The organism is Rhodococcus sp. Q1 (assembly GCF_004153645.1).
GTDB classification, from domain to species: domain Bacteria; phylum Actinomycetota; class Actinomycetes; order Mycobacteriales; family Mycobacteriaceae; genus Rhodococcus; species Rhodococcus gordoniae.
In genome coordinates, this window is record NZ_SDMJ01000015.1 from 1 (window position 1) to 54944 (window position 54944).

52 protein-coding genes, 1 tRNA gene, 2 pseudogenes and 1 riboswitch are annotated in these 54944 nt (G+C 70.4%); of the genes and pseudogenes, 19 read left to right on the plus strand and 36 right to left on the minus strand.

Going from position 1 to position 54944, the window contains the following annotated elements:
- A pseudogene (locus EQ874_RS22370) lies at positions 1–309 on the plus strand (cytochrome ubiquinol oxidase subunit I); the annotation flags it as partial.
- Positions 310–414: 105 nt separating this feature from the next.
- Positions 415–1611 (plus strand): Fic family protein, encoded by a 1197-nt coding sequence (locus tag EQ874_RS22375; RefSeq protein WP_129978237.1) that lies wholly within the window; start codon positions 415–417, stop codon positions 1609–1611.
- 16 nt (positions 1612–1627) lie between these two features.
- Here the strand turns inward: EQ874_RS22375 and EQ874_RS22380 are convergent, their stop codons facing one another.
- Entirely contained in the window at positions 1628–1852 is a 225-nt protein-coding gene (locus tag EQ874_RS22380; RefSeq protein WP_129978238.1) for a DUF2188 domain-containing protein, read from the minus strand.
- 153 nt (positions 1853–2005) lie between these two features.
- Here EQ874_RS22380 and EQ874_RS22385 point away from each other — a divergent pair, with 153 nt between their 5' ends.
- Positions 2006–3061 (plus strand): tyrosine-type recombinase/integrase, encoded by a 1056-nt coding sequence (locus EQ874_RS22385; protein ID WP_129978239.1) that lies wholly within the window; start codon positions 2006–2008, stop codon positions 3059–3061.
- A gap of 97 nt (positions 3062–3158) precedes the next feature.
- Positions 3159–4580: an NAD(P)/FAD-dependent oxidoreductase gene (locus EQ874_RS22390; RefSeq protein WP_064065558.1), complete on the plus strand. Its 1422-nt coding sequence runs from the start codon at positions 3159–3161 to the stop codon at positions 4578–4580.
- Between the two features lie 72 nt (positions 4581–4652).
- On the opposite strand, the gene EQ874_RS22395 is transcribed toward EQ874_RS22390, so the two are convergent.
- The 3 genes from EQ874_RS22395 to EQ874_RS22405 all read right to left on the minus strand — a co-directional run bounded on the left by EQ874_RS22395 (position 4653) and on the right by EQ874_RS22405 (position 6991).
- On the minus strand, positions 4653–5102 hold the full coding sequence (locus tag EQ874_RS22395; RefSeq protein WP_064065559.1) for a PaaI family thioesterase: 450 nt from the start codon (positions 5100–5102) through the stop codon (positions 4653–4655).
- 160 nt (positions 5103–5262) lie between these two features.
- Entirely contained in the window at positions 5263–5748 is a 486-nt protein-coding gene (locus EQ874_RS22400) for a hypothetical protein (RefSeq protein WP_129978240.1), read from the minus strand.
- A gap of 526 nt (positions 5749–6274) precedes the next feature.
- A complete protein-coding gene (locus tag EQ874_RS22405; protein WP_129978241.1) occupies positions 6275–6991 on the minus strand; it encodes a hypothetical protein in 717 nt (238 codons plus the stop codon).
- Between the two features lie 194 nt (positions 6992–7185).
- Here EQ874_RS22405 and EQ874_RS22410 point away from each other — a divergent pair, with 194 nt between their 5' ends.
- The 7 genes from EQ874_RS22410 (at position 7186) to EQ874_RS22440 (ending at position 14483) form a co-directional block, all read left to right on the plus strand.
- A complete protein-coding gene (locus EQ874_RS22410) occupies positions 7186–8604 on the plus strand; it encodes an iron ABC transporter permease (RefSeq protein WP_129978242.1) in 1419 nt (472 codons plus the stop codon).
- Positions 8601–9740 carry an iron chelate uptake ABC transporter family permease subunit gene (locus EQ874_RS22415; RefSeq protein ID WP_115311462.1) on the plus strand — a complete coding sequence of 380 codons (1140 nt, stop codon included), beginning with the start codon at positions 8601–8603 and terminating at the stop codon, positions 9738–9740. Before EQ874_RS22410 ends, EQ874_RS22415 begins: the two co-directional genes overlap by 4 nt.
- On the plus strand, positions 9737–10609 hold the full coding sequence (locus EQ874_RS22420; RefSeq protein ID WP_115311463.1) for an ABC transporter ATP-binding protein: 873 nt from the start codon (positions 9737–9739) through the stop codon (positions 10607–10609). The genes EQ874_RS22415 and EQ874_RS22420 overlap by 4 nt, the downstream gene beginning before the upstream one ends.
- 78 nt (positions 10610–10687) lie before the next feature.
- Entirely contained in the window at positions 10688–11098 is a 411-nt protein-coding gene (locus tag EQ874_RS22425) for a BlaI/MecI/CopY family transcriptional regulator (protein ID WP_064065563.1), read from the plus strand.
- A gap of 13 nt (positions 11099–11111) precedes the next feature.
- Positions 11112–12062 (plus strand): M56 family metallopeptidase, encoded by a 951-nt coding sequence (locus EQ874_RS22430; RefSeq protein ID WP_115311464.1) that lies wholly within the window; start codon positions 11112–11114, stop codon positions 12060–12062.
- A 71-nt stretch (positions 12063–12133) separates the two neighbouring features.
- Complete coding sequence (gndA, locus tag EQ874_RS22435) at positions 12134–13585, plus strand: NADP-dependent phosphogluconate dehydrogenase (protein WP_129978243.1); 1452 nt, start codon at positions 12134–12136, stop codon at positions 13583–13585.
- Positions 13586–13589: 4 nt separating this feature from the next.
- On the plus strand, positions 13590–14483 hold the full coding sequence (locus EQ874_RS22440; protein ID WP_129978244.1) for a DMT family transporter: 894 nt from the start codon (positions 13590–13592) through the stop codon (positions 14481–14483).
- Here EQ874_RS22440 and EQ874_RS22445 read toward each other — a convergent pair.
- Entirely contained in the window at positions 14437–15081 is a 645-nt protein-coding gene (locus EQ874_RS22445; RefSeq protein ID WP_129978245.1) for a class I SAM-dependent methyltransferase, read from the minus strand. The two genes, EQ874_RS22440 and EQ874_RS22445, sit on opposite strands and share 47 nt — an antisense overlap.
- Before the next feature lie 304 nt (positions 15082–15385).
- Between EQ874_RS22445 and EQ874_RS22450 the strand changes: the two genes are divergently transcribed.
- The 6 genes from EQ874_RS22450 to EQ874_RS22475 all read left to right on the plus strand — a co-directional run bounded on the left by EQ874_RS22450 (position 15386) and on the right by EQ874_RS22475 (position 24110).
- Positions 15386–16774 carry a hemolysin family protein gene (locus tag EQ874_RS22450; RefSeq protein ID WP_115311465.1) on the plus strand — a complete coding sequence of 463 codons (1389 nt, stop codon included), beginning with the start codon at positions 15386–15388 and terminating at the stop codon, positions 16772–16774.
- Complete coding sequence (locus EQ874_RS22455; RefSeq protein ID WP_064065429.1) at positions 16771–17889, plus strand: hemolysin family protein; 1119 nt, start codon at positions 16771–16773, stop codon at positions 17887–17889. The genes EQ874_RS22450 and EQ874_RS22455 overlap by 4 nt, the downstream gene beginning before the upstream one ends.
- Positions 17886–18824 (plus strand): 3-methyladenine DNA glycosylase, encoded by a 939-nt coding sequence (locus tag EQ874_RS22460; RefSeq protein WP_129978246.1) that lies wholly within the window; start codon positions 17886–17888, stop codon positions 18822–18824. The genes EQ874_RS22455 and EQ874_RS22460 overlap by 4 nt, the downstream gene beginning before the upstream one ends.
- 66 nt (positions 18825–18890) lie before the next feature.
- Positions 18891–21074 (plus strand): malate synthase G, encoded by a 2184-nt coding sequence (locus tag EQ874_RS22465; RefSeq protein ID WP_129978247.1) that lies wholly within the window; start codon positions 18891–18893, stop codon positions 21072–21074.
- A gap of 196 nt (positions 21075–21270) precedes the next feature.
- Complete coding sequence (locus EQ874_RS22470; protein WP_129978248.1) at positions 21271–22950, plus strand: substrate-binding domain-containing protein; 1680 nt, start codon at positions 21271–21273, stop codon at positions 22948–22950.
- 2 nt (positions 22951–22952) lie between these two features.
- Positions 22953–24110: a metallophosphoesterase gene (locus tag EQ874_RS22475; RefSeq protein WP_129978249.1), complete on the plus strand. Its 1158-nt coding sequence runs from the start codon at positions 22953–22955 to the stop codon at positions 24108–24110.
- A 134-nt stretch (positions 24111–24244) separates the two neighbouring features.
- On the opposite strand, the gene gcvP is transcribed toward EQ874_RS22475, so the two are convergent.
- The 11 genes from gcvP to EQ874_RS22530 all read right to left on the minus strand — a co-directional run bounded on the left by gcvP (position 24245) and on the right by EQ874_RS22530 (position 34093).
- Complete coding sequence (gene gcvP, locus EQ874_RS22480; RefSeq protein WP_129978250.1) at positions 24245–27094, minus strand: aminomethyl-transferring glycine dehydrogenase; 2850 nt, start codon at positions 27092–27094, stop codon at positions 24245–24247.
- 159 nt (positions 27095–27253) lie between these two features.
- A riboswitch (glycine riboswitch) is annotated at positions 27254–27349 on the minus strand.
- 130 nt (positions 27350–27479) lie between these two features.
- Positions 27480–28106: a MerR family transcriptional regulator gene (locus EQ874_RS22485; protein ID WP_016694271.1), complete on the minus strand. Its 627-nt coding sequence runs from the start codon at positions 28104–28106 to the stop codon at positions 27480–27482.
- 242 nt (positions 28107–28348) lie between these two features.
- Positions 28349–28822 carry a bifunctional nuclease family protein gene (locus EQ874_RS22490; protein WP_064065454.1) on the minus strand — a complete coding sequence of 158 codons (474 nt, stop codon included), beginning with the start codon at positions 28820–28822 and terminating at the stop codon, positions 28349–28351.
- A 148-nt stretch (positions 28823–28970) separates the two neighbouring features.
- A complete protein-coding gene (locus EQ874_RS22495; protein ID WP_016694269.1) occupies positions 28971–29708 on the minus strand; it encodes a MerR family transcriptional regulator in 738 nt (245 codons plus the stop codon).
- Positions 29708–30169 carry a glycogen accumulation regulator GarA gene (garA, locus tag EQ874_RS22500; RefSeq protein ID WP_006552746.1) on the minus strand — a complete coding sequence of 154 codons (462 nt, stop codon included), beginning with the start codon at positions 30167–30169 and terminating at the stop codon, positions 29708–29710. The genes EQ874_RS22495 and garA overlap by 1 nt, the downstream gene beginning before the upstream one ends.
- 155 nt (positions 30170–30324) lie before the next feature.
- The gene (gene gcvH / locus EQ874_RS22505; RefSeq protein ID WP_129978251.1) at positions 30325–30729 is read right to left on the minus strand and encodes a glycine cleavage system protein GcvH; all 405 of its coding nucleotides are present in this window, start codon (positions 30727–30729) and stop codon (positions 30325–30327) included.
- 42 nt (positions 30730–30771) lie between these two features.
- Positions 30772–31533, minus strand: coding sequence for a DUF881 domain-containing protein (locus EQ874_RS22510; RefSeq protein WP_242496893.1), 762 nt, complete (start codon positions 31531–31533; stop codon positions 30772–30774).
- Positions 31534–31536: 3 nt separating this feature from the next.
- Complete coding sequence (locus EQ874_RS22515; RefSeq protein ID WP_016934925.1) at positions 31537–31896, minus strand: DUF1290 domain-containing protein; 360 nt, start codon at positions 31894–31896, stop codon at positions 31537–31539.
- A complete protein-coding gene (locus EQ874_RS22520; protein ID WP_129978252.1) occupies positions 31893–32756 on the minus strand; it encodes a DUF881 domain-containing protein in 864 nt (287 codons plus the stop codon). The genes EQ874_RS22515 and EQ874_RS22520 overlap by 4 nt, the downstream gene beginning before the upstream one ends.
- Before the next feature lie 4 nt (positions 32757–32760).
- A complete protein-coding gene (locus EQ874_RS22525; protein ID WP_064065451.1) occupies positions 32761–33363 on the minus strand; it encodes a CDP-alcohol phosphatidyltransferase family protein in 603 nt (200 codons plus the stop codon).
- 112 nt (positions 33364–33475) lie between these two features.
- The gene (locus EQ874_RS22530; protein ID WP_016935525.1) at positions 33476–34093 is read right to left on the minus strand and encodes a CoA pyrophosphatase; all 618 of its coding nucleotides are present in this window, start codon (positions 34091–34093) and stop codon (positions 33476–33478) included.
- Between the two features lie 197 nt (positions 34094–34290).
- On the opposite strand from EQ874_RS22530, the gene EQ874_RS22535 reads away from it, so the two are divergent.
- Positions 34291–35319 carry a phosphotransferase family protein gene (locus EQ874_RS22535; RefSeq protein WP_129978253.1) on the plus strand — a complete coding sequence of 343 codons (1029 nt, stop codon included), beginning with the start codon at positions 34291–34293 and terminating at the stop codon, positions 35317–35319.
- 40 nt (positions 35320–35359) lie between these two features.
- Positions 35360–35755, plus strand: a complete 396-nt coding sequence (locus EQ874_RS22540; protein WP_064065449.1) for an MmcQ/YjbR family DNA-binding protein — start codon at positions 35360–35362, stop codon at positions 35753–35755.
- Positions 35756–35770: 15 nt separating this feature from the next.
- Here the strand turns inward: EQ874_RS22540 and EQ874_RS22545 are convergent, their stop codons facing one another.
- From EQ874_RS22545 to EQ874_RS23335, 20 genes and pseudogenes are all read right to left on the minus strand, one after another.
- Positions 35771–36187 (minus strand): VOC family protein, encoded by a 417-nt coding sequence (locus EQ874_RS22545; protein ID WP_016935029.1) that lies wholly within the window; start codon positions 36185–36187, stop codon positions 35771–35773.
- Between the two features lie 143 nt (positions 36188–36330).
- A complete protein-coding gene (locus EQ874_RS22550; protein ID WP_064065448.1) occupies positions 36331–36531 on the minus strand; it encodes a hypothetical protein in 201 nt (66 codons plus the stop codon).
- Positions 36532–36701: 170 nt separating this feature from the next.
- Positions 36702–36775: transfer RNA gene (locus EQ874_RS22555), tRNA-Pro, on the minus strand.
- 100 nt (positions 36776–36875) lie between these two features.
- Positions 36876–38306, minus strand: a complete 1431-nt coding sequence (der, locus tag EQ874_RS22560; protein ID WP_064065447.1) for a ribosome biogenesis GTPase Der — start codon at positions 38304–38306, stop codon at positions 36876–36878.
- Positions 38303–38965: a (d)CMP kinase gene (gene cmk / locus EQ874_RS22565; protein WP_129978258.1), complete on the minus strand. Its 663-nt coding sequence runs from the start codon at positions 38963–38965 to the stop codon at positions 38303–38305. The genes der and cmk overlap by 4 nt, the downstream gene beginning before the upstream one ends.
- Positions 38966–38997: 32 nt before the next feature.
- A complete protein-coding gene (locus EQ874_RS22570) occupies positions 38998–40164 on the minus strand; it encodes a pseudouridine synthase (RefSeq protein ID WP_207213613.1) in 1167 nt (388 codons plus the stop codon).
- Between the two features lie 10 nt (positions 40165–40174).
- On the minus strand, positions 40175–40807 hold the full coding sequence (gene scpB / locus EQ874_RS22575) for an SMC-Scp complex subunit ScpB (protein ID WP_129978259.1): 633 nt from the start codon (positions 40805–40807) through the stop codon (positions 40175–40177).
- Between the two features lie 77 nt (positions 40808–40884).
- Complete coding sequence (locus tag EQ874_RS22580; protein WP_242496894.1) at positions 40885–41706, minus strand: segregation/condensation protein A; 822 nt, start codon at positions 41704–41706, stop codon at positions 40885–40887.
- A gap of 74 nt (positions 41707–41780) precedes the next feature.
- The gene (locus EQ874_RS22585; RefSeq protein ID WP_064065445.1) at positions 41781–42734 is read right to left on the minus strand and encodes a ParA family protein; all 954 of its coding nucleotides are present in this window, start codon (positions 42732–42734) and stop codon (positions 41781–41783) included.
- Positions 42735–42898: 164 nt separating this feature from the next.
- Positions 42899–43870 (minus strand): site-specific tyrosine recombinase XerD, encoded by a 972-nt coding sequence (xerD, locus tag EQ874_RS22590; RefSeq protein WP_064065444.1) that lies wholly within the window; start codon positions 43868–43870, stop codon positions 42899–42901.
- 3 nt (positions 43871–43873) lie between these two features.
- Complete coding sequence (locus tag EQ874_RS22595; RefSeq protein WP_064065443.1) at positions 43874–44500, minus strand: NUDIX hydrolase; 627 nt, start codon at positions 44498–44500, stop codon at positions 43874–43876.
- Positions 44501–44505: 5 nt separating this feature from the next.
- On the minus strand, positions 44506–46257 hold the full coding sequence (locus EQ874_RS22600) for a CTP synthase (RefSeq protein WP_129978255.1): 1752 nt from the start codon (positions 46255–46257) through the stop codon (positions 44506–44508).
- A 182-nt stretch (positions 46258–46439) separates the two neighbouring features.
- Positions 46440–47390 carry a copper transporter gene (locus EQ874_RS22605; RefSeq protein WP_064065459.1) on the minus strand — a complete coding sequence of 317 codons (951 nt, stop codon included), beginning with the start codon at positions 47388–47390 and terminating at the stop codon, positions 46440–46442.
- Positions 47387–48571, minus strand: a complete 1185-nt coding sequence (gene steA, locus EQ874_RS22610; RefSeq protein ID WP_129978256.1) for a putative cytokinetic ring protein SteA — start codon at positions 48569–48571, stop codon at positions 47387–47389. Before steA ends, EQ874_RS22605 begins: the two co-directional genes overlap by 4 nt.
- Before the next feature lie 84 nt (positions 48572–48655).
- Positions 48656–50425: a DNA repair protein RecN gene (recN, locus tag EQ874_RS22615; protein ID WP_016934152.1), complete on the minus strand. Its 1770-nt coding sequence runs from the start codon at positions 50423–50425 to the stop codon at positions 48656–48658.
- On the minus strand, positions 50425–51369 hold the full coding sequence (locus EQ874_RS22620) for an NAD kinase (RefSeq protein WP_016934151.1): 945 nt from the start codon (positions 51367–51369) through the stop codon (positions 50425–50427). Before EQ874_RS22620 ends, recN begins: the two co-directional genes overlap by 1 nt.
- Positions 51366–52190 carry a TlyA family RNA methyltransferase gene (locus EQ874_RS22625; RefSeq protein WP_016934150.1) on the minus strand — a complete coding sequence of 275 codons (825 nt, stop codon included), beginning with the start codon at positions 52188–52190 and terminating at the stop codon, positions 51366–51368. Before EQ874_RS22625 ends, EQ874_RS22620 begins: the two co-directional genes overlap by 4 nt.
- Before the next feature lies 1 nt (position 52191).
- The gene (locus EQ874_RS22630; RefSeq protein WP_016934149.1) at positions 52192–52422 is read right to left on the minus strand and encodes a hypothetical protein; all 231 of its coding nucleotides are present in this window, start codon (positions 52420–52422) and stop codon (positions 52192–52194) included.
- 52 nt (positions 52423–52474) lie between these two features.
- A complete protein-coding gene (locus EQ874_RS22635) occupies positions 52475–53506 on the minus strand; it encodes an HAD-IIA family hydrolase (protein ID WP_207213614.1) in 1032 nt (343 codons plus the stop codon).
- Positions 53503–54282, minus strand: a pseudogene (locus EQ874_RS23335) (hypothetical protein); the annotation flags it as partial. The gene EQ874_RS22635 and the pseudogene EQ874_RS23335, both read right to left, overlap by 4 nt.
- Between the last annotated feature and the right edge of the window lie 662 nt (positions 54283–54944).

A 54944-nucleotide genomic window follows, 5' to 3' on the forward strand; every position in this document is an offset into this window, starting at 1 on the left:
TACGGCCAGGTCGTCACGGTCGACGACCCGTGGGGCTACGGCAACTCGCTCGAGTGGGCGACGACCTGCCCGCCGCCACGGCACAACTTCTACGAGCTGCCGCGGATCCGGTCGGAGCGTCCCGCTTTCGAGCTGCACTACCCGCACATGATCGAGCGGATCCGCGCCGAATCACACATCTTTCCGCTCGGCATCGGACGCGAATCGCACCTCGCCGAGGACACCGCGCACCGCAGTGAGCATCCGGGTCCGGCGCCCCGCGCCGCCTCGGCGCACGGCTCGTCGGACGCAGAGCGAGACTTCCGGTGAGCGACTACGACCCGCCCGGCGGCACCGCCGCCCGGAGCCCGGGATCCGGGCTTCCATCCGCACCATACCATCGGATCAACGACTATCCGATGGTATGGTGCGGAGATGGCCTCGCCTGACGTCGCTTCCCGGTGGCCTGCCGTCGCCTACGAGCAGCACCCCTGGAGCAGCGGCGACACCTACGGCTCGCGCCGGGAACGGCGCCTCACCACCGGCCCCTACCGGGCCGCCGTCCCTCCCTTCATCGCGCACCGGCCCGTCCCGCTCGGCGGCGACCTGCAGGCACTGACCGAGGACGCGGCGACGGAACTGGCCCGGTTCGACGTCGAGGTCGGCCATATCACCGCCCCCTTCGCCTCCATCCTGCTGCGCACCGAGAGCGCGTCGAGCTCCGAGATCGAGAATCTCTCCAGCGGCGCCCGGCAGATCGCGCTGGCCGAACTCGGCGAACACGCCTCCCGCAACGCCCGGCTCATCGTCGGCAACGTGCGCGCGATGCGCGCGGCGCTGGAGCTGTCCGATGCCCTCGACGCCGCCGCGATCCTGCGGATGCACCACGCGCTGCTCGAACACGACGACCCGGCGATCGCGGGCCGGTGGCGGCAGCAGCAGGTGTGGATCGGTGGCGGCAGCCTGGGCCCGCACACCGCGCAGTTCGTGCCCCCGCACCACGAGCGGGTACCGGAGCTGATCGACGATCTGGTGGTCTTCACCGGCCGCGACGATCTGCCGGTGGTGGCGCAGATCGCGGTCGCGCACGCCCAGTTCGAGACCATCCACCCCTTCCCGGACGGCAACGGCCGCGTCGGACGGGCGTTGATCCAGGCGATGCTGCGGGGCGGGCAGCTCACCCGCAGTGTCGCCGTACCGGTCTCCGCGGGACTGCTGCACAACACGGCGGAGTACTTCGCGGCGCTCGGCGCCTACCGCGCCGGCGATGTCGAACCGATCGTGCGGTCCATCGTGGACGCCTCGTGCGCGGCGGTCACCAACGGCCGCACCCTCGTCGCCGATCTCGAGGCGGTGCGGGACGCCTGGCGGAGCCGGGTGACGGCCCGGCGGGACTCGGCGGTGCACCGACTGGTGGACGTGCTGCTGCGGCAGCCGGTGATCGACAACCGCACGGCCGCGTCCGCTCTGTCGGTGACCGGCGCCAACGCCCAGATCGCGATCGACCGGCTGGTGGACGCGGGGGTTCTCACACAGATCACCGAGGGTCGCCGCAACCGCCTCTGGCAGGCGAAGGACGTGGTGCGGGTGCTCGACGAGTTCGCCGCGCGCGCCACACGCCGCCGCGGCTGAGCCGGCCGGAACCGGTTCAGCCCGGGATGTCGCGCGGATCGTGGCCGTAGGTGTTGCGTTCGCCGATGGTCCCGTCCAGGTTGTGGACGAGATGTTCGACCTTGCGTCGGCGCGCTTCGTCGCGGCCGGCCGCGACGGCCTCCTCGCGCGTGGTGTAGGTGCCGAGCAGCTCGCTCGAGCCCTCGATCCGGTTGTGCCAGGATCCGTCCTGGTGGAACGTCTCGACGTCACCTGCGGGCATGGCGTGCTCCTCTCCTCGACGGGCCTCGTTCGTCGCGTACCCGGCGACGAGCCCGCCCGAACCCCGAACGCGTCCCGGTCTCCGCTGCCCCGTCGGTTCCTGCTGTCACACTGGACTCGCACATCTGTACGAGTGGTTCACGGGAGGAGCATCGTGGCGGGCAGCGCGACCGAACCGGGATTGTCGGACTGGATCGGGTCGTATCTGGAGACCCTGCAGACGGCGAAGCGGTCCCCGCACACCGTCAAGGCGTACCGGCTCGATCTGTACGCGGTGCGCGCCCACCTCGCCGACGTGGGCGGGATTCCGGAGGAGACCCTGGCGCTCGGCGACGTGACGGTGCGCCGGTTGCGGTCGGCGTTCGCCGCGTTCGCCGCCGAGCGGCAACCGGCGTCGGTGCGCCGCGCCTGGTCGGTGTGGAACAACTTCTGCAACTTCCTCGTCTCCGAAGGAGTCTCGGAAGGCAACCCGATGGCGTCGATCGCGCAGCCGAAGAAACCGCAGCACACCCCGAAAGCGTTCTCCCCCACCGCGATCACTCAGCTCGTCGACACCGTCACGATGGAGGCGCAACGCCCGGCCGAATCGGCGCGGGACTGGCCGCAACGGGATCTGGCGCTCATCGCCACCCTGCTGCTCACCGGCATCCGCTCGGACGAGCTGATCCGCCTCGATGTGGGCAGCATCCTCGGCGGCCGGGAGGCCCCGGTGCTGCGGGTGCTCGGCAAGGGCGCGATCGAACGGGAGATCCCCCTCGAGGACAGTTGGACGGCGATCGTCTGCGCCTATCTCGAGGAACGCTACGCCCGCTTCCCCGCCGCACGGCGCCGCACCCGCGACCGCGACGAGCTGCCGGTGTGGGAGCGGCACGATCCGACCGATCCGCTGTTCGTCGGCGCGGACGGCAGACGCATCACCCGCGGCACCCTGCAGTACCGGGTGCGGCGCATCTACCGCCGCGCGGGCATCGAATCGGAACGCAAACGCGGGGCGCTCGCCCACGCGCTGCGGCACACCTTCGCGACGAGCCTGGCCGACAGTGGCGCGACGATGGTGGAGTTGCAGCAACTGCTCGGGCATCGCTCGTTGCAGACGGTGCAGGTGTACACCTCGGCGACCGACGACGCGGTGCGGCATGCCGCGCGGCACAACCCCGTCTACGGGTTGCTCGGCCCCGGGCGCGAGCCGGGCGGCGACGGGCCGGACTAGCCCGCTGGGGGCCGGTGGGCTCCTCGGTTGCGCTGTGGGCGGGCGCGGCAACTGCAAGACTGGGGATCGATCCATCCGGCAACGTGAAGGAGCATCCATGAGCATCGAGCAGACCGAACCCCGCCGTCATCGAGTGGTCGTGATCGGATCCGGATTCGGAGGGCTGTTCGGAACCCAGGCCCTGGCTCGTGCCGATGTGGACGTCACGGTCGTGGCGCGCACCACCCACCATCTGTTCCAGCCGTTGCTGTACCAGGTGGCGACGGGCATCCTGTCGGTCGGCGACATCGCCCCCGCGACCCGCATGGTGCTGCGCAAGCAGAAGAACGCGCAGGTGCTGCTCGGGGACGTCGAGAAGATCGACCTGGAGAACCGGACGGTGACCTCCCGCTTCCTCGAGCGCTACACCACCACCCCCTTCGACAGTCTCATCGTCGCCGCCGGGGCCGGCCAGTCCTATTTCGGCAACGATCAGTTCGCCGAGTTCGCGCCGGGCATGAAGACCATCGACGACGCCCTGGAATTGCGGGGCCGGATCCTCGGGGCGTTCGAGCAGGCCGAACTGTCGCACGATCACGAGGAACGCGCCCGGCTGCTGACCTTCGTGGTGGTCGGCGCCGGCCCGACGGGTGTGGAGCTCGCGGGGCAGATCGCGGAACTCTCGCGCCGCACCCTCAAGGGCACCTTCCGCAACATCGATCCGACGGAGGCGCGGGTGGTGCTGCTCGACGGCGCCTCCGATGTGCTGCCGGTCTACGGCGGCAAGCTCAGCCGCAAGGCCCGCAAGACCCTCGAGCGGCTCGGGGTGGAGATCCAGCTCGGGGCGATGGTCACCGACGTCGACGCCGACGGATTGACGGTCAAGGAGAAGGACGGTTCGCAGCGGCGCATCGAATCGCAGTGCAAGGTGTGGTCGGCGGGCGTGGCGGCCAGCCCGCTCGGCAAGCAGCTGGCCGAACAATCCGGGGCGCAGATCGACCGCGCGGGCCGGGTGGAGGTGCTGCCGGATCTGACGCTGCCGGGGTATCCGAACGTGTTCGTCATCGGCGACATGATGTCGCTGAACAAGCTGCCCGGTCTGGCACAGGTGGCGATGCAGGGGGGCAAGTACGCGGCCCGGCAGATCATCGCCTCGCTCGGCGGCGCCGATCCGACGCATCGGGAACCGTTCAAGTATTTCGACAAGGGCAGTATGGCGACGATCTCGCGGTTCAGTGCGGTCGCGAAGGTCGGCAAGCTCGAGATCAGCGGGTTCCTGGGCTGGGTGGCGTGGCTGTTCATCCACCTGCTGTATCTGGTGGGGTTCTCGTCGAAGGTCTCGACGCTGCTGTCGTGGGCGCAGGCGTTCTTCTCCGCCGGCCGCAACGAGATGGCGGCCACCGAACAGCAGGTGTTCGCCCGGATGGCAATCGAGCACATGCGGGCGGAAGGCCCGAACGAGGCCTCCGAAGCGGCGGAGGAACGGTCCGCGCAGACGTCGGCCGCGCAGGGCCGGGGTGGGGCGCAGGCCGCGGGCTGACGCTGTTCGCTCCGGCCGGGACTTCTGGTTCCGGCCGGAGCCGTCGGTCTGCGGTGTCGGGTGGGCGGGCGGTCAGTGCCCGATGCGGTCGGCGTCGGTGATGTTGGCGAGTCGCACCTGTCCCTGCGCGACGAGGCGGTCCTGCTCGTCGACGATCTCCACGCGCCACACCTGCTGGGTGCGGCCGCGGTGCACGGGGGTGCCGGTGGCGGTGAGGACACCGTCGCGGGTCGCGCGGAGGAAGTCGGTGTTGTTGTTGACCCCGACGACATTGCCCTTGTCCCCCAGCCAGGTGGCGCCGGCGACACTGGCGACGGTTTCGATCACCGCGCAGTACACACCGCCGTGCACGATGCCGTAGGGCTGGTGCTGCGCCGGGGTGATGGTCCAGCGGGCCCGCGCGAGGTCGGGGCCGAGCTCGACGAACTCAAGACCGAGGGCGGTGTTGAAACCGGTCTCGTTGGCGGTGTTGATCGACTGCACATCGTGCTGCGCCGAGGTGGAGGTGGACTGGTCGCTCATACGGGCTTTCCCTTGTTCGTGCGTGCGGTCGACCGGCCGCCGGGACAGGTGGCCGTCGAACGATGGTAGGACATGGCGGTTTTCGGAAGGTCGCGCCCGACCCCGGTGCGGTCCCCACATCGTTCGTCCGTCGACGCTGCGCCCAGTGCAGGCGATCCGCTCACGGGAAGGTCACCAGGAGCGCGTACGCGACGATCGAGTAACCGTCGGGAATCGGTCCGTACCGGTGCACGGCCCTGGCCCCTTCGTACTCGACGCCGTACCAGCCCGCATCCTCGGTGGGGATCCTCCTCGTCCGTTGGATCACCGGGTGACGTTCGGCGACCAGCACTCGACCTTCGGGCCGGGTGCGGTAGACCATCCACAGGTAGCGGTCCCACACCAGATGCCCCGTCAGCACGACATCTCCGAGGGTGTCGAGCTGCGGCGGGAGCACGGTGGTGACGCCGTGACCGAGATGGGCGAGCAACTCGACGCGATCGTCGACGGTGATCTGCTCGACGCGGGCGGGAATGTCGCGCACGAGTTCGCGAATGCAGTCCGTCGCGCCGGGCGTGGTCCAGTAGGTGGTCGGCCGACACACCTGCCCGGGGGTGGGTTGATCGGGCCACGGTTCGAGGTCCTCGATCATCCACAATGTGGTCACCGGTCGATCATCACACTGCCCGGCGAGACCGGCCATCCCCTGACATGCGCCGGTCCGGTCCGGCGACACCGATGTCCCGCCGCGGCGCCGCACACGGTCGATGACGTCGACGAGCATGCGGTCGTCGGTGCCGTTCGGTGCATGGCTGCTGCGCCACGGTACGTCCGGGCTCCACTCGTCACCGTGTGCTGTTCCGGTTGCGGGACGCTACCCCCGGCGCGCACCGGCATCCACCCCGACAGGACCGTCAGGGCGCACACCGGTGTCGATGGACGCCCCCGTGCCGTTGCGTCTTCGACCCGTGCCCCGGGCCGCCCGGGCCGCCCGGGCCGGGTCGGCGGTCGCGGGCGTGGCGGCGACAGCGACAGGGCATCGCGCGGATAGTCGACAACGGGGGCGGGGACTTGTGGCTCCCGGGTACACGACGGCGGGCCTCACGTGATCGTGAGGCCCGCCGCGGGAAGGGACCGGGAGTCACTGCAGCCCTCAGGACTCCGCTGCGGTCCGGCAGTCGGAACGACGTCGATTATAGGGAAGGCTGCCCTAATCCAGCAAGGCCCCGGACGGGACGGCCGACGGCGACGAAGGCGTCGAGCAACGCCTGGCCGCGGCGCGCGGCGGTGCGCCGGGACGCGCCGCCGAGCACGGGCAGCCGGTCGGCGCCGGTGACGACGGTGCGGCCGACGATCGCCCAGAACCGGGACCGGTCGAGCGGGGCGTGGGCGCGCAACGCGAGATGGACGGCGGTCAGGGCGGTCGTGGCGCGGTGCGCGGTCCACACCGCCATCGCCTGCTCGCACGGCAGCACCACCACGTCGCGCTGCCCGGCGGCGCGGTCGTCGGGCAGCACCCGCAGGGTGTCGTCGGCGAGGCCGGCCCAATCGATGCAGCCGTCGCTGTCCTGGTGCAGCCACAGATTGTCCAGTCCGGGATCCCAGACGCGGCCCTCGAGGGCGTAGGGGGCCAGGACGCGGCCCACGACGGCGTGGATGAGAGCACCGGCGACCTGCTCGACGGCGATGCGCGGATCCTCGGTGTCGAGCAGGGCGCGGTCGTAGAGCGCCCCGATGCGCTGCTGCCGTTCACCGCCGCCGAGGAACCACCAGCGGCGACGGGGTTCTTCGTCGATACAGGCCACCGCGTAGACGCGGGGGGCTCCCGCGGCCAGTGCGCGCAACCGGGCGCGCGTGTCCTCGAACGGGCGGACGGGTGCCGCCGTGGGCGGCAGCAGCAGCGTCGTCATCCGACACCTCCTGATCGACGGTCAGCTTTGATTAGGCAAGCCTAACCATTGCATCCGGGGGTGGTGTGCGCAACCCCATCCCCTCCTCCCGCCGAGACATAGGATTCCGTAACCTAACTCCGACGGCCTTCGCGTCCCCACGATCGCGACGACCCGAACCGCACCACCGCCTTCCCGAGGAGCAGCTCGCGCCCGTGACCGTCACCCCTCACCCCCCACCGGACGCCGACGCGACCGCCCCGCCCCACGCGGGCCGCCGGATCGCCGCCCTCTCGTGCGACCTCGCCCTCCTCGCCCTGCCCCTGCTCGTCGGCGCCCTGGTCGTCGACACCCTCGCCGACGCCAAGGGCGGCGGCCAGACCGACCGCATCGTCTTCGGCGGCGCTGCCCTGGTCGCCGCCGCCGGGCTGCTGTGGTGGAACCACGGCTACCGCGCCGGCCGCACCGGACAGAGCCTGGGCCTGCAATGGACCGGTCTCGTGCTGCGCGACCCGGCCACCGGCGGACCGGTCGGCACCCGCCGCGCCCTGCTGCGCCGTAGCACCGAGATCGTCACCGAACGCCACGCCCGCCACGACGACTTCACCCCGCGCCCCACCGACGGCAGCATCGCCGCCCTGCGCCGCCGCCGCCTGCTCGGCCTGGCCGCCCTGACCGTGCTGCTCGTGCTCGGCGCGCTCGCCAGCATCGCCGTCGGTGCCCGCCCGATGAGCTTCGCGGAGGTCTTCCACGCCCTGGTCGTCAACGACGGCTCCGACACCGACGTGATCGTGCACTCGCTGCGCATCCCCCGCACCCTGCTCGCGCTGCTGGTCGGCACCGCCCTCGGCGTCGCCGGTGCCCTCATCCAGGGCCACACCCGCAACCCGCTCGCCGACGCCGGTCTGCTCGGCATCAACGCCGGCGCCGCCTTCCTGGTGGTGCTGTCGATCTACCTGTTCGGGCTGAGCAGCCCGGCGCAGTATCTGTGGTTCGCCTTCGCCGGCTCCGCCCTCGCCAGCATCGTGGTGTTCGGCGTCGCGTCCATCGGCAACGGCCGCTCCAGCCCGCTGAGCCTGGCGCTGGCCGGCGCGGCCGTCGCGTTCTTCCTGCAGGCGATGATCCAGACCATCGTGCTGCTCGACCAGACCAGCCTCGACGGCTACCGCTTCTGGGTGGTCGGCTCCGTCGCCGGCCGCGGCATGGACGTCTTCTGGCAGGTGGCCCCGTTCATCGTCGTCGGCCTGCTCGTCGCGCTCGCCTCCACCCCGGCACTGAACCTGCTCAGCCTCGGCGAGGACGTCGCCCGCTCGCTCGGCACCGATGTCGTCACCACCCGGGTGATCGGCATCGCCGCGATCACCGTGCTCACCGGCGCCGCCACCGCCGCCTGCGGACCCATCGCGTTCGTCGGGCTGATCGTCCCGCACATCGCCCGCGCGGTGACCGGCCCCGACTACCGCTGGCTCGTCCCCTACGCCGGGCTGCTCGGCGGGGCGCTGCTCGTCCTCGCCGATGTCGTCGGCCGCATCGTGGTGCGCCCCGGCGAACTGCAGGTCGGTATCGTCCTCGCCCTCATCGGCGCCCCCTTCTTCATCGCCCTCGTCCGTCGCCGGAAGCTGGTGGCCCTGTGAACGACACCCCCACCCCCGCGCTCGCCCCGGACGAGCCGGCCACGACGGGCCGGCGCCGCTCGCCCGTCCAGGTCTCCACCCGCGTGCCGGGCCGGCCCGCCTTCCGCCTCGGCTCCGTCTCGGTCGTCTGGCGCGCCCGCATGGTCGTCGTGTGCGCGCTGATCGTCGTCGCCACCGCCGTGCTGCTGTCGATCTCCCTCGGCCGCGGCGACTACCCGCTCAGCCCGCTGCAGGTCGTCGAGGTGCTCCTCGGCGGCGGCGAACGCCTCGACCGGTTCATCGTGTTCGACCTGCGGCTGCCGCGCGGCATCGCCGCCGTCGTCGTCGGCGCCGCGCTCGCCGTCTCCGGCGCCATCACCCAATCCGTCTCCCGCAACGCCCTGGCCAGCCCCGACATCCTCGGCATCACCGCCGGCGCATCCGCCGCCGCGGTCGCCCTGATCGTCGTCACCGGCGGCGGATCGATCGTCGGACTGCTCGCCACCCTCGGCCTGCCACTGTCGGCGCTGCTCGGCGCGCTGCTCACCGCCGCCGCCATCTACGTGCTCGCCTGGCGGCGCGGCGCCGACGGCTTCCGGCTCGTGCTCATCGGCATCGGTGCCAACGCCATGCTCATCGCCCTGACCCAGTGGATGCTCGTCTCCGCCGACATCAACGACGTCAGCCGCGCCCAGGTGTGGCTGACCGGCTCGCTCAACGGCGTGTCGTGGAGCCAGGTCGTGCCCGCCGCGATCGCCCTGCTCCTCGTCGGCGGCTGGGCCGCCACCGCCTCCTTCACCGTCGGGGCGCTGCGCCTCGGCGACGACACCGCCCGCTCGCTCGGCGTGAAACTGCAGACCCAGCAGGCGCTGCTGCTCATCGCCGCGTGCACGCTCGCCGCCGTCGCCACCGCCGCCGCCGGCCCCATCGGCTTCGTCGCCCTCGCCGCCCCGCAGATCGCCCTGCGGCTGGTCGGCTCGGCGGGCAGCCCGATCGTCGCCTCCGCCCTGACCGGGGCGCTGTTCGTCGTCGCCGCCGACCTGATCGCCCGCACCATCCTGCCCGTGCCGCTGCCCGTCGGCCTGGTCACCTCCGCGCTCGGCGGCCCCTTCCTGCTGTACCTGCTGGTGCGTTCCAACCGAAAGGTCTCCCGATGACCGACACCCACCCGACCCCCGCCCCGGCGCCCGGACGGATCGAGCACGCCGCGCCACGGCTGGTCGCCGAGCACATCGGCCTCGGCTACGGCGACCGGCTCATCGTCGACGACCTGGACCTGGCCATCCCCACCGGCGTCGTCACCACCGTCATCGGCCCCAACGGCTGCGGCAAATCCACCCTGCTGCGCGCCCTGAGCCGGCTGCTCGAGCCCCGCACCGGCACCGTGCTGCTCGACGGGCACGACATCACCACCCTGCGCACCCGCGAGGTCGCCCGGGTGCTCGGCATGCTGCCGCAGGCCCCCCTCGCCCCCGAAGGCCTCACCGTCGCCGACCTGGTCGCCCGCGGCCGGCACCCGCACCAGTCCTGGTTCCGGCAGTGGTCCTCCGACGACGAGGACGAGGTCGCCGTCGCCCTCGAACGCACCGGCATCGCCGACCTCGCCGACCGGCCCATCGACGAACTGTCCGGCGGGCAGCGGCAACGCGCCTGGATCTCCATGGCGCTCGCCCAGGGCACCGACATCCTGCTGCTCGACGAACCGACCACCTATCTCGACCTGGCGCACTCGGTGGAGGTCCTCGACCTCGTCGACCGGCTGCACAGCGAACTCGGCCGCACCGTGGTGATGGTGCTGCACGACCTGAACCTGGCCGTGCGCTACAGCGACCACCTGGTGGTGATGAAGGACGGCCGCGTCGTCGCCTCCGGTGTCCCGTCCGAGGTGATCTCCGTGGAACTGCTGCGGGAGGTGTTCGATCTCGACGCCTCCGTCATCGACGATCCGGTCTCCGACCGGCCGCTGATCGTTCCCATCGGCACCCGCCACGTCTACGGCGCCGCCGGAGGTCCCCACCGGGCGTGACCAGGATCCCACCCCAGGTCAATCCCTACGACCAGGGGTAGTACGCACATTCGTCGGAGAAATCCGTAGAATCGACCCATGGCAGCACTCGGCGAACTCGAACGCGCAGTGATGGACCACCTGTGGTCCACCCCGGAACCCCAGACCGTCCGGCAGGTCCACGAGGCCCTCTCGGCCCACCGCAATCTCGCCTACACCACCGTCATGACGGTCCTGCAGCGCCTCGCCAAGAAGAACCTCGTCATCCAGCAACGCGACGACCGCGCCCACCGCTACCTGCCGGTGCACGGCCGCGACGAACTCGTCGCCAGCCTCATGGTCGACGCCCTCGACCAGGCCGACGAGACCGCCGGTCGCGCCGCCGCCCTCGTCCACTTCGTCGGCCGCGTCGGCGCCGACGAAGCCGCCGCCCTGCGCGCGGCGCTGGCGAAACTCGAAGCGCACCACGGCGACGACAGCACCGGCCACGACACCGAGCGGGCCGGCTGACACACTCGATGTCATGAACGCGACCACGGCGCTGTTCTTCGGAACCACAGCGCTTCTCCTCGCCGGACCGGTGCCGGGGCTGCTCGCCCGCGCCACCTGGCCGCACCGCAACCCCCGGGCCGCCCTGGTGCTGTGGCAGTCCGTGGCGCTGGCGGCGGTGCTCTCCGCGTTCAGCAGCGGTCTGGCCATCGCGGCCCGACTGCTCGCCCCCGGCGCCGACGGCCGCCCCACCACCGGCCCCCTCGAAGAGATCGACGCCCTCGGTCTGCCCCTGTGGCTGACCTACATCGTCGTGTTCGCCCTCACCGTGTTCATCGGTGCCCGCCTGATCTTCTCCGTACTGCGCGTCGCGGTGCGCACTCGCCGCCGCCGCTCCCGCCACCGCATGCTCGTCGACCTGCTCGACCGCCGCGAGAGCGGCGCCGCCGTCCGCCGCCACCCGCACGTACGCATCCTCGACACCGCCGACCCCATCGCCTACTGCCTGCCCGGGCTGCGGCACCGCGTGGTGCTCAGCGAAGGCACCCTCGACAACCTCGGCGACGACGAACTGCGCGCGATCCTGCGCCACGAACACTCCCACCTGCGGGCCCGCCACGACCTCATCCTCGAGGCGTTCACCGCCGTCTACGAAGCGTTCCCCCGCGTCGTGCGCTCCGGCTCGGCGCTCGGCTCGGTGAAACTGCTCGTCGAACTGCTCGCCGACGACTCCGCCGTCCGCAAGACCGGCCCCGCCCCCCTCGCCCGCGCCCTCGTGGCGTGCGCCGGCGCCCACACCCCCACCGGTGCCCTCGCCGTCGGCGGACCCAGCACCGTGCTGCGCGTGCAGCGACTCACCGGACCCGGCCCCCACCTCGGGATTTCCGCCGCCGCCTACACCGCCGCCGCCGCGATCCTCGTCGTACCCACCATCGCCGTAGCGGTGCCCTGGCTCACCGAACTGTCCCTGCTGCTCGGCCGCTGAGTCCCGACACGCCGCCCCGCTCGGCCCGCCCCGATTTCGATCGGCCCCCTTTTCGGGGGAAGCTGTAGACCATGACCGTCGAACGCACCGAAACACCGCAGGCCCAGATCGGCGTGACCGGACTGGCCGTGATGGGCTCGAACATCGCCCGCAACTTCGCCCGCCACGGCTACACCGTCGCCCTCCACAACCGCAGCATCGCCAGGACCGACGCGTTGCTCGCCGAGCACGGCGACGACGGCACCTTCGTCCGCACCGAGACCATCGACGAGTTCGTCGCCGCCCTCGAGAAGCCGCGCCGCGTCCTGATCATGGTCAAGGCCGGCGACGCCACCGACGCGGTCATCGACGAGCTAGCCGACGCCATGGAACCCGGCGACATCATCATCGACGGCGGCAACGCCCTCTACACCGACACCATCCGCCGCGAAGCCGCCCTGCGCGCCCGCGGCCTGCACTTCGTCGGCGCCGGCATCTCCGGCGGCGAGGAAGGCGCCCTCAACGGCCCGTCCATCATGCCCGGCGGCCCCGCCGAATCGTACGAAGCGCTCGGCCCGCTGCTCGAAACCATCGCCGCCCAGGTCGACGGCACCCCCTGCTGCACCCACATCGGCCCCGACGGGGCCGGCCACTTCGTGAAGATGGTGCACAACGGCATCGAATACGCCGACATGCAGCTCATCGGCGAGGCCTACCACCTGCTGCGCGACGCCCTCGGCTACGAGGCCGGGCAGATCGCCGACGTCTTCGCCGACTGGAACACCGGCACCCTCGAGTCGTATCTCATCGAGATCACCGCCGAGGTGCTCCGCCAGACCGACGCCGCCACCGGCCGACCCCTCGTCGACGTCATCGTCGACGCCGCCGAACAGAAGGGCACCGGCCGCTGGACCGTCAAGGCCGCCCTCGACCTCGGTGTCCCCGTCACCGGCATCGCCGAAGCGGTCTTCGCCCGCGCCCTGTCCGGCTCCCGCGACCAGCGCGCCGCCGCCCGCGGTCTCGCCGCCGGCAACCTCGGCGCCGCCCCCACCGACGCCGCGCAGTTCACCGAGGACATCCGCGCCGCCCTGTACGCCTCGAAGATCGTCGCCTACGCGCAGGGCTTCGACCAGATCGCCGCCGGCAGCGCCGAATACGGCTGGAACGTCGACCGCGCCGCCCTGGCCACCATCTGGCGCGGCGGCTGCATCATCCGCGCCCAGTTCCTCAACCGCATCAAGGAGGCCTACGACGCCGACCCGGCCCTGCCCAGCCTGATCCTCGCGCCGTACTTCCGCGACGCCATCGAGGTCGGCATCGACAGCTGGCGCCGCGTCGTGGTCACCGCCACCGCGCTCGGCATCCCCATCCCGGCGTTCGCATCGTCGCTGTCCTACTACGACGGGCTGCGCGCCGACCGGCTGCCCGCCGCCCTCACCCAGGGCCAGCGCGACTTCTTCGGCGCCCACACCTACGAACGCACCGACAAGCCGGGCAAGTTCCACACCCTGTGGAGCGGGGACCGCTCCGAAATACAGGCCTGACCCGATGACGGGCACGGCAGTCGCCGTCCTGTGCGCGCTCGCCGCCGCCGCGCTCGTCGCGGTCGGCAGTATCGCGCAACAGAGCTCGGCCGCTGCCGTGCCCGACACCGATTCCCTCGTCGGCTCACTGCTGCGCAGCCCCCGCTGGTGGGCGGGCATCCTCGGCGACGGCGGCAGCTACCTGCTGCAGGTCGTCGCGCTCGCGTTCGGGTCCGTGCTGCTCGTCCAGCCCCTGCTGGTCGCATCGCTGCTGTTCGCGTTGCCGCTCGCCGCCGCGACCACCGGCCGCCGCGTCACCCGCACCACCTGGCTGCTCGCCGGCGCGCTGTGCGCGGCGCTGGCGGTGTTCCTGCTCGTCGGCAACCCCACCGCAGGCAGCGGCGACCCGTCCGCCGCCCACTGGGCGCTGCCCCTCGGGGCGGTGCTCGCCGTCACCGCCGCCGCCGTCACCCTCGCCGTGCTCTCCCCACGGTTGCGGGCGCTGTCCTTCGGGATCGCCGCCGGCATCCTCTACGGGGTGACCAGCGCGTTCACCAAACACGTCACCGACCTCGCCGAACACGGCATCGGCCAATTGCTCGGCTCGTGGCAGACCTGGACGCTCGTCGCGGCCGGCGCCGCCGCGATCTACCTGCAGCAACGCGCCTTCCAGGCCGGATCGCTCACCGCCTCTCTGCCCGCCCTGACCGTCGGCGAACCCCTCGCCGCGATCGTGCTCGGCACGACCGTGCTCGGCGAACACCTCCGCGCCGACGGCCCCGCCCTGATCCTCGTCGGTGCCGCCGTCGCCGTGATGCTGGTGACCACCGTGGCGCTCTCCCGCGCCCAGGCCGCCGACACCCCCGCCGCGGCTACGCCCGTCCCAGCACTGCCACCAGAAACTCCGCATCGTCGCTGAACGGCCGCAGATCCCAGGTCGACAACCGCAGCTGCGCCGCCAGCCCCGCCGCGGCCGCGTCGGCGAAGAACGCCTCGAACCGGTAGTCGCGGCCCGCCCCGAATCCGATCACCACCCGGCCCTGCGGTGCCAGATGCGCCGCGAAATTGCGCAGCACCGCCACCCGCGTCGACGGCGCCACGAAGGTCATCACATTGCCCGCGCACACGATCACATCGAACTCGGCGGCGACCCCGCGGGACGGCAGATCCAGCTCGGCCAGATCCCCGACCAGCCACCGCGGCCCCGGATGATCCTCCTCCGCCGCCGCGATCAGCACCGGATCCACATCCACCCCCACCACCCTGTGCCCGGCCCGGTGCAGATACCCACCGAGCCGGCCCGGCCCGCACCCGGCATCGAGGATCCGTGCCCCGCGCGGCACCATCGCATCGATCAACCGGGCCTCCCCGACGGTGTCCTGCCCCCGGGCGGCCATGGTGCGGAACCGTTCGACATACCACGACGAATGCGCCGGATTCTGCGCCACCATCTCCTCCCACAGACTCGGCACCCGCTCCGCGCCGCCGCCGTGTTCCGGACCCTCGCCGCCGCTCATTCCCACTCCTTCGTCCCTCGACAACACCTGCTCGACCCTCACCGTAGGCGCCGCACCGTCGTCGGCACCGCGACACACGGCACCGGCCATCAGTAGAATCAGGACCCGTCGACACCACTTCCGGCAGGCGGACACCGTCCGCGACCGGACCCGACGAGAGGACACCGGTGCCCGCGGCACCCGCAGCCACCCCACCACCCGACACCACCTCCCCCGGCGCGGAGTGCGACTCCGGGTCGGAGGGATCCTCTACCGGGCCGGGTCCCCGACCCGGCCCCCGTTCCCCCCGGCAGGGCCGCCCCTGATGTCCGTCCTGCTCGACATCGCCGCCCTCCTCGGCTTCGTGGCGCTCACCGCCGGCACCGCCCTGTTCGTCGCCGCCGAGTTCTCCCTGACCGCCCTCGAACGCAGCACCGTCGACGCGCACGCCCACGACGGCGACCGCCGCGCCCGGCAGGTACAGCACGCGCACCGCACCCTGTCCTTCCAGCTGTCCGGCGCCCAGCTCGGCATCACCATCACCACCCTGATCACCGGCTATCTCGCCGAACCGATCCTCGCGCAGTTCTTCACCCCACTGTTCGACGCGCTCGGCCTGAGCACCTCCGTCGCCGCGACCGTCTCCCTGATCCTCGCGCTGCTCCTCGCCACGTCCTTCTCCATGGTCTTCGGCGAACTCGTCCCCAAGAACATCGCCATCGCCCGCCCGATGGGCACCGCCCGCGCCACCGCCGGCCTCCAACTGGCGTTCTCGCTGCTGTTCCGCTGGGCGATCCTCGGTCTCAACGGCGCCGCCAACCACATCGTGCGACGCCTCGGCATCGAACCCGCCGAGGAACTGCGCTCGGCGCGCTCCCCGCAGGAACTCGGCTCCCTGGTGCGCGCCTCGGCCCGCAGCGGCACCCTCGACGAGCACACCGCCCGCCTGGTCTACCGGTCGCTGCAGTTCGGGAACCGCACCGCCGAAGACCTCATGACCCCGCGCAGCACCGTCGAGAGCCTGGACCGGAACGCGACGGTGCTCGATCTCATCGAGTTGTCCGCCCGCACCGGCTACTCCCGCTTCCCGATCGTCGACGGCGACCTCGACGCCCCGCTCGGCGTCGTGCACGTCAAACACGCCTTCACCGTGCCCGGCCCGGCACGCGGCACCACCGCCGTCGGCGCCCTCGCCCGCCGCGTGCCCACCGTGCCGTCCAGCCTCGACGGCGACACCGTGATGGAACGGGTGCGCTCCGACGGCATGCAGGTCGCCCTCGTCGTCGACGAATACGGCGGCACCGCCGGCCTGATCACCATGGAGGACCTCGTCGAGGAGATCGTCGGCGACGTCCGCGACGAACACGACGAGACCGAACTCGACGCACACCGCGACGGGGACGGCTGGTCGTGCACCGGGCTGCTGCGCACCGACGAGGTGGCCCAGCTCACCGGTTATCACGCCCCCGACGGCGACTACGAAACCCTCGCCGGGCTGATCCTCACCGAACTCGGCCGCATCCCCGAGGTCGGCGACGAGATCCAGCTGCCGCTGCGCCGCGGCGAACGCGACCTCACCTGGTACGGGCGCATCCTCGACATGGACGGGCACCGCATCGACCGGATACTGCTCGTGCCCGGCGCGGCCCCCGAGGACGACCCCGCCGGTGACGACCCGGCCCCCGACACCGACGCGGGCGGGGCGCAGCGATGAACGACTGGTTCGCGATCGTCTTCGCCGTGCTGCTGCTCGCCGGCAACGCCTTCTTCGTCGGCGCCGAGTTCTCCCTCATCACCGTCCGCCGCGACCGGCTCGAGACGCTGCTCGCCCAGGGCAAGACCCGCGCCCGCACCGTCATCCGGGCCGGCGAACACCTCTCGCTCATGCTCGCCGGCTCCCAGCTCGGCATCACGATCTGCTCGATCCTGCTCGGCCGTGTCGCCGAACCGGCCATCGCGCACCTGATCGAGGTGCCCCTGCACGCGGTAGGGGTCCCCGACGCGCTGCTGCACCCGATCGCGTTCACCCTCGGGTTGACCATCGTGGTGGTCCTGCACATCCTGCTCGGCGAGATGGTGCCGAAGAACATCGCCATCGCCGGCCCCGAACGCGCCGCGATGCTCCTCGTGCCGATCCACCTGCTGTTCATGCGGCCCGCCCGGCCGGTCATCGCCTTCTACAATCTGTGTGCCAACGCCACCCTGCGCGCGGCGCGCATCGACCCGAAGGACGAACTCGACACCTCGGTGTCCGCGGTGGAGCTGACCGAGATGATCGGCGAATCCCGATCCGAGGGACTGCTCGACGAGGAGGAACACGAGCGCCTCACCCGCGCCCTCGCCACCGGTAGCCGCACCGTCGCCGACGTGATGATCCCCCTCGCCCGGGTGCGCACCGTGCCGCACACCGGGGCAGGCCCGACACTCGGGGATGTCGAGCACGCGGTCACCACGACCGGATTCTCGCGGTATCCGACCCGGCGTCCCGACGGCACGATCACCGGGTACGTCCACATCAAGGACGTGCTCGATCTCGTGCGGGAGCAGTCCACCGGTCCCGAGACCGTCATCCCCGCCGCGGTGATCCGTCCGCTGCCCACCATCACGATCGCCGACGGTCTCGACGACGCCCTGGGCGCCCTGCGACGCAGCAACGCGCATCTGGCCGGGGTGGTCGACACCACCGGCACGCTGCGCGGCATCGTCGCCCTCGAGGACCTTGTGGAAGAGTTCGTCGGGACGGTCCGCGACGCCACCCACCGGGTCGCGGACCCGCTGGGCAACCGGCCCCGCACGACCGCACCCCGATCGACCGAACGAGAATCATGACCCGCTCTCTCACCCCGACCGACCGTCCCACGATCCTGACCGAGGCGGAGTGGACCGCGCGGCGCGAGGAGCACCACACCGTCGTGGACGAGTTGCTCGACGGACATCTCGGGCGCCGTGCCACCGGTCGCACCCATCCGGTGCACGACTTCCTGTTCACCTACTACAGCCTGCGGCCGAATCAGCTGCGGCGCTGGCATCCGGGTTTCGGCACCGTGCTGCTCGGAGCGAGCGCGGTGCGCGCCTACCGGGACCATGCCGGCTACGAGCGGGTCGTGCACGACGGGGAGCCGGGGGTGCGGGTGGGCCGTGGGATGCTCGACCGGCGCGCCGGCGCCGTCGACTTCGTGGCCGGGCTGCTCTCCGCGACCGCCTCCCGTCCGCCGCAGCTGGGCTGCTTCGGCCTGCACGAATGGGCGATGGTCTATCGCACCGGCAGGGAGGGGGTGCGGCACGCGTCGGTGCCCTTGCGCCTCGGACACGACGGTACGGATGCAGTGATGGAATCAATGCAGTTGCGATGCACTCATTATGATGCGTTCCGGTTCTTCACCCCCGCGGCGGTGCCCCGCAACGCCGAGACTCTGACCCGCGACGAGCAGATCCGCACCGAGCAACCCGGCTGCCTGCACGCCGGGATGGACTTGTACAAGTGGTGCTACAAGTTGCTGCCGCTGACCGATTCGGCGCTGACGGTGCGGTGCCTGCGACACGCGGCCGCAGCCCGCGAACTGGACATGCGGGCGAGCCCGTATGATCTCGAGGACTACGGCTACTCGCCCATCAGGATCGAGACTGCCGCCGGACGCGCACAGTACGTCCGCGAGCAGTCGGCGCTCACCCGTCGCGCCGCAGCTCTGAGAGAAGAGCTGATGAATCGATGTACCGCCCTGCAGGCGCACAGAACCACTGCGTCCGTTACTACCGGCGGGTAACATAATCGACGATTCCGTGCGGCCGGGACGTTTCCGGCCGCACAGCAACCGGAAAGAGTGAGGGTGATGACAGAACGCGTGCAGGTCGGCGGACTTCAGATCGCGCAGGTTCTCTACGACTTCGTCAACAACGAGGCCATCCCCGGCAGCGGGGTCGACGCGGACACCTTCTGGACGGGTGCCGACAAGATCGTCCACGACCTCGCCCCCAAGAACCGGGCACTGCTCGCCAAGCGCGACGACCTCCAGGCCAAGATCGACGGCTGGCACCGCGACCGTGCCGGCCAACCGCACGACCCGGTCGCCTACAAGGCCTTCCTCGAAGAGATCGGCTACCTCGTCCCGGCCCCCGAACCGTTCACCATCGGCACCGAGAACGTCGACACCGAGATCGCCGCCACCGCCGGCCCCCAACTCGTCGTGCCCGTCCTCAACGCCCGCTTCGCCCTCAACGCCTCCAACGCGCGCTGGGGCTCCCTCTACGACGCCCTCTACGGCACCGACGTCATCCCCGAAGAGGGCGGCGCCGAGAAGGGCACCGGCTACAACAAGGTCCGCGGCGACAAGGTCATCGCCTGGGCCCGCGACTTCCTCGACAAGGCCGCACCCCTCGCGCAGGGCTCGCACGCCGACTCCACCGGCTACCGCATCGACGGCACCGAACTGCAGGTCACCCTCGAGGGCGGCACCGTCACCGGACTCGCCGAGCCCGACAAGCTCGTCGGCTACCTCGGCGACAAGACCGCGCCCTCCTCGGTGCTGCTGCGCAACCACGGCCTGCACATCGAGATCCAGATCGACCCCGACTCCCCCATCGGCAGCACCGACGCCGCCGGCGTCAAGGACGTCGTCCTCGAATCCGCCGTCACCACCATCATGGACTTCGAGGACTCCGTCGCCGCCGTCGACGCCGACGACAAGGTCATCGGCTACCGCAACTGGCTCGGCCTCAACCGCGGCGACCTGTCCGAGTCCTTCGCCAAGGGCGGCAAGACCCTCACCCGCACGCTGAACCCGAACCGCGTCTACACCGCCCTCGACGGCAGCGACCTCGAACTGCACGGCCGCTCCCTGCTGTTCGTCCGCAACGTCGGCCACCTCATGACCAACCCCGCCGTCCTCGACCGCGACGGCAACGAGGTCCCCGAAGGCATCCTCGACGCGCTCATCACCAGCCTGTGCGCCATCCACGGCCTGCACATCGACGAGGATCACGGCCCGCTCGCCAACAGCCGCACCGGCTCGATCTACATCGTCAAGCCCAAGCAGCACGGCCCCGAGGAATCCGCCTTCACCACCGAACTGTTCGGCCGCGTCGAAGAGGTCCTCTCCCTACCCACCAACACCCTCAAGGTCGGCATCATGGACGAGGAGCGACGCACCACCGTCAACCTCGCCGCCTGCATCAAGGCCGCCTCCGACCGCGTGGTGTTCATCAACACCGGCTTCCTCGACCGCACCGGCGACGAGATCCACACCTCCATGGAGGCCGGACCCGTCGTCCGCAAGGCCGCCATGAAGCAACAGCGCTGGATCGCCGCCTACGAGGACTGGAACGTCGACACCGGCCTCGCCTGCGGCCTGCAGGGCAAGGCCCAGATCGGCAAGGGCATGTGGGCGATGACCGACCTCATGCGCGACATGGTCGAGCAGAAGATCGGCCAGCCCAAGGCCGGCGCCAACACCGCGTGGGTGCCCTCACCCACCGGCGCCACCCTGCACGCCACCCACTACCACGAGGTCGACGTCTTCGCCGTCCAAGACGAGTTGAAGGGCCACGCCCGCGCCACCGTCGACGACATCCTCACCATCCCCCTCGCCGAGAACCCGAACTGGACCGACGAGGAGAAGCGCGAAGAACTCGACAACAACTGCCAATCCATCCTCGGCTACGTCGTGCGCTGGATCGACGCCGGCGTCGGCTGCTCCAAGGTCCCCGACATCCACGACATCGCCCTCATGGAGGACCGGGCCACCCTGCGCATCTCCAGCCAGCTCCTCGCCAACTGGATCCGGCACGACGTCGTCACCGCCGACGACGTCGTCGCCTCCCTCGAGCGCATGGCCCCCGTCGTCGACCGGCAGAACGACGGCGACCCCGGCTACCGGCCGCTCGCCCCGAACTTCGACGACAGCATCGCCTTCCAGGCCGCCAAGGAACTCATCCTCGAAGGCACCACGCAGCCCAGCGGCTACACCGAGCCGATCCTGCACCGCCGTCGCCGCGAATACAAGGCCAAGTACGCCTGACCCGCACACCGACGCCCAGGGTCCCGATCCGCACCGGATCGGGACCCTGCCCGTCTCCGCACCGCGCGCCGGAGCCGGATCACACTCCGCTCCTCACTAGACTCGACCATCGGATCGACGAACGAAACGAGGCGGACACGACGTGGGCGGGCGACATCGCGGCAGCGGACGACGAGGAATCAGCACAAGCGTCATCGTGGTCGCCGCAGGCGTAGTACTCGCCCTGCTCGCCGTCCTCGGCTGGTTCCGCCTCCGCGACAACATCGACAACCAGGCCACCGCCGCCGCCGAAACCTGCGTCGAAGGCGACACCGTGCTGCACATCGCCGCCGACCCCCTCATCGCCCCCGCCCTCACCGAACTCGCCGACCGCTGGACCGACGGCGGCGTCCGCGTCATCCGCGACCACTGCGTCACCGCCGAGATCACCCCCGTCGACAGCCTCGCCGCCGCCGACACCCTCGCCACCGGCAACTGGGATCCGGCTCTCGGCCCCGAACCCGCCCTGTGGGTCCCCCTCGACAACCGCATGAGCGCCCGCGCCACCGACGCCGTTGACGGCACACCCCGCTCCCTCGCCACCTCCCCGGTCGTACTCGCCGTCCCCACCGACCTCGGCCGCGCCCTCACCACCGCCACCGTCCGCTGGCAGGACCTCCCCCGACTCCAGAACAACCCCGCCGCCATGCGCGAGATCGGACTCGACGTCTGGGGCGCGCTCGGCCTCGCCCTGCCCACCGGCACCGAAACCCACGCGACCACGCTCGCCCTCGAAGCGGTCACCGCCGCCACCACCGGCATCGGCGCCGGACCGGTCACCCTCGAACAGGCCGCCACCCCCGCCGCGATCACCGCCGTGAGCACCCTCGCGCTCGGCGCCGACACCCTCGGCGCCATCGGCACCACCGCCGACACCCTCGCCGCGCTCGGCGCCCGACCCGACACCGAGGCCCCCATCCACGCCGTGCCCGTCATCGAGCAGCAACTGCACCGCGCCCTCACCGGCGGGCAGATCCGCGGCCTCACCGGACACCTCCCCATCGGTGCCGCACCCGTCGTCGACTTCCCCGCCGCCGTCGTCGACGCCCCCTGGGTCGACGAGACCCTCGCCCGCGCCGCCGCGGAGTTCACCGACTACGCCCGCCGCCCCGAACAGACCGGCGTCCTCACCGCGCACGGCTTCCGCACCGCCGACGCCGTCCCGGAACCCGCCGGGGAACTGCCGCTGCCCCGCGTCGAGACCGCCCTCGCCCCAGCCGATCCCACCGTCGACGACGTCCTCGTCGCCCTGCGGCTCGCCCCGGTATCCCCACGCAAGGTCACGATGGTGGTCGACACCTCAACCTCCATGGGCGCCCCCGCCGGCGACGGCACGCGGCTCGACGCCACCGCCGGCGCCCTGCGCGAGGCCATGCGCCGCGCCTCCACCAACTCGGTGATGGGCATGTACGTCTTCGCCGACACCCCCACCGGGCACCGCGTCGCCGTCATCCGCGACGGCCTCACCGACGCCAAACGCGCGGCGATGTCCACGATCCTCGACGGCATCGACCTCACCGAGAAAGAACCGGTCTACGCCACCCTCGCCGCCGCCTACCGCGACGCCGTCGACAACTACGACCCGGCCCGACCGAACTCCGTGCTCGCCGTCGTCGACAGCGACGACCCCGACGAGACGGCCGCCCGCGACCTGCGCGCCGCGATCGACGAACTCTCGTCTCCCGACACCCCCGTGCGGATCGACGTCGTCGTCCTCGGCGACCGCACCGACCCCGTCCTCGAGCAGGCCGCCGAGGCCACCGACGGCAGCCTCACCGTCGTCGACACCGCCGACCCGGCCGACCTCACCGACCTTCTCCGAAAGCTGACGTCCTGACCGTGCTCCGCCTTCTCGTCGTGGGGGTCTTCCTTGCCCTCCTCACCTATCTGTTGCACCGACGACTCGTCCGGGCGCCCGGCCTGCCGCGTCCTGCCGCCCTCGCCGCCGACCTCGTCCTCGTCGTCATGTTCGTGCTCACGCTCGGCGCCGCCGAGGTGGGCACCGTGTTCGATCCCGCCTGGGCCCGCCCCGTCGGGTTCCTCGGCTGGAGCTGGCTGGCGGTGGTGCTGTACCTGATGCTCGGGCTCCTGCTCATCGGAGTCGGGCTGCTCGTCGCCCGCCTCGTCCGGCGCGGGCCATCCCGGCCGACCACCGACGACGGCACCGTCGAGACCCCACGACGGGGGCTGCGCATCGCGACCGCCGTGCTCGTCGTGGCCGCGGTCGCCGCCGTCGGATACGGCACGATCGAGGCCGACCGGCCGCGGATCGTCACCGTGCCCGTCGCCCTGCAGGACCTGCCCGCCGGCTTCGCCGGCGCCCGCATCGCGCTCGTCACCGACCTGCACGTCGGTCCCGCCCGCGGCGCCGACTTCGTGCAACGCGTCGTCGACCTCGTCGCCGAAGAACAACCCGACCTGATCGTGCTCGGCGGCGACCTCGCCGACGGCACCGTCGAACTCGTCGGCTCCGACCTCGAACCGCTCCGGCAGTTGCAGGCCCCGCTCGGGGTGTACGGCGTCAGCGGCAACCACGAGTACTACTCCGACGACGCCGAATCGTGGCTGAACCACTGGGAGACGCTCGGTGTACGCACCCTGCGCAACGACCATGTCGTCCTCGAGCGGGACGGCGACGTGGTCGCGCTCGCCGGCGTCCACGACTACACCGCCACCGAACCCCACCACCCCGACATGCCCGCCGCCCTCGACGGCATCGCGGACGGTACCCCGGTGATCCTCGCCGCCCACCAACCGCGGCACGTCGACGAGGCCCGCGAACTCGGAGTCGACCTGCAACTGTCCGGGCACACCCACGGCGGACAGATGTGGCCGCTGCGACCGTTCGTCTCCCTCGCCAACCCCACCGTCACCGGACTCGACCGCTTCGGCGACACGCAGATCTACACGTCCCAGGGCACCGGCGCGTGGGGACCCCCCGTGCGGGTGGGCACCCCACCGGAGATCTCCATCCTCGAGTTGGCTGCCGCGAACTGACCTCCCGCTCGTCTGGGCGGGGTGAGGTTTGCGCCTAGGGTGGTGAGATTCTGTATTTCTATGGTTTCCGTCCTGTCCGGAGTTATTCTTCTGATGAAGATGGCCGACGGACAGGTCCGTCGGCCATCCCGCCGTCAGCCGCTGTACGCCTCCAAGGGCGGGCACGAGCACACCAGGTTCCGGTCGCCGTGTGCGCCGTCGATCCGTCGCACCGCGGGCCAGACCTTGGCCCGGCTCTTCCCCATCGGGAACACCGCGATCTCCCGTGAGTACGGGTGATTCCACTCGCCCACCAGGCATTCCGCGGTGTGCGGAGCCCCGCGCAGCGGGTTGTCGTCCACCGGCCACTCCCCTGCCCCGACCCGGTCGATCTCACCGCGGATCGAGATCATCGCGTCGATGAAGGCGTCGAGTTCGGCGATGTCCTCGCTCTCGGTGGGTTCGACCATGAGCGTGCCGGCCACCGGGAAACTCATCGTCGGCGCGTGGAAGCCGTAGTCGGCCAGACGTTTCGCGACGTCGTCGACCGTCACCCCCGTCGCCTTCGTCAGCGGACGCAGATCGAGGATGCACTCGTGGGCGACCATGCCTGTCTCCCCCGTGTACAACACCGGGAAGTACTCGTCGAGACGACGCGCGATGTAGTTCGCCGACGCGATCGCCGTCAACGACGCGCGACGCAGTCCCTCGGCGCCCATCATCTTGATGTACGCCCAGGTGATCGGCAGGATCGACGCCGACCCGAAGGGCGCCGCCGAGACCGGCCCGGCTCCCCCGAGACCCGGCTCCGCCGGATGACCCGGCAGGTACGGAGCCAGATGCGCCCGGACCCCGATCGGCCCGACGCCCGGTCCTCCGCCACCGTGCGGGATGCAGAACGTCTTGTGCAGGTTCAGGTGGCTCACATCGCCACCGAACTTGCCCGGCCGGGCCAGACCCACGAGAGCGTTGAGGTTGGCGCCGTCGATGTACACCTGGCCGCCGGCGTCGTGCACGGCACCGCAGATGTCGGCGATGTCGTGCTCGTAGACACCGTGCGTCGACGGATAGGTGATCATGATCGCGGCCAGACGTGCCCCGTGGTCGGTGATCTTGGCGCGCAGGTCGTCGAGATCGACGTCGCCGTTCGGCCGGCACGCGACGACCTCGACGCGCATACCCGCCATCACGGCGGACGCGGCGTTGGTGCCGTGCGCGCTCGACGGGATCAGGCAGATGTCCCGATCGGTGTCGCCGCGGTCGAGGTGATAGTGGCGGATCGCGAGCAGACCCGCGTACTCGCCCTGGCTGCCGGCGTTGGGTTGCAGGCTCACGGCGTCGTATCCCGTCACCGCGGCGAGCCAGCCTTCGAGGTCGGCGATGAGGCGGCGGATCCCCGCCGTCTGATCCGCCGGAGCGAAGGGGTGCAGACCCGCGAACTCGGGCCAGGTGATGGCCTCCATCTCGGCGGCGGCGTTGAGCTTCATCGTGCACGAGCCGAGCGGGATCATCGTGCGGTCCAGGGCGAGGTCCTTGTCGGACAGGCGCCGCAGGTACCGCATCATCGCGGTCTCGGTGCGGTAGCGGGTGAACGCCTCGTGCTGCAGGAACTCGCTCGTGCGGGCCAAGGTCTCCGGCAGCGCCGTTCCCTCGACGGCCTCACCGGCGGTGACGCCGAAGGCATCCAGGACCGCGTCGACATGCGCGGCGGTGGTGGCCTCGTCGCACGAGATCGACACGTGATCGTCGTCGACGCGGTACAGGTTGATACCGGCCTCGCGTGCGGCGACGAGCACGGCAGCGGCGCGTCCCGGAACGCGCACGAGGACGGTGTCGAAGAACTCGGCGTGGACGACCTCGACGCCGCCGGCGCGCAGACCGTCGGCCAGGTGGCGGGCGTGCTTGGCGACGCGGCGGGCGATGCCGGTGAGGCCTTCGGCACCGTGGTACGAGGCGTACATGGCCGCGAGCACGGCGAGGAGCACCTGGGCGGTGCAGATGTTGCTGGTGGCCTTCTCGCGGCGGATGTGCTGCTCACGGGTCTGCAACGCGAGGCGGTAGGCCGGGTTGCCGTCCGCGTCCACCGAGACACCGACGAGGCGACCGGGAAGGGTGCGGGTGTGGGCGCTGCCGACGGCGAGGTAGCCGGCATGCGGCCCACCGAAGCCCATCGGCACACCGAACCGCTGGGTGGTGCCGAAGCACGCGTCGGCACCCTGCTCGCCGGGCGGGGTGACAAGGGTCATGGCCAGCAGGTCGGCACCGACGGCGACGAGCGCGCCGCGGTCGTGGGCGGCCGCGATGATCGGAGCGGCGTCGATGATACGTCCCGAGGCGCCGGGCACCTGCAGGATCACGCCGAAGAACTCCCCGTCGGGCAGTCCGTCGGCGAGGTCGACGGTGACGATCTCGATGCCGAGCGGTTCGGCGCGGGTCGCCAGCACCGCGGCGGTCTGCGCGAACAGATCGACGTCGACCACGAGACGGGGGCTCTTGGACTTACGGTTCGCGCGGCGCAGCAGGGTCATCGCCTCGGCGGCCGCGGTGGCCTCGTCCAGCATGGACGAGTTGGCCACCTCCATGCCGGTCAGGTCGGCGACCATGGTCTGGAAGTTCAGCAGCGCCTCGAGGCGTCCCTGACTGATCTCCGGCTGGTAGGGGGTGTAGGCGGTGTACCAGGCGGGGTTCTCGATGATGTTGCGCAGCAGCACGGGCGGCGTGAGCGTGTCGTAGTAGCCGTGACCGATCATCGATGTCGCCACGGTGTTCCGCGACGCGAGCGCCTTCAGTTCGGCGAGCACCTCGTGCTCGGAGCGGGGCGCGTCGAGCACGTCGAGTCCGGTCGGCACGGTGCCGACGCGGTCGTCGAGGATGGCTGCCGGCACCGCGGCGGTGGCGAGGGCGTCGAGGGAATCGACTCCGACGACGTCGAGGATCCGGTTCAGGCCGGCGGTGTCAGGGCCGATGTGGCGATCGGCGAAGTTCGAGGTGACGGCATCTGTCATCGCAGCTCCCGGGCTGGTCGGCGAGGTCCACGTGCGCGGTCGCGCGAAGTGGTTCCTCCCCCTCTGTCGTGAGCTCGCGAGCGAGCGCCTGAGAGATTCGGCCGGCCAGAGCCTTTCCCCGTGGGCGGGCGGGTGCTCCCGCCGCTTTCCAGAGACGTCGGAGCTCACGCGGTCCCGGTTGCCTGAGAGATTGACGGGGAGGTGCTGCTCCTTCGGCGCCCGGCTCGGTGTCCGGGTCTCTCCCGCGTGATGGCGACGCGTCTTCGAGTCTAGTTCACGTCGCGGGGGTCGAAATACCGCAGGTGCGGAAAGCGCCGCGGGCCGGGGAGATGGACCGGCAGAGATGTCGGCGGCATCGTCGGCCGATGCGACATCAGAGGTGTGGTCAGCCGATGCGGCGGTTGATGCGCTCGCGGCGACGCGACGCCAGTTCGTCCTCGGGGCGTTCCTCGACGCCGCCGCCGTCGGCGCGTTCGGCGGGGAAATCGGCGATGCTGCCGGTGAGCTCGCGCATCGCGCCGCTCACTGCGATCCCGAAGACGCCCTGCCCGCCCTGCAGTAAATCGACGACCTCTTCCGGCGACGTGCATTCGTAGACGGTGGTGCCGTCCGAGAAGAGGGTGATCTTCGCGAGATCGCCCACACCGCGGCTGCGGAGGTGATCGACGGCTACGCGGATATTCTGCAGCGAGACGCCGGTGTCGAGCAGGCGCTTGACGATCTTGAGGACGAGGATGTCCTTGAACGAATACAGCCGTTGGCTACCGGATCCGGCGGCCCCACGGATGGACGGAACCACCAGATTGGTGCGGGCCCAGTAGTCGAGCTGGCGGTAGCTGATTCCCGCGATCTGGCAGGCGATGGGCACACGGTAACCGACGAGTTCGTCGGGCACCGAGTTGTCCGGAAACAGACCCGGCTGGATCTCGTCGGTCTCGTTCGTCCGCGGCGCCGGATTCGAGCGATCGCCGGAATCGACGCCGAGTGGCTGTCCCTTCGTCCGATCTCGCACTACTGACTCCCTCTCGCGCGCCCAGTTCTGCCTCGCAACGATCGACTGGCGGATTCCCCCCGACCACATCCGATCATCGAGCGCTCCCAGGCTCACCGAGTCATCCCTGGCGGATCAACTCAGCGTACGCTCCGGTGTTGGGCGCTGGGCTGCAACACGCCGACCGGAAGGCAACGTTCGACACTACTACCGCTACGGCCGACGCGCGCGCCAACGCTCGTCGCCGTACGGACGGACGGCGCTCAGCCGTCCGTCGCCTTGAAGTCGTCGGGCGAGACGGAGTCGAGGAACTCCTTGAACTTCTCGACCTCGTCCTCCCGCTCGTCCGGCATGACCAGTCCTGCTTCGGTGAGCACCTGCTCCTCGACGTGGACCGACGCGCCGATGCGCAAGGCTACAGCCACCCCGTCGGAAGGCCGGCAGGACACGCGCATCCCTCCGTCGAAGACCAGATCCGCGTAGAACGTCCCCTCGCGCAGGTCGACGATGCGCACTTCGCGCAAGTTGTGGCCGAAGGCCTCGAGGAGGTTCTTGATCAGATCGTGGGTCAGCGGCCGCGCCGGCTCGACACCCTGCTGTTCGAGGGCGATGGCGGTCGCTTCGTTCTGACCGATCCAGATCGGCAGGTACCGATCGCCGTCGACCTCCCGCAGCAGGAGGACAGGCTGGTTCTGCGGCTGTTCGATACGAATCCCTACTATCCGCATCTCGCTCATCGCGATGCCTCCGTCCTGCTGCTCGTCGGTGGTGGACCACCCGACAGGTACTGCCTGGAATTCTAGTGTCCTCCAGCGCATCCGTCAGGTGCCGTAGGTCACGACCCGACGGAGGGCCGCGGTCGCGATCGGCGACGAGTTCGTCGCCTCAACGGTCGAGTGCCCCCTGCACCGCCGCCTTCACCAGGCAGGTGTGCAAAGTCAGCGACAGTGCGGCCAGTTCGCGCACCATCTCCTCGGCGCGCTGCCGTGCCCCGGCGTCGCGGCCCTTGGCGATCGGGCCGGCGATCTGCGCGACGAGCGCGGCCTCGCGGTCGGCGGCGAGTTTGAACGCCCGCAGGTGCCGGACCTCGAGGCCGAACTCCGCCATCGCCTTCGCCGTGCGGGCGAGCAGCACCGCGTCCTCGTCGAAGAATCCGGCCGGCCCCGGCTTGACGAGGCCCGCACCCACGAGTTCGGTGAGGAAGGCCGCGTCGATGCCTGCACGAGTGCACAGGTCGTCGCGGCTCACCCGGATCTCGCGGTCGGTGCGGAGATCCTCGGGTGAGACCTCGCCGCGCGCAACCGCCAGCGGGCGCGGCCGGGTGATCCGGGTTTCGACCGATCCCACCGTGGCGGCACCCCGGTCGATCGCCTCGAGCTGCTCCTTGATCACCTTGAGCGGCAGGTACTGATCGCGTTGCGCGGTGAGCACGTACCGCAGACGCTCGCAGTCGGCGATCGAGAAGCGCCGGTAGCCCGAGGGAGTACGTTCCGGGCTGATCAATCCCTCGGCTTCGAGGAACCGGATCTTCGAGATCGTCACGTCCGGGAACTCCGGACGCAGGCGGTCGAGCACCGACCCGATCGACATCCCGGCCGGCGCCGGCTGGCGGGCCGCGGTCATCAGCTACCTGCGCCCTGGTTACCTCGCGGACCGGTCAGGAACACCAGCCGGAACTTGCCGATCTGCACCTCGTCGCCGTTCGCGAGGACGGCGGAGTCGACCGGCTCGCGGTTGACGTAGGTGCCGTTGAGGCTTCCCACGTCGACGACCTGGAATTCGCCTTCGTCCTGACGGAACTCGGCGTGCCGACGACTGACGGTCACGTCGTCGAGGAAGATGTCGCTGTCGGGATGCCGGCCCGCCGACGTGGTCGGCTGGTCGAGCAGGAAGCGCGATCCTGCATTGGGCCCCCGCTTGACCACCAGCAGCGCCGATCCGGCGGGCAGGCCCTCGACACCCGAGACGGGCGCTTCGGTGGTGGCCGAGCCTGCACCTTCCACTTCGTTCAGGAAGTCGGCGCGAAATACCGAAGTGGTCTCTGCAGGAGTCTCCTCGTAGCCCGCGTTGCCGTTCTCGCTCACCGTTTCTCCTTATCCGTTCGACCACCCGGGTGATCCCGGGCGGTCGCTGATTCGTTCGCCCCGTACAGGTCCGACACGGCACACGCCATATCCGACCGTACCCCGCGTGGGGGTACTGCCGCAGACAGTCGCGGTCACGTTACCTGTCCGGTCTGTCAGCCTTCCGTGATCCCGCGGTAACCATCCGCGTCGACCGTCTGCTCGAGGGCCTCGTCGAGTTCGCTCTCGCTGCCGACCTCCACGTCGACGAGCCAACCGTCCTCGTACGGGCTGCTGTTCACCAGTTCGGGATTCGCGTCGAGTTCCGTGTTGACGGCGAGGACTTTCGCGGTCAACGGCGCGAAGACGTCCGACACGCTCTTGGTGGACTCCACCTCTCCGAAGGACTCGCCGGAGACGATCTCGGATCCGGCATCGGGCAGCTGGACGAAGACCACGTCGCCGAGTTGGGACTGCGCGTAGTCGGTGATCCCGATCCGCACGGTCGTCGCGCCCGTCCTGCGCACCCATTCGTGCTCGGGGGTGTACCGCAGATCATCGGGTGTCGCGAAATCGGTCAAGACTGGTCCTTTCGGAGACGACGTTCGACCGGAACGTCGGATTCAGTTACCGGGCTGAGAGTATTGGCGTGGTTCGATCTCCCGCAAGGCGGACACGTCCACCTGCGGAAACTGTTTCACGGACAATGATCCGCCCGCACGGGCGACCGTGTCGACCACTCCACCGGGAATGTTCAGGGCGGCGGCGAGCGTCGGGCCGTCCCCGATGGCGGTGACGGTGTACGGGGCGTCGAGCCTGCGGTCGTCCACGGTGATCTCGCCCCCCGGTCCGGTGACCCACGAATCGACACCGATGCGTACGGTCTCCCCGTTCGCTCCGGCGATCTGCATCGTGTCGGCACCCGCCGCGCGCAGCTCCTGGATCATGTCGAGCAGCACCTCCGAGCCGACTCCCTCGCGCGGATCGTCGACGGTGAGGACCACCCCGGGCCCGGTGGCGGGTGCGGTACCGAGCTGGACGGACAGCGTGTACAGGCGCGTGCGGGCCTCCTCGAGTGCGGCTTCCGAGCCTTCCCGCTCCAGACTCGAGAGGGTGCGCTCGAGTTCGGTGATCTCCTGGCGGAGAGCGGCTTCGCGGCGGTTGAGGTTGTCGAGCAACACCAGCAGGTCGGCGGGGCGTGCCGAGTCGAGGGCGTCGCCGGTGTCGGTGGTGCGCACCTGCGTGGCGATGCCGGCGCCGAGCAGGACGACGAGAATCCCGGCGAGGACGAGGAAGACGCGGTGCGATCGGGTGGCGCGGTCGGCGACGGGTCCCGGCGCGGTCGCGTCGCCGGTGCCGGTGTCGGGCTGCTGCGGTTCTGTCATGGTTCAGGCTCCGAACAGGCGCCGGCGCAAGGCAGCCGCGTTTCCGAAGATGCGGATGCCGAGGACCACGATGACCGCCGTCGAGAGCTGGGCGCCCACCCCGAGCTGGTCGCCGAGCCACACGATCAGCGCCGCGACGAGGACGTTGAAGACGAACGACACCACGAACACCTTCGCGTCGAAGATGTCGTCGAGATAGGCGCGCAGGCCGCCGAAGACCGTGTCGAGCGCGGCGACCACCGCGATGGGCAGATAGGGCTGCACGACGTCGGGTACCTGTGGGCTGAATACGATTCCGGCGCCGATCCCGATCGCCAGTGCGAGCACCGCGTAGAGCGCGTGACCGTGTTCGAGCCGCTTCACCTGTACCCCGTTTCTCCGCTGCTGCCGAGTTTCCGGACCGTGGCGGCCGGAAGCTCGAGATCGTCCGCCTCGGTGACGGCGAATCCCACCCCGTAGAGCTGCTGGATGCCCGCGATGCGCAGGTAGGCGTCGCTGACGACGAAGGACGTCTGCAGCCGGGACGGGGGCCCCACCGCCGAGACCGTGTACGGGGAGAATACGGGCCGGTTGTCGACGAGCATCGCTCCCCCGGCCTGGCGGATGGTCACGCCGGGGCCCACCCGCACGCCGCCGACCTCGACGGCCTCCGCACCGGCGGCCCAGAGCGCGTTGACGACCGACTGCAGGTCGCGGTCGAGGACGAGCGCGGTGGGCCGGTCCTCGAGTCGCGCCGCGTCCGAGAGGTTCGGGCGCGCGGCGGGTTCGGTGAGGGTGACGGTCATCCCGGGTCCGCGTACAGGTGTCGCGGCGGCCGCGGTCTCGGCGTCCCGGAGTTCGTCGAGGATGCTCGCGCCGTCACCGCCGTCGGCGAACAGCGCGGTACGTCGTTCGTCGATCGCGGCGCCGAGTTCGTCCCGCCGCGCGGTCAGGGCGGCGATCCGATCGTCCCCCGCCCGGAGGGAGTCGAGGATCTCGGCGTGGGTGCTGTCGGTGCCGGCCTCCACGTCGGCGTTCTGGGCGTACGCGACGCCGAGGACGAGGCCGGCGAGGAGGACACCGGCGCCGAGCCACGCGCGGGAGGCCCGCGGCGTGGTGTGGGAGCGGCCCGCCGCCCGGTCGGCGGCGGACGCGGCGTAACCGGGGTCGAGATGATCCTCGAGAAGCGACTTCAGCAGCGAGGGCACCGGATTGCGCCGGATGCGTTCCCACGCGCGGCTCATCGGATCACCTCCCGACCGGCACGTTCCGTGCCGTCACGACGGCCTGCGCGAGGTACAACAGACCGGTCCACACGTACAGCACGGTCCCCCAGATCAGGGCGGCCCAGCCGAGCGGGCCGGTGACCGGTTCCGAGGCCGGCACGGCGACGGCGCCGAGCATGAGCGGCAACGCGCACATGAGCAGGAAGGTGGCGCCTTTGCCGAGATAGAGCACCTCCGGTGGAGGCAGTTCCCGGCGCCGGTAAACGGCGAGCGTCGGGGCGAGGACGAGTTCGCGGCCGACGAGGACCACCGCGATCCACCACGGCACGATGTCGCGTGCCACGAGGGCGACGAGGGTGGCCACGATGTAGAGGCGGTCGACGGCGGGATCGAGGAGTGCGCCGAGGCGGGAGGTCTGGTCGAGGAGTCGGGCGAGTTTGCCGTCGGCCCAGTCGGTGATGCTGCTGGCGGCCAGCAGGATCAGCGCCCAGACGTCGGCGTGGGCGACGAGAACCAGGTAGAGGAAGACGGGGACACCCAGGAGCCTGATGAAGCTGAGGACGTTCGGCACGGTGAGGATGCGGTCCGCTCCGCGCGCGTCGGCGGTTCCGGTCGCATCGGTCATGGCGGGGCCGCTCCGTGTTCTCGTGAGATCGTTCTCGTGGTGCCCCTCCGGAGTTCCGGTTCGGGTGCGGAGTCCAGCCTTCCACAGCCGCGCGGCCGGAGATCCCCGGGTGTCAGCGCCAGGCGAAGACCGGCTGCTCGAGGTCGTCGATCCGGGTGGCCCGCCGGCGGAGGACGACTTCGCGGAACTGGTAGACCACGGCGGCGGTCGGTGCGTGCACGAGGTGCCCGCGGAACGGCCACTGGATCACCGGCTTGTCGGATTCGGGGATGCCGACGAAGCGCGGGTCGACATCGAGTTCGTCGGCGGTCACGGCGAAGAGCACGTCGACCTCGTCGGGGCTCGGCTTCAGATCGGTCACGGCCGTGCGCGCCCACACGACGAACGGCGACATCACATAGCCGGATCGGGTGACGTAGTCGTCGAGTCGGCCGAGGACGGCGTCGGAGCCGAGGTCGAGTCCGAGTTCCTCGTGCAGTTCGCGAAGGGCTGCCTGCTCCGGTTCCTCCCCTTCGTCCAGACGGCCGCCCGGCAGGGCGAACTGGCCGGGATGGGCTCGCAGGCGCGTCGGCCGCCGTGTGAGGGGCATGACAGGGTTGCCGTTCCCGTCGTCGAGCACCGCCACGACGACGGCTGCGTGCCGGCGACCGTCCAGCGGCAGACGGCGCGAGTCGAACGCGTCCAGCGCGTCGCGGACGTTGTCTCGGTCGAGGGGGTGCGCAGCGGGCATGGATCGACAGTAGTTCGTCTCGTCCGTGCCGGCGGGTAGGCGTACGTCGTAGTTGCTGTCGGGGGTGTTGCCCTCAGGTCGAGGGATATTCTGAATATCAATCGTTTCCGTATGACCCGGATTGTCCGCCTCGTGAGAGTTCTCCGGACAGGAATCCGCACCCGCCGTCATAGTGGGAGCCGACGGAAAGGAGCTCGATGAACGACGTGCCCGCCGGCCTCGACCTCGATGCGCTCGACGCCCACCTGCAGACCTCCGCCCCCGAGCTGTTCTCCGGGCCCCTCCGCGCTCGCCTGATCAGTGGCGGGCGATCGAACCTCACCTACGAGGTGACCGACGGCGAGCGGCGGCTCGTGCTGCGCCGTCCCCCGCTCGGACACGTCCTCGCCACCGCCCACGACATGGCCCGCGAGTACCGGGTCATCTCCGCGCTCGACGGCACCGCGGTACCGGTCCCCCGCACCTACCTCCTGTGCGAGGACGATGCGGTGCTCGGCGCGCCGTTCTACCTCATGGATCTCGTCGTGGGAACGCCCTATCGCACCGCCGAGCAACTCGCCCCCCTCGGCGCCGCGCGCACCCGGGTCATCTCCGAGCGGATGGTCGACACCCTCGCGACCCTGCACGCGGTGGACCCGGCCACCGTGGGACTCGAGGACTTCGGTCGCCCGCGCGGCTTCCTCGAGCGGCAGGTGCGCCGTTGGACCACCCAACTCGAGAACTCGCACAGCCGGGACCTGGCCGGCGCCGAGGAGCTGCACCGGCTGCTCGTCGACAACCTGCCGGGCGACGGCGAGGTCGGCATCGTGCACGGCGACTACCGGCTCGACAACATCCTCGTCGGCGACGACGACGAGGTGGTCGCGGTGCTGGACTGGGAGATGGCCACCCTGGGTGATCCGCTCACCGACGTGGCATTGCTGCTGGTCTACCAGCGGCTGGCGCGGGAGAACCCGGAGTTCCCCGTCTCGACGGTCTCTCGCGCACCGGGTTTCCTCGGCGACGACGACCTGCTCGCCCGGTACGAGGCGGCCGGTGGACGGGACCTGTCGGACATGGCATTCCATCTCGCCCTCGCCTACTACAAGCTCGCCGTGATCCTCGAGGGTATCTACTTCCGGTTCCGTCAGGGAAAGACCGTCGGCGACGGTTTCGAGGAACTCGGTCGTGGCGTCGAGCCGCTGCTGCGCGCCGGCATCGATGCGCTGAAGAGTCGGGCGAGTTGATCTCGGCACCGTTGTCGTAGTCGCTCGGTACGCTCCGCCCATGCCGCATCCGGTGATGTTCGACGAAACGGATCCGCTACTCGCCCGTGTGCGCGCGATCGCGCTGGCCTTTCCCGGCGCCTCCGAGAAGATTTCGCACGGTCGTCCGTTCTTCTCCACCCGGACGGCCTTCGCGGTCTACGGAGGGGCCGAGAAGAGTACCCGCGCACCGTTTCCCCGCTCCGTCGTCGTCAAGCCCGACGAGGAGGAGCGTCGCGCGTTGCTCGAGGAGCCGCACATCTACCTGCCGATGTACTTCGGGCCGTCCGGGTGGGTCGGGTACGACCTCGCCCGTCCGGAGGTGGACTGGGGCGAGGTCGCCGAACTGCTCGACATGTCCTACCGGGAGACCGCGCCGCCGCGGCTGGTGCGCGAGCTCGACGCCCGCCCCGGCTGACGGCCACCGAGCCGTTCAGCCCTGCTGGTCGCCGATGCTGACCATCCACGCGATTCCGAAGCGGTCGGTGCACATACCGAACAGATCTCCCCACGGGGCACGTTCGAGTGGCATGTCGACGCGACCACCTTCGCTCAGCGCGTCCCACCAGCCGCGGAGCACGCTCTCGTCGTCCCCGCTGAGCGACAGCGAGAAGTTCGTGCCGGGCGAGTAGTCCACGCCGTTCGGGGTGTCCGAGGCCATGAGCACGAAGCCGCGGTCGGTGGTGAGCATCGAGTGCATCACCTTGTCGTCCTCGCTCGGATCGTCCGAGGCGTGCATGTCGGCGAACCTGCTCACCGCCAGTTCACCGCCGAAGACCGATCGGTAGAACTCCATGGCTTCGCGCGCGGAATCGCGGAATGCGAGATAGGGATTGAATCGAGTGGTCATCGTGGTCCTTTCGCGGGTGCGGTAGGGCGCGCTCGGCGCCCTACCGGTAGTGACCGTCCGCCGACGCACTTCTCATCGTGAGGGGTGCGTCCCGGATCCGGGAGCGTTCGGTGCGCTCGCCCGCTTCACATGTGACGCCCCGCTCAGAACGGCGCGCACCCCGGCAGGAAGGCGCCGGCATCGCCGGCACTGAGCGTCCCGTAGGTCAGAAGGGACCGGAGCAGACACTGCGGGTTGCCGAAGTATCCGGCGGAACCGGTGTCCGCTGCGGCGGTAGAGGATCCCCCGAGTACGAGTCCTGCCGCCGCGGCCGTCACGAACGCACTCCTGGCGAGTTTCTTCATCCTGTTGCTCCCCCTTGCACGACGCGCCGGACCATCCGGCGCGCGAGACGAACCTAGAGGATTCGTCGGGGGTGGGCCAGGTCGCATTCCGTCGTCACCGGCGTCGGGTGTGAAGGCGCGTCCGCGAACGAGAAAACCCCTTCCGACCGAAGTCGGAAGGGGTTTCGCTGTCGGGCTGACAGGATTTGAACCTGCGACCACTTGACCCCCAGTCAAGTGCGCTACCAAGCTGCGCCACAGCCCGTCCGCGCTCTCTCCGAGCGCTCTCAGAGATTACAACAGGAACGGACCGAAACACTAATCGGCTGGTCAGCGCGTTTTCGCGACCGGACGCCGTCGCGGGTTCACTTCCGGCGGTCGCGCTTCTCCCGCACCCGCACCGAGATCCGCACGGGGCTGCCGTCGAAGCCGAACTCCTCACGCAGGCGACGCTCGAGGAAGCGGCGGTAGCCGGCCTCGAGGAAGCCCGTGGTGAACAGCACGAAGGTCGGGGGCCGGGTGGCTGCCTGGGTGGCGAACAGCACACGGGGCAGGCGACCACCGCGCATCGGCGGCGGAGTCGCAGCCACGACCTCCTTGAGCCACGAGTTCAAGCGTCCCGTGGAGATGCGCTTGTCCCACGACTCGAGCGCGGTCTCCATCGCCGGGACGAGCTTCTGCACGGCTCGACCGGTCTTGGCGGAGATGTTCACGCGCGACGCCCACGGCACCCGCAGCAGGTCGCGGTCGATCTCGCGGCCGAGCTCGTAGCGACGATCCTCATCGACGAGATCCCACTTGTTGAACGCGATCACCAGGGCACGACCCGATTCGACGACCATCGTGATCACCCGCTGGTCCTGCTCGGTGATCGGTTGCGAGGCGTCGATGAGCAGCACCGCCACCTCGGCCGCGTCGATCGCGCCGCGCGTGCGCAGCGACGCGTAGAACTCCGCTCCGGAGGCGTGTGTGACCCGCTTGCGCAGACCGGCGGTGTCGACGAACCGCCACGGCTTGCCGCCGAGTTCGACAATCGAGTCCACCGGGTCGACGGTGGTGCCGGCGACATCGTGCACCACCGAGCGTTCGTCCCCGGCGAGCTTGTTCAGCAGGCTCGACTTGCCGACGTTCGGCTTGCCCACCAGGGCGACCCGGCGGGGTCCTTCGCCGCCGGAACCCTCGCGGGGGGTGGCGGGCAACTTGGCGAGCAGCTCGTCGAGCAGATCGCCGGTGCCGCGCCCGTGGGTGGCCGACACCGAATACGGCTGGCCGAGCCCGAGCGACCACAACGTCGCGGCCTCGGATTCGACGCGGTCGTCGTCGACCTTGTTCGCGACCAGCAGCACCGGCGTCTTCGAGCGGCGCAGCACCTTCGCGACCGCCTCGTCGACGCTGGTGGCGCCGACGGTGGCGTCGACCACGACGAGGATCGCGTCGGCGGTACGCATGGCGACCTCGGCCTGGCGGGCCACGGACTGCTGCATGCCCTTCGCGTCGGGTTCCCACCCGCCGGTGTCCTGCACCATGAACCGCCGGCCGTTCCACGACGCCTCGTACGAGACGCGGTCCCGGGTGACGCCGGGGACATCCTCGACGACGGCTTCGCGTCGGCCGATGATGCGGTTGACCAGAGTGGACTTGCCGACATTGGGTCGGCCGACCACGGCGACGGTCGGGACCGGAACGAACTCCTCGAGCTCGTTGCCGTCGGCGAACTCGACATCCCAGTCGGCTTCCTCCGACCAGGTGCCGTCGCCGGCGAAACCGGTGTAATCGGTGCTCACGTCGTCGCTCACAGCTTCGCTCCAGTCTGCTCGGCGACCACCGCGAGCAGCGCGGCGATCACCTCGTCGATGTTCATGTCGCTGGTGTCCACGACGACCGCATCGTCCGCCGCGCGCAGCGGCGACACCGCGCGGGTGGAGTCGAGGTGGTCACGGCGCTGCACCGCAGCAAGGACCGCCTCGTAGTCGTCGCCGCGACCCTCGGCGATGTTCTGGTTGTTGCGCCGGTGCGCGCGGGCCTCCGCCGAGGCGGTGAGGAAGATCTTCACATCGGCCTCGGGGAAGACGACCGTGCCGATGTCGCGTCCTTCGACCACGACGCGGTGCTCGGCGCGCCCGAGACGCTGCTGCGCCTCGACGAGCTGGGTGCGCACCTCGGGGACCGCGGAGACCGCGGAGACCGCGGCCGTGACCTCGGCGCCGCGGATGATCTCGCGCACGTCGTCCCCGTCGAGCCGGATGTCCTCGACGGTGGGATCGGTGCCGATCGACCACGGCAGATCGGCGGTGGCCGCGGCGATCGCGGCCGGATCGGTCAGGTCGGTACCGCGGCGCAGAGCGTGCAACGTCGCGATGCGGTACATCGCCCCCGTGTCGAGGTAGGCGGCACCGAGATGCTGCGCGAGACGCTTGGAGACGGTGGACTTGCCGGTGCCGGACGGTCCGTCCATCGCGACGATCAACGCGTCGGCCGGTGCGCCGGTCACAGCTTCACCGCCTGGTACAAACCGCCGACCTCGTTGCGGCCGAGGACACGGAGAGTGCCGGGACGTTGGTCGCCGAGCGCGACGGGGCCGATGTTGGTGCGCACGAGCCGGATCACGGGATGACCGACGGCGTCGAGCAGACGTCGCACGATGTGCTTGCGGCCCTCGTGCAGCACGAGCCGCACCAGCGACTGGCCTTCGTGGACCTCGAGCAACGCGAACTCGTCGACCGAGGCAGGCCCGTCCTCGAGTTCGATACCGGCCTTGAGCTGCTTGCCGACGCCGCGCGCGAGCACACCCTTGACGGTCGCCAGGTAGGTCTTGGGGACCTCGTAGGACGGGTGCATGAGCCGGTGCGCGAGTTCACCGTCGTTGGTGAGCAGCAGCAGACCTTCGGTGTCGGCGTCGAGACGACCGACGTGGAACAGGCGCTGCCCGGCGGCGACGCGTTCGGAGACGATGTCGCCGACACAGGGACGACCGAGATCGTCGGACATCGTGGACTGCCAGCCGCGCGGTTTGTTCAGCACGAGATGCACGAGATCCTTGTTGACGACGACGCGGACGCCGTCGACCCGGATCACGGCGTTCTCCGGGTCCACGCGCAGGCCCTGCTCGACGACGATGTTGCCGTCGACCTCGACGCGACCTGCGGCGATGAGTTCCTCGGCTGCGCGGCGCGAGGCGACGCCGGCCTGGGCGAGCACCTTCTGCAGCCGCACGCCTTCACCGGCGGGCAGCTGGGCCGGGCCGGCTTCGCGGTGCTGGTGACGCGCGGGGCGAGCGTTGCTCACGGTCGGAACGACGCGCTGTGCGGCGCGCTTGGCGGCAGGCTTGGAGGGCTTGCCGGTCGAGGTGCCCTTGCGGTGCGGTTTGCGACCGGCGGCCGGCTGGGCGGGATTGCGGCCTCCGGCCGACTGAGCCGGATTGCGGCTGGCGGCCGACTGACCGGGAGTGGCCCGGCGATCGGAACGGGGTGAGTCGGTGCGCTCCCCCGTACGGGGAGCCCCTGCGCGCCCCGAACGCGGGGATTCGGTGCGTCCTCCGGAACGCGGGGATTCGGTGCGTCCCGAGCGGGAGGCCCCGGCATTGCGCGTAGTCGCGCTGCGGGGATTGCTTCTTCTACGATCCGGTGTGCCATCACGGCGAGCGGGTGTATTCACTTGATTCCTGTCAGTTCTCTGGATCGAACTCCGCGGGCGAGAGAGTCTCGGGACGCGCGTTCCTATCCATTCTCTCAAATCGTGGGTCCGACTCGAGACTGTCGGCGATGTCGTCGATCACATCGACATCGGGCAGAAGCGGCGCAACGGGCGGAAGATCCTGCAGAGATGCCAGGCCGAGGCGCTCGAGAAACAACTCGGTGGTGACATAGAGCGTGCCACCGGTGTCGGGATCGGTGCCGGCTTCGGCGATCAGATCGCGGGCGAGCAGCGTGCGCATCACCCCGTCGACGTTGACGCCGCGCACCGCGCCGACACGGCTGCGGGTGACCGGCTGCCGATAGGCGATCACGGCGAGAGTCTCGAGTGCGGCGCGGGTGAGTTTGGTGCGGGCGCCACCCTGCAGCAACTTCTCGACATACGGCGCGAAATCGCGACGGGTGTAGAAGCGCCATCCGTCGCCCGCATACCGCAGGTCGATGCCGGATCCACGCGCGGTGAGGTCCTGCGCGAGACGTCGCAGCGCGGCCTCGGCCCGGTCGGCGGTGACCCCGATGGCGGCGGCGAGCTGCTCGGTGGGTGCGGGGGTGTCGACGACGAGCAGCAGCGCTTCGAGGGCCGCGGTGAGTTCGTCGTCGGCGATGTCGAGAAGCTCACCGTCCCATGCACGCTCCTGCGCGGCGGTGTCGCCTGCACGCTCGTGCTCGACGGCGTCGTCGCTCACCCGTAGTCCTCCTCGAAATCGACGGCGTCGTCGGTCTCCCCCGTCCACGCGACCTGCAGGTGCCCCAGCGGATCGGGTTGCTCGAAGGTGACGGCGCGTTCGCGGTACAACTCGAGCAATGCCAGGAACCGGGCGACGACGAGCAGCCCATGGTCGCAATCGGCGACGAGTTCGTCGAAACCGACCCGGACGCCGGCGCCGCGGGAGCGGAGCAAGCCCAGGATGTGGGCGGCCTGCTCGGGAACCGACACCTTCGGGGTGTGCAGGTGGTCGAGGCCGACGGTGGGGGGTGGTTTCGGCCGGAAGGCGGCGGCGGCGATCTCGGCGAAGCGCTGCGGGTCGACGCCGAGCACGACCTCGGGCACCAGATTCTCGAAACGGTCCTCGAGGGACACCGCGCGTGGATAGCGGCGCAGGGCGGCGGCCTCGAACGCGGCGAACTGTTCGGCGATCTGCTTGTAGGCGCGGTACTGCAGTAGTCGCGCGAACAGCAGGTCGCGGGCCTCGAGGAGCGCGAGATCCTCGGGATCGTCGACCTCACCGGCGGGCAGCAGCCGCGCGGCCTTGAGATCGAGCAGGGTCGCGGCGACGACCAGGAACTCGGTGGTCTGGTCGAGGCCGAGTTCGGGTCCGAGCTTGCGGGTGTAGGCGATGAAGTCGTCGGTGACCTCGTGGAGGGCGACCTCGGTGACGTCGAGTCGCCGCTGCGAGATGAGGGTCAGCAGCAGGTCGAACGGGCCCTCGAAGTTGCGCAGGCGTACGCGGAACCCCGAGGTGGTCTCCACCTCCGCAGGTGTCGGCCGGCCGGGTTCCTCCAGGACCCCCGCGTCGGCTCCCGCTTCGGGTGCCGTGCCGGTGTCCGCGGTGTCGTGAACGGGAGCGTGCACGGAACTCAGCGACCGCTCCGGTGGATGACTTCCCGTGCAAGGGCGCGGTACGACTCGGCGCCGGCGGAGGCGGGCGCCCAGCGAGTGATGGGTTCACCCGCGACGCTGGTCTCGGGGAACTTCACGGTGCGGTTGATGACGGCATCGTAGACGAGGTCGCCGAAGACCTCCACGACCCGGGACATCACCTCGCGTCCGTGCAGAGTGCGCGAGTCGAACATGGTGACGAGGATGCCCGCGACGGCGAGCTTCGGGTTCAGCCGGTCGCGGACCTTGGCGACGGTGTCGTTGAGCAGCGCCAGGCCGCGCAGGCTGAAGAACTCGCATTCCATGGGGATGAGCACCGAATCGGCGCAGGCGAGCGCGTTGACGGTGAGCAGCCCCAGCGACGGCTGGCAGTCGACGAGGATGTAGTCGTAGCGGTCGAGCATCGGGTACAGCGCCCGTCCGAGGGCCTGTTCGCGGCCGACTTCGGAGACGAGCTGGATCTCCGCCGCGGACAGGTCGATGTTGCTCGGCAGCAGGTCGAGGTTCTCGACATGGGTGCGTACGAGCACGTCGTCGGTGGAGACCCGCGGTTCGACGAGCAGGTTGTGCACGGTGAGATCGAGATCGTGGTGGGCGACACCGAGTCCGGCGGACAGCGCGCCCTGCGGATCGAGGTCGACGAGCAGGACGCGGCGCCCGTATTCGGCGAGGGACGCCCCGAGGTTGATGGTCGAGGTGGTCTTGCCGACCCCGCCCTTCTGATTGCACATCGCGATGATGCGAGCCGGTCCGTGGGTGGACAGCGGCACCGGTTCCGGGACGGGTCGGCGTGGCCGGCCGGTCGGTCCGAGCTCGGGCTCGTCCGTGGTTCCGGCGGTGGTGGTCGGCTCGCTGGTGGACGTTCTGTCGGCGTCCTCGCGGCCGATTGCGTCGACCGGGACGGTGTTCGACCGGAGGTGCTCCGGCTCCATGTATGTGGCGGGTGGCCGAGGTGTGCCCACGTTCGGTACTCCCCCTGTCTTGCGACCCAGATGTTCTCTCGTCGATCCGTCGGGTGGCCCGGCGGCTCTTCCCCGGAACGCTACCGCTTCGTCGGCAGGATCACCGCACGGACACGCGTCCGTCGCGGAGCCGGTCATCGTGCCCGGGGATGCGCCTGTGCCCATACCTCTCGGAGGGCACCGGCGGTGACCAGGGTGTATATCTGCGTGGTCGTCACAGAAGCATGCCCGAGTAACTCCTGTACCACACGTACGTCGGCGCCGCCGTCGAGCAGGTGGGTCGCGAACGAGTGGCGCAGGGTGTGCGGGGAGACACCGACGTCCACTCCGGCGCGTTCGGCGGCGGTCTGCAGTACCTTCCACGCACTCTGCCGCGACAGGCGTCCACCGCGCGCGTTCAGGAAGACCGCGGCGGTGCGGCCGGTCGCCAGCGTCGGCCGTCCGCGCACGAGATAGGCGTCGAGCGCGCCGAGCGCCGGCCGCCCGACCGGCACGAGCCGCTGTTTGCCGCCCTTGCCGCGCAGCAGCACCGTGCGCGATTCGGTGTCGAGGTCGTCGACGTCGAGCCCGACGGCCTCGGAGATGCGGGCGCCGGTGGAGTACAGCAGTTCGAGCAGCGCCCGGTCGCGCAGGTCGCGGGGAGCGTCGGCCTCGGGTGCGGCGGCCTCGAGGATCGCGGTGACCTGGTCGACGGTCAGCGCCTTGGGCAGACGGCGTCCGGGTGCCGGTGGTTTGACGGTGCGAGCGACGTCGACGGGGGTCTGACCTTCGGCGGCGGCGAAACGGTGCAGGCCGCGCACGGCGATCAGGGCGCGGGCGGCGGAGCTCGCCGCGAGCGCCGGGCGGTTCCGTTCCGGATCACCGCGGCGCAGACTCGCGGCGAAATCGCTGATGTGGTGTTCGTGGACGTCCGCAAGATCGCCGACATGCACGTCGGTGAGGTGTTCCATGTAGCGCAGCAGATCGCGCCGGTAGGAGGCGAGCGTGTTCGCCGCTACCCCTCGTTCGACGGTCAGGTGCGCCAGATAGGCGTCGAGTTGCCCGGTGAGTGTCGGGGACGGCTGCGGAGCGACCTGCGTGGCCGGACGCTCCTCACCGGGCAGCACCGCTCACCCCTCCGCGCGGGTGCGGGCGAAGGTGGTGGGCCGGTCCGGCCACGGCGCGTCCGGTGTGCGGGTCGCGGTGCCGGTCGCGCGGGTGGTCGCGAACGCGAGGAGACCGGACACTGCGGTGGCGTTGACGATCTCCCCGCCCAGCACCATCGACACGGCCTGGTCGACGGGGACGCGGCGGACCTCGAGATCGGCCTCCTCGTGCTCCGGATCCGGCCGGTCGACCTCGCTCAGGCCGCGGGCGGCGAAGACGCGCACGGCTTCGTCGGTGAATCCGGGTGAGAGCGCGATGTCGACGAGGAGCTCCCAGTCGGCGGCGGCCAGACCGGTCTCCTCGGCGAGTTCGCGGCGGGCGGCGTCGAGGGGATCCTCCCCAGGTGCGTCGAGCAGCCCGGCGGGAAGTTCCCACAGGCGCCGGCCGAGCGGATGCCGGTACTGGTGTACGAGCACCACCCGGTCCTGCTCGTCGACGGCCACGACCGCCACCGCGCCGTGATGTTCGACCACTTCACGTTCGGCGGTGTGCCCGTCGGGCATCGCCACGTCGTCGACGCGCAGCGACACGATGGCACCCGTGTAGATCCGCCGGCTCGCCAGGGTGCGGAAGTCGTGTCGCTGCGCCATGTCGACTACTCGGCGTCGCCGGCGGCGGACGTCGACGCGGCCGTGGCGGTTTCCTCGGCAGCGGTGTTCTCACCGTGGATTTCGACCGGGAGCCGCTCGGCCGCCTTGTACTGCAGTGCTGCGGCGACGAGGCCGGAGAACAGCGGGTGCGGGCGGGTGGGCCGGCTCTTGAGCTCCGGGTGCGCCTGGGTGGCGACGAAGAACGGATGCGTGGCGGCCGGGTACTCGACGAACTCGACGAGACGCCCGTCCGGGGAGGTCCCGGAGAACACCAGACCGGACTTGGCGATCTTGTCGCGGTAGGCGTTGTTGACCTCGTAGCGGTGCCGGTGCCGCTCGGAGACCTGCTCGCTGCCGTAGGCCTTGGCGACGACCGAGCCCTTCTTCAGCACGGCGGGGTAGGCACCGAGACGCATGGTGCCGCCGAGATCGGCCTCGCCCGCGACCGCCTGTTCCTGGTCGGCCATCGTGGAGATGACCGGGGCGGTGGTGTCGGGATCGAACTCGGTGGACGACGCGTCGTCGATGCCCACCGAGCGGGCGGCCTCGATGACGACGCACTGCAGACCCAGGCACAGGCCGAGCAGCGGGATCTTGCGGGTACGCGCGAAGCGGATCGCGCCGAGCTTGCCCTCGATGCCGCGGATACCGAAACCGCCGGGGATCAGCACCGCGTCGACGTCGCCGAGATGCTTCTCGGCGCCGGCCTCGGTTTCGCACTCGTCGGAGGCGACCCAGCGGATCTTGACCTTCGCTCGGTGCGCGAAACCGCCGGCGCGCAACGCCTCGGTGACCGACAGGTAGGCGTCGGGCAGGTCGATGTACTTGCCGACGAGAGCGACGTCGACGGTCTCGCGGGGGTTGTGGACCCGCTCGAGCAGGTTGCCCCATACCGTCCAGTCGACGTCGCGGAAGGGCAGGCCGAGCTGACGCACGACGTAGGCGTCGAGACCTTCGCTGTGCAGCACCTTCGGGATGTCGTAGATGCTCGGCGCGTCGGGGCAGGAGATGCAGCCGGCAACGTCGACGTCGCACATCAGCGAGATCTTGGCCTTGAGCGAGGCCGGAACGTCGCGGTCGCAGCGCAGCACGAGGGCGTCGGGCTGGATGCCGATGTTGCGCAGCGCGGCCACCGAGTGCTGGGTGGGCTTGGTCTTCAGCTCACCGGACGGGCCGAGATAGGGCACGAGCGAGACGTGCAGGAAGAAGCAGTTCTCGCGACCGACCTCGTGCCGGACCTGGCGGGCGGCCTCGAGGAACGGCTGGGATTCGATGTCGCCGACGGTGCCGCCGATCTCGGTGATCACCACGTCCGGGACCTGGCCCTCGGCGTCCGGGGCGGCCATGGCGAGGATGCGGCGCTTGATCTCGTCGGTGATGTGCGGGATGACCTGCACGGTGTCGCCGAGATATTCACCGCGTCGTTCCTTGGCGATGACCGTGGAGTACACCTGGCCGGTGGTGACATTGGCGTCGGCGGACAGGTCCCGGTCGAGGAAGCGCTCGTAGTGACCGACGTCGAGGTCGGTCTCGGCACCGTCCTCGGTGACGAAGACCTCGCCGTGCTGGAACGGATTCATCGTGCCGGGGTCGACATTGAGGTACGGGTCGAGCTTCTGCATCGTCACGCGCATGCCGCGTGCGGTGAGCAGAGTGCCCAGGCTCGACGCTGTGAGCCCCTTGCCGAGCGAGGATGCGACGCCCCCGCTGACGAAGATGTGCTTGGTAGGGGTACGCGAGTGGCGTGACTGTGGCAAAGAAGCTCCCGTGACGTCAGGTGCAGGACTTTTGGACTGATGCGATACAGCTGGGGCCTGCCGACCCACGGAACTTCACGGTAACACCTCCGCGGGCCGGCGCGTACCCGACTCGCGGGTGCGGACCGCCGGTGCAATCGACGTCACAGGCCCGTCCCGGATCGGGACGGCCGCGGCGACGCTCAGCGAGCCGGGGAACCGACCGTGACGGCGGTCGCGCTCGGACCGGTCCCGTACCGGCCGCTGCCGCCGTCGAACTGCTCGCGCAACGCGAGGACCGTCGTCAGGCGCCCCGATTCGCGGTCGAGGTTGTCCACCGTGGACAGGCCCGCGGCGAGCGCGGCATCGGCCCGCACCACCGCGATGGGTCCGTTGCCCTCCGCTGCCCCGGTGCGGCCTGCAAGGACCGCGCCGGCGCCGCGGCCGTCGACGACCCCGGCGAACCGGGCGATCAGCGACCCGCGGTTACCGCCGCGTTCGGCGTTGCCGCTGTGGTCGCCGGTGACGACGAGCGCGCTCTGGGCCGGGTCGATCCGGTCGTCCTCGTAGGTGACGAAACCGCCGCTGCGCAACGTGGTGAGCGCCAGGGCGCGTTCCTCCGGGGTGCTCCGCGGCCCGCCGGTGGCCGGGTCGACGAGCAGCACCGCGCCGAGCAGATCCCCGGCGAGGCTGCCCGGATCGACGGCGCCGGTCTGCAGTTCCACCCCGGCGGGCACGACGTTGGTGACGGTGGTGCGGAGTTGATCGGTTCCGGTCGCGTCGACGAACGAATCGGTCAGCGCGATCCGGGCGGTGACCCGGCCCCCCGCATCGCCGACAACCCGGACCACGGCGTCGACGTCCTCGGGTGCGGCGTCCGGGGTGGTCACCAGGAGGATCGTGCGGCCGAGGAGCTCGTCGCGCACGATGCGCGGGCCGACGGTGGAGTCGAAACCGTCGCCGGCGAGCAGTTGCGCCTCGAGCCGGCTGCTGTGGTCCTCGGCCTGCTGGACCTCCCGGCGCAGCTCCGCCTTGTCGTCACGCAGGCCGGTGACGACGCTGTCGGCCAGCAGCCCGGAGCCGAGCACGATCCCGACCGCCAGGGCCAGGAACACCGCCACCAGGGAAACGACGTGATGGCGCATCGAGATCACGCGCGCAGACCCCGAATCCACTCGACGGCGTTCTCCCACCACTGCCGGGCGAGTTCGACCACGTCGCCCCCGAGGTTGGACACCGCGAGCGCGGCGATCACGGCGATCAGGGCCGCGAAGACGAGCAGGGCGATCACCCCACCCGAGACCCGGCTGCGATAGAGGGTGGCCACGGCCTTCGCATCGACGAGTTTCGGGCCGACCTTCAGGCGGGTCATCACCGCCGACGGATTCGTGTCGCGGCGACCGTGGTCGAAGAATTCGTCGAGCGAGACGGTGCTGCCGACGGTCACCACCAGCGCCGCGCCGTGATGCTCGACGAGCAGCAACGCCAGGTCGGTGGGGGTGCCGACGGCAGGGAAGGTCATCGCGCCGATGCCGAGATCCTGAATGCGCTCGAGGCCCCGGGCGTGGCCGTCCGGGTCGGCGGGCAGCACCACTTCGGCTCCGGACTTGAGGGTGGAGGTACCGATCTCGTCGGGATCCCCGACGATCAGGTCGGGACGGTAGCCCGCCTTGGTGAGGCTGTCGGCGCCGGGACCGACACCCACCAGGATCGGCGAGTACTCCTTGATGAACGGCTTGAGGTCCTTGAGGTCCTGCACGTGCCCGGGACCGTCGGAGACGACGACCACGTGCCGGTCGCGCAGGTCGAGGTCGATGTCGGGGATACCGACGCCGTCGATGAGCAGCGGGCTCTCCGAGCGGATGAACTCGATGGTGTTGCCCGAGAACGCCTCGAGGTGGTCGACGAGCCCGGTCCGGGCCTCGATCATGCGGTCGGAGATCTCGATGTCGGTCTGCTCGTCGCCCTCGATGAGCAGCTTCTCCCCCGCGTACACCCCGCCTTCGTGCACCCGGACCTTCGCACCGTCCTTGATCTTCTTGAAGACCTCGGTGCCGACGTTGTCCACCAGCACGATGTCGTGCGCGACGATCACTTCGGGGCCGAGATTCGGGTACCGGCCCGAGATCGACGGGGACGCGTTGATCACCGCGGTGACACCCGCCTCGACGAGCGCGTCGGCGGTGACGCGATCGAGGTCGACGGCGTCGAGGACGACCACGTCGCAGGGACCGATCCGGCGCAGCAGCTTCGCGGTGTTCCTGTCGACCCGGGCAATGCCACTCACTCCGGGCAACGTTTCGTTGTTACGGGACAGCAGCGCCGGCATCTTCATGGAAGAGATGATGCGCCGGTATACGAGTGAGGTTGTGGAGGCGCGCCGGGAGGCGTGTGAACATCGACCCGGCGCTCCGGCGGTTCAGCCGGTGCGCTCGGCGTGGGCGACGGCGAGCAACTCTTCGGCGTGCGCACGCCCGGTTTCGGTGTCGTCGAGCCCGGCGAGCATGCGGGCCAGTTCGGTGACCCGCTCCTCCTCGCCGAGGGTACGCACCCCGCTGCTGATCACCCCGGCCCGGTCGTCGACCTTGTCGACGACGAGGTGGGTGTCGGCGAACGCCGCGACCTGCGGCAGGTGCGTGACCACGATGACCTGATGGGTGCGCGACAGGCGTGCGAGACGCCGACCGATCTCGACGGCGGCGCGGCCACCGACCCCGGCGTCGACCTCGTCGAAAACCATGGTGGCGCCGCGCTCGGAGCCGGCGAGCACCACTTCGAGGGCGAGCATGACGCGGGAGAGCTCACCGCCGGAAGCGCTGCGGGCGAGCGGGCGGGCCGGGGCGTCGCTGTGCGGGGCGAGCCGGAACTCCACCTCGTCGATCCCCGATTCGCCGGCGTGCAGCAGCCGGTCGCCGACCTGCAACGGTGCCGTGTCGCTCGCGGTCGCCGCGCGGTCGGCGATGTGCACGTCGAGGACGGCGCGCCCCATCGCGAGACCCGACAGTTCCTTGCTCACGGCCTTCGCCAGCTTGCCGGCGACCTTGTGCCGTGCCGTCGACAGAGCGGTGGCGGCTTCGGCGGTGGCGGCCGCTTCGGCCTCGACCTCGGCGGCAAGCTTGTCGATGGCCTCGGCGGAGACATCCAGACCGGACAGGCGCTCGCGGGCCTCGCGGGCCCATTCGAGCACTCCGTCGATGTCGGCGGCGTACTTACGGGTGAGGTTCTTCAGTTCCGCCTGCCGGTTGAGGAGCGTCTCGAGAGCGCTCGGGTCGGACGGCAGGTCGGACAGATAACCGGAGATGTCGGCGGTGACGTCGGTGACCACCGCGATCGCTTCACCGAGGCGGGGGCCGAGCTCACGCAGAGCGGGATCGTCGCTGCCTTCGAGCCGGGCGCGGGCCTCGCCGAGCAGGTCGAGCGCCGCAGAGTACGCGTCGGCATCGCCGTTGTCGTCGCCCGCGAGGGCGTCGTGCGCGACGGTGGCCGCCTCGCGCAGCGAGTCGAGATCGGACAGGCGCCGCACCTCGTCGACGATGCGGGTGTCCTCCCCCGGTTCGGGTGCGGCGCGGTCGATCTCGTCGAGCCCGAAGTGCAATCGGTCGGCCTCCTGCGCGAGTTCGCGTGACCGCTCGGTGCGTTCCTGCAGCTCGGCTCGGGCCTCGAGCCAGCGCCGCCGCCGCGTGCGGTAACGCTCGAGCAGACCGGCGACGGTCTTGCCCCCGAACCGGTCGAGCGCGGCGCGCTGTTCGTCGGGGCGCAGCAGCCGCAGCTGGTCGTTCTGCCCGTGCACGGTCAGCAGCGGGCCGGTGAAGTCCGACAGCACCCCCACCGGCACACTGCGCCCGCCGAGATGGGCGCGGGAGCGGCCGTCGCTGCCGACGGTGCGCACGGCGATGATGCTGCCGTCCTCGTCGCGCTGGGCGCCGGTGGCCTCGAGCAGTTCGGCGATCTGCCGTTCGATGTGGCTGGGCGCCGGTTCGATCTCGAAGCGCCCCTCCACCACGGCACGGCTCGCTCCGACCCGCACCCGGGACGGGTCGGCGCGCACCCCGGAGAGCAGGTGCAGGCTCGTCACGACCATCGTCTTACCGGCACCGGTCTCGCCGGTGAGCACTGTCAGACCCCCGTGGAAGCGTGCGTACGCCTCGGAGATCACACCCAGGTTGTCGATCCGGATCTCTGCGAGCATCAGAGTTTCCTTCCCCGCCAGCCCTTCACCGGAAGTTCGAACTTGCGCACCATCCGATCGGCGAACGGTGCCGAATCCAGCCGCACCCAGCGGACCGGATCGCATCCTCGCACGACTTCGAGCCGCGCACCGGCCGGGACGTCCAGGATTCGGCGGCCGTCGCAGAAGACCACCCCGTCGTGCCCACCGGCGAGGGTCTCGACGGCGATGATCGACTCGGGGCTGGTCACCAGCGGGCGCGCGAACAACGCGTGCGCGTTGCTCGGGATCACCAGCAGCGCTTCGAGTTCGGGCCACACGATCGGTCCGCCGGCCGAGAAGGCGTAGGCCGTCGATCCAGTCGGGGAGGCGACGAGAACGCCGTCGCAGCCGAAGGAGGAGACGGGACGGCCGTCGACCTCGAGAACCACCTCGAGCACCCCGAGCCGCGACTTGTTCTCGAGACTGGCCTCGTTCAACGCCCAGCCGCGGTCGAGGACCTCGTCGTCCATGCGCACGGTCACGTCGAGGGTCATGCGCTGTTCGACGCGGTATTCGCGGCGTACCACCTGCACGAGAGCTTCTTCGAGGTGTTCGGCCTCGGCCTCGGCGAGGAAGCCGATCCGGCCGAGGTTGATTCCGAGGACCGGCACCGCCGAATACTGCGCGAGTTCGGCGGCCCGCAGGAAGCTGCCGTCGCCGCCGAGGACGATCACCATCTCGCAGCCGGCGGCCGCTTCCGGGCCGGGTTCGACAACGCTGATGAAGCTGCCCGGCAGGGCGAGGACACCGAGTCCGTTGCTCACGGCCTCGTCGTCGAGGGTGCGCAGGCCGATGCCGGCCTCACCGAGGATCTTGGCGACCCTCAGCGCGGTGCCGGCGATCTCGTCGCGCCCCGAATGGGAGACCAGCAGGATCTCCCGGCCCGATCGCGCCGCATCGGTCGCGACGGTCTCTTCGCTCACTGTGGTCCTTCCTGCACCGCACGCTCGATCAATTCGATCACCGCCGGGTCGAGCTCTTCCGGCCCCGGTTCTCCGGCCCGCAGCCACAGGAAGTACTCGACGTTCCCGGACGGCCCGGGCAGCGGGCTCGCCACCGCTCCGAGGGTCCGCAGGCCCTGCCGCTGCGCTTCGCGCGCGACGTCGAGCACCGCCTCGGTGCGCAACGCCGGGTCGCGCACAACGCCGCCACTGCCGACTCGGTCCTTCCCCACCTCGAACTGGGGTTTGACCATCGGCAGCAGGTCGCCGCCCGGGGCGACGCAGGCCACGAACGCCGGCAACACCAGGTTCAGGGAGATGAACGACAGGTCGGCGACCACCAGGTCGACGCGTCCGCCGATCGTCTCGGCGTCGATGCTACGCACGTTTGTTCGATCGATCACATGGACACGCTCGTCGGACTGCAGCCGCCAGACCAGCTGGCCGTACCCGACGTCCACCGCGACGACCTCCGCGGCACCCTCGTGCAGCAGCACATCGGTGAAACCACCGGTCGACGCGCCGGCGTCGAGACAGCGGCGCCCCGCCACCTGCAGCCCCTCCGGCGTGAACGCCTCGAGAGCACCGAGGAGCTTGTGAGCGCCACGGGACGCCCAGGAGACCTCGTCGCTCACCTCGGTGACGATCAGCGGGGTGTTCGGTTCGACGGCGGTCGCCGGCTTGGAGGCCACGGTGCCCGCTATCAGCACCCGACCTGCGGCGATCAGTTCGCTGGCGTGCTCACGTGAGCGCGCCAGACCCCGCCGTACCAGTTCCGCGTCGACGCGTGCCCGGCGTGCCACGTCAGATCTTGTCCACGGTCGACAAGGCCTGCACGAGAACCTCGTGGGCACGTTCGAGCATCTCGGCCTGTTCGAGCAACACGGACTGGTCGGTGCTCGCGGCGTCGGCGGCGGGTGCGCCCTCCCGCACACGGGTCAGCAACGCGTCGACCTCTTCGCGGACGCGTGCGGGATCGACGGTGGGGCGCGTGCCGGGAAGGTGTTCGCCCGGACGTGGAATCGGCGTGCTCATCGCCGTCCACGCTAGTCGATGTGTGCGACCGCACCACACACTCCGGTGCGGATCAGACCGTCGCCGCCCACGCGTCCACGACGGAGCGCGCATGCGCGTCCAGCGGCCGGACCTGCCCGAAACCGGGGTTGGCCCAGGCGATGTCGAGAAGACCCCGCAGCGCCTCCATCGGATCGGCCGCCGATTGCGCGGCAGCGAGGTGAAGATCACCTCCGTCGACCCTGACGTCCCACGAGGTGTGCGGGGCGACGCGAAGCAGATCGGCGGGCTGATCGAGGCTCGCGAGTGAGGCCGCGACATAGGTCGGGCGCTGTTCGGCCGAGGCCCGCAGTAGATCGTCGACGGTGCTCACCCCGGTCAGCACGAGCAGGGAATCCGCACCCACGGCGTTGGCACCTTCGATGTCGGTGTCCAGCCGGTCGCCGACCACGAGGGGACGTCGGGCGCCTCCGCGACGGATCGCGTCCTCGAGAAGCGGAGCAGCAGGTTTACCCGCCACGATCGGGATCGCGCCGGTGGCGTTTCGCACCGCCGCGACCATCGACCCGTTGCCGAGGACGAGCCCGCGTTCGGTGGGCAGGGTCGAGTCGACGTTCGTGGCCACCCACAGGGCACCGGCACGGACGGCGAGCGTCGCCTCCGCGAGGATCGCCCATCCGGTATCCGGAGAATGCCCCTGCACCACGGCCACCGGACGCGTGTCCGCCGACCGGACCGGGGTGAGACCGACACCGGCCACCTCCTCGGCGAGGGCATCGGTTCCGACGACGAGCACCGGCGCGCCGGCCGGGAACCGCTCGGCGAGCAGGCGCGCGGCGGACTGCGAGCTCGTCACCACGGACGAATCCTCGGCCGGAAAGCCGAGTTCCCGCAGGTGCAACGCGACCTCCGAAGGCCGGCGGCTGGCGTTGTTCGTGACGTACAGAACGGTGTCGTCACCGGCCGCCAGCGCCTCCCGGGCACCCGGGACGGGTTCGGCGCCCCGGTAGACGGTGCCGTCGAGGTCCAGCAGCAGGACGTCGTAGATGCGACGCAGCGTGTCGCCGGAGGCGATGCCTGTGGCCGGCTCGGTGCCGTCGATCACGGCGTCTCTCCGGTGAGCTCCTCCACCCGCTCCTCGGCGTCGGTGACGCCTTCGATGTCCGCGGCTGCGGAGTGCAGGAACCACTGCAGGCCTTCTTCGGTCCGTCCGGCGGCCACGAGGGCGTCGGCGTAGGCATAGAAGAGGCGGGCTGCAGGCGTGCCGGTCCGGTCCGGATCGAGGTCGGGCGTCTGCAATGTGACGACAGCCTGGTCGTACTGACCGAGGTCCATGCGGGCACCGGCGAGGACGATGCGCAACTCGGCGGCGTCGTCGCCGGTCAGCTTGCGTGCATCGTCGCCGCGTCCCAGCTCGAGTGCCTTCTCGGGACGGCCGAGGCCACGTTCGCAATCGGCCATCACGGCGAGCAGTCCCGTACCACCGGACATGCGGCGCGCTGCACGGAGTTCGGACAGCGCCTCGGCCCACTCACCGGCGTGATACGCGGTGATGCCGGCGGCCTCGCGGACGACGGCGATGCGGCCGGCGCGCTGACGGGCGGCACGGGCATGGGAGAGCGCGGCACGGGGATCGTCGTCGAGCAGCCGACCGGCCATCACCAGATGCCGGGCGACGCTGTTCGCGTTCGACTTGTCCAGGCTCAGCAGGTCGCGGCGAATGGTCGGATCGAGCTCGGACGCCTCGACGTCGTCGGGCAGATCGGGTTCGTCCGGACGTGCGTCGCGGCGCTGCGGCGCGATGCCTTCGCGCCCACGGGACGGCCCGAATCCACCTTCACCACCGCGACGGCGGGGCGCACCCTCGCTGCGGGGGTCGCCGGACCGGGGTCCTCGGCGGTCACCGGTGTAGCCCCGGCTGTCGCCGCTACCACGCTGGTCGCCACCCCGCTGGTCACTACCGCGACGGTCGTCGCGATTGCCGTAGCTGCGCTCGCCGCGGGGACGGTCGCCGTACTGCCGACCGCGGTCGTCGCTGCGACCCGGACGATCCTCGCTGCGACGGGGGCGATCGTCGCCTCCGGAGCGTTCCCGGTAGGGACGGTCGCCGCGATCGGAACGGGCGTCGTCGCGGCCGCGATCGCGGCGGTCTCCGCCCTGGTAGGAGCGGCGGTCGTCGCCGTGCTGGGGACGACGATCGTCACCGCGCTGGGGACGACGGTCGTCGTCACGGCTGGACGAACGTCCGCCGGTTCCGTAGCCGCCCTGCCGGCGCTCGTCGCCGCGCCCGCGTTCGTCGCGGTCGCGCGGTGCACGCTCACCACGACTGTCGTCGGCGCGTTCGTCGCGCTCCTTCTTGCGGCCCGACCACGGAGTGGATCCTCCACTCCTGAAGGACCGACGTTCACCGTTGCCGTCGGACACAGAAAAATCCTCTCATGAAAACACGAAAGGGGACCCAAACGAGTGGGTCCCCTTTCGGAACGGGTGTTCGGCGGTGTCCTACTCTCCCACACCCTGTCGAGTGCAGTACCATCGGCGCA

Bases quoted from the DNA above. Each gene is read 5' to 3' on its own strand.
- EQ874_RS22375 (WP_129978237.1), top strand. From the start codon at position 415: ATGGCCTCGCCTGACGTCGCTTCCCGGTGGCCTGCCGTCGCCTACGAG.
- EQ874_RS22380 (WP_129978238.1), bottom strand. From the start codon at position 1,852: ATGCCCGCAGGTGACGTCGAGACGTTCCACCAGGACGGATCCTGGCAC.
- EQ874_RS22390 (WP_064065558.1), top strand. From the start codon at position 3,159: ATGAGCATCGAGCAGACCGAACCCCGCCGTCATCGAGTGGTCGTGATC.
- EQ874_RS22395 (WP_064065559.1), bottom strand. From the start codon at position 5,102: ATGAGCGACCAGTCCACCTCCACCTCGGCGCAGCACGATGTGCAGTCG.
- EQ874_RS22405 (WP_129978241.1), bottom strand. From the start codon at position 6,991: ATGACGACGCTGCTGCTGCCGCCCACGGCGGCACCCGTCCGCCCGTTC.
- EQ874_RS22420 (WP_115311463.1), top strand. From the start codon at position 9,737: ATGACCGACACCCACCCGACCCCCGCCCCGGCGCCCGGACGGATCGAG.
- EQ874_RS22425 (WP_064065563.1), top strand. From the start codon at position 10,688: ATGGCAGCACTCGGCGAACTCGAACGCGCAGTGATGGACCACCTGTGG.
- EQ874_RS22430 (WP_115311464.1), top strand. From the start codon at position 11,112: ATGAACGCGACCACGGCGCTGTTCTTCGGAACCACAGCGCTTCTCCTC.
- gndA (WP_129978243.1), top strand. From the start codon at position 12,134: ATGACCGTCGAACGCACCGAAACACCGCAGGCCCAGATCGGCGTGACC.
- EQ874_RS22440 (WP_129978244.1), top strand. From the start codon at position 13,590: ATGACGGGCACGGCAGTCGCCGTCCTGTGCGCGCTCGCCGCCGCCGCG.
- EQ874_RS22445 (WP_129978245.1), bottom strand. From the start codon at position 15,081: ATGAGCGGCGGCGAGGGTCCGGAACACGGCGGCGGCGCGGAGCGGGTG.
- EQ874_RS22450 (WP_115311465.1), top strand. From the start codon at position 15,386: ATGTCCGTCCTGCTCGACATCGCCGCCCTCCTCGGCTTCGTGGCGCTC.
- EQ874_RS22455 (WP_064065429.1), top strand. From the start codon at position 16,771: ATGAACGACTGGTTCGCGATCGTCTTCGCCGTGCTGCTGCTCGCCGGC.
- EQ874_RS22460 (WP_129978246.1), top strand. From the start codon at position 17,886: ATGACCCGCTCTCTCACCCCGACCGACCGTCCCACGATCCTGACCGAG.
- EQ874_RS22465 (WP_129978247.1), top strand. From the start codon at position 18,891: ATGACAGAACGCGTGCAGGTCGGCGGACTTCAGATCGCGCAGGTTCTC.
- gcvP (WP_129978250.1), bottom strand. From the start codon at position 27,094: ATGACAGATGCCGTCACCTCGAACTTCGCCGATCGCCACATCGGCCCT.
- EQ874_RS22490 (WP_064065454.1), bottom strand. From the start codon at position 28,822: ATGAGCGAGATGCGGATAGTAGGGATTCGTATCGAACAGCCGCAGAAC.
- EQ874_RS22495 (WP_016694269.1), bottom strand. From the start codon at position 29,708: ATGACCGCGGCCCGCCAGCCGGCGCCGGCCGGGATGTCGATCGGGTCG.
- EQ874_RS22510 (WP_242496893.1), bottom strand. From the start codon at position 31,533: ATGACAGAACCGCAGCAGCCCGACACCGGCACCGGCGACGCGACCGCG.
- EQ874_RS22520 (WP_129978252.1), bottom strand. From the start codon at position 32,756: ATGAGCCGCGCGTGGGAACGCATCCGGCGCAATCCGGTGCCCTCGCTG.
- EQ874_RS22525 (WP_064065451.1), bottom strand. From the start codon at position 33,363: ATGACCGATGCGACCGGAACCGCCGACGCGCGCGGAGCGGACCGCATC.
- EQ874_RS22530 (WP_016935525.1), bottom strand. From the start codon at position 34,093: ATGCCCGCTGCGCACCCCCTCGACCGAGACAACGTCCGCGACGCGCTG.
- EQ874_RS22535 (WP_129978253.1), top strand. From the start codon at position 34,291: ATGAACGACGTGCCCGCCGGCCTCGACCTCGATGCGCTCGACGCCCAC.
- EQ874_RS22540 (WP_064065449.1), top strand. From the start codon at position 35,360: ATGCCGCATCCGGTGATGTTCGACGAAACGGATCCGCTACTCGCCCGT.
- EQ874_RS22545 (WP_016935029.1), bottom strand. From the start codon at position 36,187: ATGACCACTCGATTCAATCCCTATCTCGCATTCCGCGATTCCGCGCGC.
- EQ874_RS22550 (WP_064065448.1), bottom strand. From the start codon at position 36,531: ATGAAGAAACTCGCCAGGAGTGCGTTCGTGACGGCCGCGGCGGCAGGA.
- cmk (WP_129978258.1), bottom strand. From the start codon at position 38,965: ATGGACGGACCGTCCGGCACCGGCAAGTCCACCGTCTCCAAGCGTCTC.
- EQ874_RS22585 (WP_064065445.1), bottom strand. From the start codon at position 42,734: ATGGAGCCGGAGCACCTCCGGTCGAACACCGTCCCGGTCGACGCAATC.
- EQ874_RS22595 (WP_064065443.1), bottom strand. From the start codon at position 44,500: ATGGCGCAGCGACACGACTTCCGCACCCTGGCGAGCCGGCGGATCTAC.
- steA (WP_129978256.1), bottom strand. From the start codon at position 48,571: ATGAAGATGCCGGCGCTGCTGTCCCGTAACAACGAAACGTTGCCCGGA.
- recN (WP_016934152.1), bottom strand. From the start codon at position 50,425: ATGCTCGCAGAGATCCGGATCGACAACCTGGGTGTGATCTCCGAGGCG.
- EQ874_RS22630 (WP_016934149.1), bottom strand. From the start codon at position 52,422: ATGAGCACGCCGATTCCACGTCCGGGCGAACACCTTCCCGGCACGCGC.